This window comes from Rathayibacter sp. AY1A4, assembly GCF_002930955.1.
GTDB lineage: Bacteria > Actinomycetota > Actinomycetes > Actinomycetales > Microbacteriaceae > Rathayibacter.
Genome location: NZ_PSTN01000026.1, coordinates 1 through 46709 on the forward strand (window position 1 = coordinate 1; position 46709 = coordinate 46709).

Here is a 46709-nt window from a genome sequence, read left to right on the forward strand (position 1 = left end):
ACGCGGCGGTACAGCGCGACGACGTCGGCCGTCGACTCGTCGGCCGTCGCCCACATGTCCGAGTTCGGCTCCGACTCGTCCTCCATCCACGGCATCGGCACCAGCACCCGCTCTCCCGGAGCGCCGCTGAGCAGCAGCTCGACCGCCCGGCGGCCCATCTCCTCGTGCGGCAGCGCCACGGTCGTCAGCCCGGGGCGGAGGTAGGCGGCCAGCTCGTCGTCGTCGAACGACACCACGGCGACGTCGCCCGGGATCGAGAGCCCCGCCTCCGCGACCGCCTGGTAGGCGCCGAACGCCATCCGGTCGTTGAGGCAGAGCAGAAGGCGGATGTCGTCGCGCCGCGCCAGCAGGTCGGCGACCGCGCGGTGGCCGTGCTCGGGCTCCCAGTCGGGGATCGACTCCTCGGCGACGAACGCGAGCCCCTTCTCGGCCATGGCGTCGCGGATGCCGGCGACGCGCTCGGCCACCGTCGCCGAGCGGAAGCGGTCGCGCTCGACCTCGTCGTTCTGCCCGATCAGCGCGATCCCGTCGCGGTAGCCGTGCGCGTGCAGCAGCTCCACCGCGGCGCGCCCGCCCGCGTACTCGTCGGGCAGGATCGACGCGGGGTGCTGCGAGTTCGTCGCGTTGAGCATCACCACGGAGGTGGAGGCGGGCAGCTCCGGCACGTAGAACTCGCGGGAGCGCATCGAGGCGAAGATGATGCCGTCGACCTGGCGGTCGAGCACCGCGTCGACGGCCTCGGCCTCGCGCGCCGGATCGCCGCCGGTCTCGAGGAGCAGGACGACGTGCCGTGCCGCCTCGGCCGCCGTGAGCGCGCCCTTGATCAGGCCGCCGGCGAAGCGCGTGGTCGCGATCTGGTCCGAGATGAAGCCGATCGTGCGGGTCTTGTCGGTGCGGAGCCCGCGGGCGGCGACGTTGGGCCGGTAGTGCAGCGCCTCGGCGGCGGCGAACACCCGCTCGTGGGCGTCCTGCGACAGCCCGGTCTCGGGCTTCCCGTTGAGGATCATCGACGCGGCCGAGATCGACAGCCCGGCCTCGCGGGCCACGTCGGCGAGCGTCACGCGCTTCTTCGCCATGCCCGCCGCCTCCCGCCGTCGCCCTTGACAAGTCTTCCGTGTGCACAGACTATATCCACACCTGAAACCTTTTAGTCCCCCGCTCAAAGGTTTCAGGCGGCCGTCCGGAGCCGCGGCTCGAGCCCCTCCGGGCGGCCGGGCACCAGCAGCACCTGCACCCACGACGAAGGAGTCACCGCATGTCTTTCCCCACCCCCGGCACGCCGATCGGCCGCAGGACCGTCCTGGTCGGCGCCGGCTCGGTCGCGGCCCTGTTCACGCTCGCCGCCTGCGCGCCCGGAGGCTCGAGCGCCCCGGCCGCGAGCTCCTCGGTCGACGTGAGCACCGAGCTCACCAGCGACACCGTCGAGCTCGTCATCGCCGACGAGACCGGCTTCCCCGTCACCGACAAGCTGACGGAGGAGTTCACGAAGCAGTTCCCGAACGTCACCTTCACCATCAACCGCGACACCTTCGCGAACCTCACCGCCAACTCGCCGAAGCTGCTCGCGAGCGACACTCCGCCGGACCTCATCCGCCTGCCCACCATCGGCGACACCGTCAAGGACGGCCTGCTCGCCGACCTCGACCCGTGGTTCGACGCCTACGGCTGGGACGCCTGGTCGGCCTCGCAGCTCGCCCCGCTCCGCGTCGACTCCGACGGCGTCCGCGGGAAGGGCTCGCTCTACCAGCTGGGCCTGGGCTACAGCGTCACCGGCATCTACATGAACCTGGAGCTCGCGAAGCAGCTCGGGATCGACGCCCCGCCGACCACGCTCGCCGAGTTCGAGGAGGACCTCGCGAAGGCGAAGGCCGGCGGCGTCCTGCCGATCATGGCCGGCGACAAGGACGGAGTGGTCAACTTCGTCGTGCAGGCGGCGATGAACCAGTACGCCGACAAGCAGGAGATGGCCGACTGGATCTTCACGGTCCCCGGCGCCACCTACGAGACCGACGGCAACGTGAAGGGCGCGGAGCTCGTCCGCACCTGGGCCGACGCGGGCTACTTCCCCTCGGACATCAACGCGATCGACTACTCCTCCTTCGTCAGCCGCTTCCAGGGCGGCGAGGGCCTGTTCGCCTTCAACGGCAACTGGGCGGCCGCCGACACGCAGACCAAGATGGGCGACGGCGTCGACTTCTTCCTGGTGCCCCCGGCCGAGGAGGGCGGGAGCCACGTGGCCATGGGCGCCGCCAACTCGTTCTCGGTCGCCGCGAAGTCGTCGCACCTCAACGAGATCGTCTTCTTCCTCAACTGGATCCACACGAACGAGGCCGCGCGCCAGATCGTCGTCGACGTGACCGGTGCCGCTCCCGGCGGCGACCCGGCCCAGGCGCTCCCCGAGGTCGAGTCGGGCTCGCTGCTCGAGCAGGCGCTCGCCATGTCGGCGCAGATCGGCGCGGAGGACGGCCAGGTCGACTTCATGTCGAACGCGACCGCGGGCATCTACGCGGGCGCGATCATCCCGGAGTCGCAGCTGCTGGTGACCAGCCAGATCTCCGGCCAGGACTTCGTCACGGCCGTGCAGGAGTTCTACGCGAAGGAACTCGCCGGATGACCGCGGCCGGCCCTCTCGTCTCGAGCGCCGTCGACCGCGGGGGCCGGAGCGGGACGCCGCGCCGCAGGAGCACTGCGGCGCGGCGGGCGACCCTCGTCGGCTGGCTCTTCGTCGTGCCGGCCCTGCTCGTCTACATCGCGTTCGTCATCTACCCGCTGATCACCGGGGTGCAGTACTCGTTCTACAAGTGGAACGGCGTCGGCCCCTCCGAGTGGGTGGGCTTCTCGAACTACCTCCGCGTGTTCACCGATCCCGACCTGCTCGGCTCGATCGGCAACGCCTTCGTGCTGATCCTCTACTTCACGGTGATCCCGGTCTCGGCGGGCCTGGTCCTCGCGAGCCTGCTGCGCTCGATGCGCCCCGGCGTCTTCTCGAGCGTGTCGCAGACGATCCTGTTCCTGCCGCAGATCATCCCGCTCGCCGCGGCCGGCATCGCCTGGTCGTGGATGTACTCGCAGACCGGAGCGGTCAACCAGATCCTGCAGGCCGTCGGGCTCGGCTCGCTCGCGCGGCCGTGGCTGGGCGACTTCCAGACCGCCCTCCCCGCCGTCGGATTGATCGGCTCGTGGGTGCTCACCGGGCTCTGCACGGTCCTCTTCCTCACCGGCATCGGCAAGATCGACGTCTCGCTCTACGAGGCCATCCGTCTCGACGGCGGCACGTGGCTGCGGGAGTTCTTCACCATCACGGTCCCGGGCCTGCGCCAGGAGATCTCGGTGCTCACCACGATCACCGTGATCGCAGCGCTGAGCAGCTTCGACATCATCTACACGACCACGCTCGGCGGCCCCGGCCGCTCGACCCTGGTGCCCGGCATCTCGATCTACCGGATCGGCTTCACCCAGAGCGACGTGGGGCTCGCCTCCGCCTTCGGGATCGTGCTGATGGTGCTCGTGCTCGCCTGCGTCCTCCCCCTCCAGCGCCTCTCGAGAGTGAGCGACCGATGATCGTCACCAAGTCCGAGGTCGTCATCGGCCGCGTCGTCCTGATCGTCGTGCTCGTGCTGACCGTCATCCCGCTGGTCAACATGCTCTCGGCGGCGCTGCAGCCGGCGGACGTGAATCCGACCGGCCTCACCTGGCCGACGGACCCGCAGTGGGGCAACTTCGCCCAGGCCTTCGAGACCGGGCACGTCCTGCAGCTGATGGGGTCGAGCGCCCTGATCGTGCTCGGCGTCGTCCCGATCAGCCTGCTCTTCGCGACCCTCGCCGGCTACGCGCTCGGCAACCTGCGCATCCGCGGCGGCGGGTTCGTCTTCGTGTTCCTCATCCTCGGGCTCACGATCCCGTTCGAGTCGCTGATCATCCCGCTGTACTACGAGATCCAGTCGCTGGGCCTGCTGAACACCCAGTGGGCGATCATCCTGCCGCTGATCGGGCTCTACATGCCCTTCAGCGTCGTGTGGATGCGCGCGCACTTCGTCCGGATCCCGTCCGAGCTCTCGGAGGCGGCGCGCGTGGACGGCGCGACGACCTGGCAGGAGTTCCGCCGGATCCAGCTGCCGCTCGCGCGCCCGGCCCTGTCGGCGCTCGCGATCCTGCTGTTCCTCTGGACCTGGAACCAGTTCCTCCTGCCGGTGGTGCTCGTCTCCGATCCGCTGGACCGCACCGTCGCCGGAGCGCTCACCTTCTTCCAGGGGCAGTACAGCAACAGCATCCCGCTGCTCAACGCGGGCGCGCTGCTGATCATCGTGCCGACGATCCTGGTCTTCGTGATCTTCCAGCGGCAGTTCATCACCGCTCTGCTGCAGGGCGCGGTGAAGGGGTGACCGCGGTGCACGGAGTCGTGGAGCCCGGGTTCGAGGGGGTCCGCGACGCCTTCGCCGAGGCCGTCCGGCCCGGCTCGGGAGCGGCGGTCGCGGTGCGGCTGCACGGCCGGCCGGTCGTCGACCTCTGGGCGGGAGAGGCGGGGGCGGAGGAGCCGTGGCGGGAGGACACCCTCAGCGTCGTCTTCTCGTGCACGAAGGGCCTCGTCTCCCTCCTCGCCGCACGTCTCGTGCAGGAGGGGCTGCTCGACTACGACGCCCGGGTGGCCGACTACTGGCCCGAGTTCGCCGCGGCGGGCAAGGCCGACGTGCGCGTGCAGGACCTGCTCGCCCACCGGGCCGGGCTCTCGGCCCCCCGCCTCCCGCTCACGACCGCCGACCTCGCCGACTGGGACCTCGTCGCCGGGCGCCTCGCCGAGCAGGAGCCCCTGTGGGAGCCGGGAACGGGCTACGCCTACCACCCGATCACGCACGGCTGGCTGATCGGCGAGGTGATCCGCCGGGTGACCGGGCGGAGCGTCGGCGCCGCGTTCCAGGAGCGGATCGCCGGACCGGTCGGCGCGGAGGCGTGGATCGGGCTGCCCGCCTCCGAGCAGGGCCGCGTCGCGACGATGCTCGTCGGCCCCACCCTCGCCGAGCTCACGGCGGCGCAGGCCGCGGCGCGCACCCCCGGAGTCGTCGACTGGGGCGAGCGGGCGATGACTCTCGGCGGTGCGCTGCCCGTCGAGCTCGTCGGACCGGGCACGGGCTTCAACGATCCCGTGCTGCAGGCCGCCGAGATCCCCGGGGCGGGCGGCATCGGCTCGGCCCGGGCGCTCGCCGCGATCTGGTCGGCGGCGTTCACCGAGACGGACGGCGTGCGGCTGCTCGAGGACGCGACGATCGAGCGGGCCACCGCTCCGCTCAGCAGTGGCCCGCCGGTGTGGCCGGTGCCGGGCCCGTGGCCGGCCTGGGGCTGCGGCTTCCAGCTCGGCACGGACGCGCGCCGGTACCTCACGCCGAGCGGCTTCGGGCACGACGGCGCGGGCGGACAGGTCGCCTTCGCCGACCCGGACGCGGGAGTCGGCTTCGCGTTCCTCACCAACCGGATGGAGGGGGTCGGCGACGTGCGCGCGACCCGCGTCGTCGAGGCGCTCGCGACCGCGCTGCGACTGCCCGTTCCGCGCGGACTCTGACCCCTCCGTGCGGACTCTGATCGCTCCGCCCCACCCCCGTCAAGGGGTGGGGCACCCGGTCGGCGCCGTCCTAGCGTCGGGGGACGGGCCGACCGGAGGGGCGGTCCGGGATCCAGGGGAGGGCGAGATGCAGAAGCTGTACTACGCGAGCGGATTCGTGCTGCTGGGCGACGAGGTGTGCTCGGCGGTCGTCGAGTACGCGCAGGCGCTGGCGAACGTGGGGAAGTCGGACCTGGTCGTGGTGCCGTCGCTCTCGGACGAGGGGCTGCGAGGCGAGACCCGTCTCCTGGTCGGACCGGCCAGCCAGCTCTTCACCAGCCCGGCGCTCGACCGCGGCGTCGACCTCGATGACCCGGAGGCGGTGGAGTCGATGCGCGAGAAGACCCGACGGCTTCAGCCCGCGCGGCCGACCGTGCAGCCGCGCGGCGAGGGCGACGACAGCGAGGACGACGGCGGGACCGACTACCTCTGACGCCTCAGGTGTCGAGCGTGGTGCTGGGGCGCTCGCCGAAGCGGTGGGCGTACGAGGCCGAGAACCGACCGAGGTGCGCGAAGCCCCAGCGCCGTGCGACCTCGCTGACGCTGACGACTCCGGACTCGCCCGCCCGCAGCTCCTTCTGCACGCCGTCCAGCCGGATCCGCCGCAGGTAGTCGACCGCGGTGAAGCCGAACTCGCGCCGGAACTCGGTCTGCAGCGTCCGCAGGCCGATGCCCGCCGCGTCGGCGATCTGCTCGGTCCGGAGCGGCTCGTGGGCGTGCTCGTACATGTACTCGATCGCCTGGCGGAGGCGCCCCGAGCGGGGTACTCCGAGGTCGCCGGGAGTGTCCAGCGTCGAGTGCGGGAAGGTCTCGAGCAGGGCGACGGCGACCGCGCGGTCGGCCTCGCGGCGCAGCAGCGGCGAGCTGTCGGCGTCGTAGATCACCCGGGCGACCGTCGCGACGGTCGCCGACCAGCGCCGCAGCGCCGCGCCCTCGGGTCGTGCGGTGGTGTCGAAGAGGAGGGGGCCGCGGGTGCCCTCGACCTCCTCCGCGATGCCCTCGAGGTACGCGCCGTCGAAGTGGATGAGGTTCTGGCGGTAGTCGTGGAACTCGAACCGGCTGGGGCGGTCGTTGACGAAGATCGCCGGCTGCCCGAATCCGAGGGTCACCGCGTCGCCGTCGAGATCGGTGACGCCCGCGCCGGCGGTCAGCCACGAGACGACGTACTCGCCCTCGGTCTGGATCGAGCCCTGCACGGAGCCGGCGAACTGGCTGCCGCGGAGCGTCACATCGCCGTCGCCGACGGAGGTGTAGCGGTACGAGAAGTCCTCGCCGGGCTCGACGACGAAGCGGTGCCCGTTGTACGACTGCTCGAAGAGGGCCCGCGCCTGCTCGATGTCACGCCCGCCGATGTCGGAGCGCATGACCTCGTCCTTCTCGTTCATCCCGATCAGGGTCGCACGAGGAGCGCTCCTCACCGCGTGCCCCGAACGGGGAATTCGTTAAGCGGATAAACCAGTCGCGGGTCCGGCGGCGCGGGTCATGGCCTGGACGGTCGCCGCCTGGAACTGCGTGAGCAGCACCACGGTGTGCCGCGCTCCGGCTTCCACGGCGAGCGAGAAGGTGGCGCCGGCCGGAGTGGCCCGCCAGGAGCGGATGTCGCGGGTGCCGACGCGGGTCGAGTCTCCGGTGCCGGCGCTCCGCAGCACCAGGGAGTCGGGCAGCACGCAGAGCGCGCCCGTCACGCCGTCGACAGTGGAGGAGCACTCGAAGCCCGCGTCGTCGTGCACTGCACCGGCGAGCTCGACGAAGTCGGTGACCTCCATCGGCTCGTCGTCGTCGCGCCTGGACACGGCGCGCTCAGGCAGCGTGCGTGAGCCCGGAGGACTCGGGCTGCTGCGCCGGCTCGGTGACGATCCGCAGGCCCCGTCCGCTGTTGGCCTCCTCCATCAGTGCGCGCACCCAGGTGGCGTTGATCGCCGGCATGCGGCTTCCGTGGAACGAGAACTGGAGGGGGATGGTCGGGTGCAGCCACAGTGTCTGGCGTCCGGTGCCGTGCGCGCTCGAGGCGTCGAGCTGGAAGGCGAACGCCTCGTCGCGGCGGAACTTGTTGATCATGACGATCTGGAGGTGCGCGAGCGCGCGGTCGTCGATCTCGTGCGAGGTGGGGGGAGTGCCGTAGAGGAGAGCGCCCATGGTGCGTGCCGCCGTTCTGTGCTGTGTCGCGGGTGCCGGCCGCGACGGTGGGGTGCCCCGGCGAGTGCCGCCGGGAGGGGGAGTGCGAGATGGTGGGGGTGTTCGTGGGGAGCAGGACCCGGGGTGTGCTGTGCCGCCGAGTCGAGTGTCCGGAGTGTCGATCCGGGGGTGCCGGGCTCCGGGATGTCGAGCCCGGATGCCGTCGCGCCGAGCCGTCGATCCCCGTTGACGCCTGCTCTGCAGGCCCGTGGAGTCGGGCGGTCGGGCCGTCCCTCCGGCTGTTCTCCGAAAGTACGCCCCTCGTTCGGAGGGCACGTGCCGCTATCCGGAATGCGAAGCAGTGGCCCCGGCCGCCGGGCGGACTCCCAGCCGGGCGACTCCGAGGCTCAGTTGCGGGGTGCCTCCGGTGGGCGGGGCGGCTGCGTCGAGACACCGTGCTCGTGCGCGAGACACCGCCTCGGCAGTGAGGTGCCGGGCGGGCCGGCAGTGTCTCGGCAGGGCGGGGCAGGTGTCGGTGGGTGCTCGGACGGGAGTAAGGCCCCCTGCGTACGCGCTGCGCGAGCTCCTGCGGCGAGACGCTGCTCTCGTGCGAGAGGCGCCGCCTTCCGCGGTGGTGTCTCGCCGGGTTGGCGGTGTCTCGGCAAGTCGGCGGGAGGAGGAGGGTGCGCTCCTCCGCGAGTCGTCGCGCCGCCGCTCCGGCGGGGCGCCGACGCTCAGAAGGCGTAGCGGACGCGGCAGTAGGGGAGGCGCTCGGCGAGGAGGGCGCGGAAGCGGTCGAGGGCCGCGCGCTTGAGGTCGCGCCGGTAGCGAATGTTGACGGCGCCGTTCTCGGAGACCTTCTGCTCCTGGCGCCCCGGCTGCCAGAGCAGCGACTCCGCCCTGGGGTGCCAGCCGAGGTTCACCTCGTGCAGGCCCTCGTTGTGGGTGAGGAGGATCACCTCGGCCGCGAGCTGCGCCTTCGCCCGCGGGTGGAGGGCGGCGTCGAGCTGGTCGAAGAGCTCGGTCCAGTCCTGCTGCCAGGTCTCGGTGAGGATCACGGGCGAGAAGTTGACGTGCACCTCGTAGCCGGCGTCGACGAAGTCGTTGATCGCCGCGATCCGCTCGGCCATCGGCGAGGTGCGGATGTCGGTGACCTTCGCCGTCTCGGCGGGCATCAGCGAGAAGCGGATGCGCGTGCGCCCGAGCGGGTCCCACTCGAGGAGCTCGCGGTTGACGTACTTGGTCGCGAAGGACGCCTTGGCGGTGGGCGACATCCGGAACAGCTCGCAGAGGTCGCGGACGTTCTCGCTCAGCAGCGCGTCGACGGAGCAGTCGCTGTTCTCGCCGATGTCGTAGACCCAGGCCTCCGGGTCGCACTGGTTCGCCTCGGCCTTGGGGCCCTGCTTGGCGATGTGCCGGGCCAGATGGCGCTGGATCTGCTCGATGTTCGTGAAGAGCGTGATCGGGTTGCTGTAGCCCTTCCTCCGCGGCACGTAGCAGTAGACGCACGCCATGGCGCAGCCGTTGGCGGTGGAGGGGGCGATGAAGTCGGCCGAGCGGCCGTTCGGGCGCGTGACGAGCGACTTCTTCACCCCGAGCACGAGCGCCTCCGTCTTGATGCGCACCCAGCGCGCGACGTTCGCCTCGTCGCCGTGCACCTCCGGGATCAGCCAGTGCGACTCGACGGGCACGATCTCGGCGCCCGGCCACCGCGCCACGACCTCCTGCCCGCGGGGCAGCTCGAGCGCGGCCGGCTCGGCGTAGATCCGCCGGACGTCGAGCAGGCGCCGCTCGCGGACCTGCGCGGACGCGGGGCTCGAAGCGGTGTCGGACATGCGTCCGTTCTACCGGCGACCACCGACATCCGCGGGGACGGGGTCGTCGCCCGCCGCTGGGATCCTGCGGCCTCCTGCAGGAACCGTGGCGCCGCTCCCTCAGGATGGAGGCATGCCCTCCTCCGCCGACCGCTTCCGCCGCGCCGCCGTCGAGCTCGCGCAGACCTCCGAGCGGCAGGTCGAGTGGGCGCTCGCCGTCGCGGAGGATGCGCGCCTCCTCGCCCTGATCGACGAGCTGCCCGCGCAGCACCGGCAGCCGTCCCTGCTCTTCTCGGTCGCGCGGCTGCTCGGCGTGCCCGACGTCGACGGCGCCGGATTCGCCGCGTGGCTCCGGAGCGAGTGGGCGCGGGTGGCGCCGATCGCCGCCGAGCGGAGGACGCAGACCAACGAGGCGCTGCGGTGCGCGCCCCTGGTCGCAGCGCTGGAGCGGATCACGGAGCCCGGTGAGCCGGTGGCGCTCGTCGAGATCGGCGCCTCCGCGGGGCTCTGCCTGGCGCCGGAGCGGTACTCCTACGCCTTCACGGCGAGCGACGGCGAGACGAGGCTCGGGTCGGGCGCGCCTCTGCTGCGGTGCGCGGTGAGCGGAGGCGCGGCGCCGGGGCGGCTGCCGGTCGTCGCATGGCGCCGGGGGCTCGACCTGGCGCCGCTCGACGTCCGCTCGCCCGAGGACGTCGCCTGGCTGAAGGCACTGCTCCCGCCCGACCGCCCGGAGCGGACCGCGCGGCTCCGCTCGGCCGTGGAGACTCTGCAGGACGACCCGCCCACGATCGTCGCGGGCGATGCGGCCGCCGAGCTGCCCGCCCTGCTCGACGCAGTGCCGCCGGGTCTGCGGACGGTGGTCGTCTCGCTCGGGACCCTGGTCTACCTTCCGTGGGCCGCGCGCGAGAGCGTCCTGGTGACGGTCGCCGATCGCGGCGCGAGCCTGGTGACGCTCGAGGCGGAGGCGCTGCTCCCGCACCTCGTCGCCGCGCGCGGGGACCGCACGGCTCCCGAGCCGACGCCGTTCCTGCTCGCCGCCGACGGCGTCCCGCTCGCGAGCGCGGCCGCCCACGGCGGCACCCTCTCCTGGCTGGCCTGAGCCGCGCTCCAGCGCTGTGTGCGGGCTGCCCGAAGCTCGGGAGGTGCCCGGCGCCCGGTGACCGGTGCCCGCTCCGCCCCGCTCCTCCGCCCGCTGTTCAGAAGTCGTCGCACTCGGCGTCGACTGCGACGACTCCTGGACTCTCGCGGAGGAGCGAGCACCGAAGCCCGAAGCTCAACGCGCAGAGCTCTGAGCTCAGGCGCTCGGCCCGATCGTCCGCCCACTGTTCAAGAGTTGTCGCACTCAGCGTCGAGTGCGACAACTCCCGGACAGTCGCGAAGGAGAGGGGGTCGAAATGCAGCGCCGAGAGCTCGGAGTCCCGGCGCTCGACCCGCGCCCACTGTTCAAGAGTTGTCGCACTCGGCGTCGAGTGCGACAACTCCTGGACTCTCGCGGAGGGGAGGACGGTCGAGCGCAGGACTCAGAGCTCAGAGCCAGAGCTCAGAGCGTCCAGCGTCCAGCGCCCAGCGCCCAGCGTCCAGCGCCCCAGCGCCCTACAGCCCGTCGACCACGAGCTGCGTCGCGCGCGGGACGTACGAGGTGTTCGTCGTCGGGTCCCAGCCCACGAGCGCGACCGCGTCGCCGCCGACGCGCGCGGTGATGCCCACGAGCGAGAACGGCTTGCCGCCCACGGCTCCGGACACCTTCCAGCCGAGCGTCTCGTCGGCGCCGGTCAGCGTCTGCTCGGTGCGCTCGACGGTCGTCTCGACCGGCACACCCTGCATGGCGAAGAGCGTCGAGCCGGAGGCGCAGCGCGTGGTCGCGTCGGTGGCGCTCGCGAGGAGCGAGGCGGCCGCGTCGGCGGTGCCGGTGCTCGACACGACGGCGGTCATGGAGCGGTCGGCGCTGGTGCCGTACGAGAGTCCGGCGGCGGGCTGCGCGGTGTCCCAGCCCAGGCCGAACGGCGAGAGGCAGCTGGCGTCGGTCGCGGTGAGGCCGGGGTAGATCGAGTCGAGCATCTCCTGGATGCTCGCGTACTCGCCGGGCACGAACTGCACGCCGGTCAGCACGGCGGCCACCTGCTCGCCGGTCTTCTGAGCGGTGTCGGCGGCAGGGGCGGCGGCCGTCGCGGTGGCGGACGGGGCGGCCGACGACGAGGGGAGCGTCGGGGTGAACGGGCGGAGGGTCGATCCGCTCGTCGCGGTCCCCGCGCAGCCCGAGAGGGCGAGCAGCAGCACGCCTCCCATCAGAGTCGTGCGCAGCAGTGTCTTGGACATCATGTCTCCCCCTTCGCCCGCCGGCGCCGCACCGGGGCGCCTGAGGCTAGCAGAGCCTCGCGTCCCGGAGGCGGCCCGGCGCCGCCCGCAGGACTGAGGCGGCCCGGTGGCACCCGCAGACCGGAGGCGGTCCGGCAGCGCGTGCGGATCGGAGTCGGCCCGGCCCCACCCGCGCAACGGAGCGCGAAACCGCGAACCTCCGCCTCCGACGGCCGTTCCCGCCGCCTCCGCTCCGCCGCTCAGATCTCCGTGTGCCCGAGCTCGGCTCCCGCGAGCAGGCGGATCTCCGGCTCGGCGATGCCTTCCAGCTCCAGCACAACGACGCGGTTGCGGCCGGCGCGGGTGACCGGCGAGGGGACGATCAGCGTCCGCTGCGGTCCGCGGCGCCAGTAGCGCCCGAGGAGGAAGCCGTTCACCCAGACCAGTCCCTTGCCCCAGTGCAGCGTGTCCACGTAGAGGTCGGCCTGCTCGTCGAGATCGAACGAGCCGGAGGCGAGCTGCGGTCCGGCCGAGAACGCCGGCGCCGCGACGGCCAGGTCGGGGAGGCACTCCAGCGCGAGGGCACGCGCCGCCCAGCCGGTCAGCGGGGCGCCGTCGAGCGTCACGCCTCCGATCAGGCCCTTGTGCTCGCCGATGCGTGTGCCGTAATTTACCCGGCCCTGGTTCTCGACCAGGATCGCGAGCTCGCCGCGTCCGCTCGGCAGAGTCAGCGCCCGCTCGTGGTGGTCGCGCGCCAGCACGCCCACCGGCACGCCGTCCAGCAGCACCCAGGCGCGGTCGCGCACCTCCTCGCCCACCACGAGGCGGGCCGGAGCGGAGGAGCCGTCGAGCGTCGTCGTGAAGAGCACGAAGCCGTCGTCGTGGCCGAGGTCGTCGAAGCTGGCCATCGCGTCGAGGTGCGCGGCCGGTCCGAACGCCTGGCCGAGGCCGAGGAGCGCCGGGCCGGGGACGAGCGGAGCGGTCAGGGCGGGGGCCGGCGGGCGCACCGCGGGCACCTCCTCCGGCACCGGCGCGTAGCGCGCGATGACGTCGCGGAACGCCCAGAACTTCGCGGTCGGGTCACCGCCCTCGTCGAGCGGGGCGTCGTAGTCGTAGCTCGTCGTGATCGCGGCGTAGCGGCCCTTGTCGTTCGCGCCGCTGGTCAGGCCGAAGTTGGTGCCGCCGTGGAACATGTAGATGTTGACCGAGCCGCCGGCCGCGAGCAGCGTGTCGAGCTCCTGGGCGGAGGCGTCGGCGTCCGTCGTGTGGTGCTGGGTGCCCCAGTCGTCGAACCAGCCGCACCAGAACTCCATGCACATCAGCGGGCCGGTGGGCTGGAACTCGCGCAGCGTCGCGAGGCGCTCCGTGGTCCGCGAGCCGAACGAGCCGGTGAGGTGCAGGCCCGGCAGGCTGCCGTCGGCGAGCATCTGCGGAGTGGGCTGGTCGATGGTGGTCAGCGGCACCGTGATGCCGGAGTCGCGGGTCACCCGCACGAGCTCGGCGAGGTACTCCTTGTCGGAGCCGTACGCGCCGTACTCGTTCTCGATCTGCACGAGGACCACGGGCCCGCCGGCATCGATCTGGCGCGGGGCCACGATCGAGTACACGCGGCGCAGGTAGTCGCTGACCGCGGCGAGGTAGTTCGGCTCCGAGCGGCGCACGCCCACCTCGGGGTCGCGGAAGAGCCAGGCCGGGAGGGCGCCGTTGTCCCACTCCGCGCAGATGTAGGGGCCGGGGCGCACGATCGCGTGCATGCCCTCGGCGGCGATCAGGTCGAGGAAGCGGCCCAGGTCGAGCCCGGCGTCCTCGCGCCACTCGCCGCGGCGCGGCTCGTGCGCGTTCCAGGCGACGTAGGTCTCGATGGTGTTCAGGCCCATCAGGCGGGCCTTGCGGATCCGGTCGGCCCAGAGGTCCGGGTGGATGCGGAAGTAGTGCAGCGCCCCCGACAGGATGCGGTGCGGGCGGCCGTCGAGCTCGAAGTCGGCGGCGCCGATGGCGAAGCGGCTCTCGGGAGCGGTGGTCATCTGGATCCCCCTCAGGATCGGTGCCCGGTGTGTCCGAGCGTGAGAACGACGCGGGGCCGACCGGAGCGATCCGGCCGGCCCCGCGTCGAGCAGTGGTGCTACTCCGAGACGGTGAAGCCCTGCGCGTTGCCGTACTGGACGAGCTTGCTCTGCCAGTCGGCGAGGCCCTGGTCGAGGCTGGTGCCGTTGGCGTACGCCTGGCCGACGGTGTCGCCGAAGACGCTGTTCGCGTAGACCTGGTAGGGCAGGTACGACCAGCCGGAGCGGACGTCCTTCGAGGCCTGGGTCAGCACCTCGTTGATCTTCTGGCCGCCGAAGTACTCCGACTCCTGACCGGTGAAGTCCGAGCTGTCGAGGTCGGCCGTGGTCGACGGGAATCCGCCGCTCTGCAGGAAGACGTCGACCGAGGCCTGGTCGCTGTTCAGCCAGCGCAGGAACGCGGCGGCCAGCGCCGGGTTCTCGCTCTGCTTGGTGACGGACTGGCCGCCACCGCCGTTCTCGGCGCTGACGGCGGTGCCGTCGTAGGTCGGGATCGGCGCGACGGCCCAGTCGCCGGAGGCGTCGGGGACGCTGGACTCCAGCACGCCGGGCATCCAGGCGCCGGTCACCAGCGAGGCGATGGAGCCGTCGGCGAGACCCTTGTACCACTCGTCGCCCCAGGCGGGGGTGTCCGAGAGCAGCTTCTTCTCGACGAGCTGGTTCCAGACGCCGGTCCACTTGGCGGTGCCCTCGTCGGCGAGGTCGATCTTCACGTCCGTGCCGTCGGTGGTGAACGGCTCGCCGCCCGCCTGCCAGATCATGCTGGTCGCGAAGCCGGCGTCGCCGGTGTCGGCGGTGATGTACTTCGACGGGTCGGCGGTGTGCAGCTTCTCGGCCGCGGCCACGTACTCGTCCCAGGTGGCGGGGACGGCGATGCCGTACTGGTCGAAGACGGTCTTGTTGTAGAACAGCGCCATGGGGCCCGAGTCCTGCGGGAGTCCGACGAGCTTGCCGTCGATGTTGACGCTGCCCCAGGTGGAGGCGGAGTACTTGTCCTCGAGGTCGCCCATGCCGTACTGCGACAGGTCGAGGAGCGAGTCCGACAGCGCGAACTGCGGCATGGCGTAGTACTCGATCTGGACGACGTCGGGGGCGCCCGAGCCGGCCTTGATCGCGTTCTCGAGCTTGGTGTACTCGTCCTTGTTGGTGCCGGCGTTGACGAGCTCGACGTCGACCTTCGGGTAGGCCTTCTCGAACGCGGCGACCTGCGCCTCGGCGCTGGGGGTCCAGCTCCAGTACGTGATCTTGCCACCGGCCTCGAGGGCGGAGTCGAGGTCGGCGGCGGAGCCGGCGCTCGTGGTCGTGCCGCCACCGGAGGTGGACGAGCAGGCCGCGAGGGAGCCGGCGGCCAGGGCCGCGACGGCCGCGACCGTCAGGGTCCGCCTGAGGGCGGAACGGGCGATCTTCATGGTGGTGTTTCCCTTCACTTCTTCGTGCTGCGGGTGCTGTGGACGGGGCAGGACGCTCCGGCCGGGGGATGGGTAGGGGGAGGGCTCAGCCCTTGACGCTGCCGGCGCTCAGACCGGACTGCCAGAAGCGCTGGAGTCCGAGGAAGGCGACGACGATGGGGATGATCGTGAGGAGCGAGCCCGTGATCACGAGGTTGTAGATCGGCTGCGCGCTGACGCCGGTGGCCTGCGCGTTCCACTGGTTGAGGCCGACGGTGAGCGGGTACCAGGTGGGGTCGCTCAGCATGATCAGCGGGAGGAAGTAGTTGTTCCAGGTCGCGACGACCGAGAACAGCAGCACGGTCACGATGCCGGGGGCGAGGAGGCGGATGGAGATGGTGAAGAAGGTGCGGAACTCGCCCGCCCCGTCCATCCGCGCCGCTTCGAGCAGCTCGGTGGGCACCGACTCCACCGCGTAGACCCACACCAGGTACAGGCCGAACGGGCTGATCAGCGAGGGGATGATGATCGCCCACGGGGTGTTGGTCAGGCCGAGCTGGCTGAACATGAGGAAGGTCGGGACGGCGAGGGCCGTGCCGGGCACCGCGATCGCTCCGAGCACCACGGCGAAGACCGCCTTGCGGCCCGTGAAGCGGAACTTCGCGAGGCCGTAGCCGGCGAGCGTGGCCAGGAGCGTCGCTCCTCCGGCGCCGACGACGACGTAGAGCAGGGTGTTGCCGAGCCAGCGGAGGAAGATCCCGTCGCGGTAGCTGAGGGTGTCGGCGATGTTCTGGAAGAAGACGAAGTCGCCGTCGAACCAGAGGCCGAAGCTCGAGAGCAGGCCGGCCTGCGTCTTCGTCGCGTTGATGACCAGCCAGGCCAGCGGCACGAGGCTGTAGAGGATGAAGACCGACATCAGCAGGGTGAAGGCGATCGACTTCTTGGGCTGCACCGAGGAGCCGCGGCGGGCGGCCGGGCGCTTCGGGGCGCGGGCGGGCGTCCGGGGAGCGGTCGCGAGGGCCATCAGTTCTCCTTCCGCGCGCCGCGGAGCTGCACGACGTAGGCGATCACCGCGGTGATCACGCCCATGACGATGGCGACCGTGGCCGACGCGTTGTACTGCTGACCGGCGAAGGACAGGTTGTAGGCGTACATGTTCGGGGTGAAGTAGGTGGTGATGATGTTCGGCGCCAGCGTCCGGAGGATGTTCGGCTCGTTGAACAGCTGGAAGCTGCCGATGATCGAGAAGATCGTGGCGATGACGATCGCGCCGCGCAGGGCGGGAAGCTTGATCGAGCGGATGACGCGCATCGGGCCGGCGCCGTCGATCTCGGCCGCCTCGTAGAGCTCGCCGGGAATCGTCTTCAGCGCGGAGTAGAAGATGAGCATGTTGTAGCCCACGAACTCCCACGTGACGATGTTGCCGATCGAGGCGAGGATCCAGTCGCGCGAGAAGGGCTGGACGACGTCGGAGCCGAGCAGGTCGTTGACGTTCGCGGCCAGGCCGAAGTTGTCGCCGTAGATGAAGCCCCACATCAGCACCGCGACGACCGCGGGGACGGCGTAGGGGAGGAAGACCACGATGCGGAAGAAGCCGGTGCCGTGGAGGCGGCCGCTGTCGATCGCGAGCGCCGCGACGAGGGCCAGCACGAGCATCACGGGGACCTGCACGACGAGGAACAGCAGGACGCGGCCGAAGCCCTCCCAGAAGTTCGGGTCGGTGAAGATCGCGGTGTAGTTCGCGAAGCCGACGAAGGAGTTGCCGCCCACCAGCTGCTCGCGGAAGAGGCTGAGGTAGATCGAGTAGACGACCGGGGCGATGAAGACCAGGAGGAAGACGACGAGGAAGGGGGCGACGAACGCCAGGCCCTTCCACTCGCTCTTCGCCCGCGACTTCGGGGCCGCGAGGGGGGACGCCGGAGGGGCGACCTCGCTCAGCGGGACGGGGGGAGACGTCGTCGTCATGGGATTCCGTTCGGGGAGTAGTGCGGGCCCGCCATGTTCACGTCAACATGGCAGAGCGTCACCGTAGCATGTCCACGTCGCCACCCGCGACTGTTCCTGCGTCACGGTTCGGCGCACGATGCACCACGGCTGACGGGCGGCGCGCTATAAAGGGAAGCCCATGTCACTCGAGACCGACCGCCCGTCCCCGTCCGCCCGGCCGCGACGCGGCGTCTCGATGGCCGACGTGGCCCGGCGCGCGAACGTCTCCGGCCAGACGGTCTCGCGGGTGTCGAACGGCAAGCAGAACGTCGACGGCGAGACGCGCGAGCGGGTCCTCGAGGCGATGCGGGCCCTCGGCTACCGGCCCAACAGCGCGGCGCGGGCCCTGCGGACGGGCCGCTTCCACAGCATCGGCGTGATCATGTTCACGCTGTCCTCGTTCGGCAACATGCGCACCCTCGACGCCATCGCGATCGCGGCCGCCGACGCGGGCTACTCGATCACCCTCATCCCCGTCTCCCACCCCACCCAGGGCGAGGTGTCGGTCGCGTTCCACCGGCTGAGCGAGGAGGCGGTCGACGGCGTCATCATCATCGTCGAGGCGCACCTGCTCGACGAGGCCGACATCGTCCTCCCGCCGGACCTGCCCGTGGTGGTCGTCGACTCCGCCGGCGGCGAGAAGTACCCGGTGGTCGACACCGACCAGATGTCGGGCGCCCGCCAGGCCGTCGAGCACCTGCTCGGACTCGGCCACCGCACCGTGCACCACATCGCCGGTCCCGACCGCTCCTACTCCGCCGAGCGCCGCCACGAGGCGTGGGAGTCGACCCTGATCGAGCGCGGCGCCCCGGTGCCGGAGGTGCTGGTCGGCGACTGGTCCACCGACTCCGGCTACCGCCTCGGCAAGCGGCTCGCCGCCGATCCGGAGGTCACCGCGATCTTCGCCGCCAACGACCAGATGGCGCTCGGCGTGCTGCGCGCCCTGCACGAGGCCGGACGCGCCGTGCCCGGCGAGGTGAGCGTCGCGGGCTTCGACGACATGCAGGAGTCGGCGAGCTTCTGGCCGCCTCTCACGACGGTGCGCCAGTTCTTCGGGGACACGGGCCGCCGCTCGGTCGACATCCTCCTGCGCGAGCTCGAATCGGGCGAGCGCACCGGCGTCTCGCTCGTGCCGACCCGCCTCATCGTCCGCGAGAGCACCGGCCCGGCCCCCGCCGCCTCCTGACGCTTCCGCGGAGCCGGCCCGCGGAGCCCTCCCGCCCTTCACGCTGATCGAGGAGCCGACCCCGCCGGCGTACCGAGATCCCCTGCACCGGACCCCCTCTGCCGCACCCACGCCCCTCCCCGTGCCCGCTCGACCGCGGAGCTCGCGATACTGTGAGCCCTCTCACCCCGGACCTCCAAGGAGACGCACATGTCGGTCGGCCTGCTCGCGGTTGTCGATGACATCCTCACCGCCGCCCTGAAGGCGAGCGCCAAGACGGCGGGCGTCGTGATCGACGACGCGGCCGTCACCCCGCAGTACGTGCAGGGCCTCACGCCCGCGCGGGAGCTGCCGGTGGTCGGGCGGATCGCGCTGGGGAGCCTGTTCAACAAGTTCGTCATCATCATCCCGCTGGCGCTGCTGCTCTCGGCGTTCGCGCCGCAGGTGCTGCCGTACCTGCTGATCCTCGGCGGCGCGTTCCTCTGCTTCGAGGGGGCGGAGAAGGTGCTCGAGTGGTTCGGCGTCTCGCACGGCGGCCACGAGACGGAGGCGCGCGACGAGAAGAAGCTCGTCTTCGGCGCCATCCGCACCGACCTCATCCTGAGCACCGAGATCATGCTGATCGCGCTCGACGGCCTCGACCCCGACTTCGGGATCTGGCCCACGCTCGGCGCGCTCCTGGTCGTCGGGCTCGGAATGACCGTGCTCGTCTACGGCGCCGTCGCGCTGCTCGTGAAGATCGACGACGTGGGCCTGCGCCTGATGAAGAACGCGGCCCGCGGCGTGCGGCGCACCGGGGCGAGGATCGTCGCGTCGATGCCGGTCGTGTTCCGCGCGATCAGCATCATCGGGACGCTCGCCATGCTCTGGGTCGGCGGGCACCTCGTCGTCGCGAACCTCGCCGAGACGGTGTGGCACGGTCCGTACGACCTCGTGCACGTCGTCACCCACGCGGTCGAGGGCGCGGGCCCGGTCGTCGTCTGGCTGGCCGACACCTTCGTCTCGATGATCTTCGGCCTCGTGCTGGGTCTGGTCATCGCGGCCGTCGTGATGGGCGTCTCGCGCCTGCGCACCCGCGACGAGGCGGCCGCGGGGCACTGAGCGGCGTTTCGGTACTCCGCGTGCCGCGGCCGGTCGACCGGCATGGGGGTGCGCGGTCGCTCCACCGGCGCGGAGGTGTGCGGCTGCCCGACCGGCACGGATCCATGCTGATCGAGTAGCCCGCGCCGCGGGCGTATCGGGATCCCACGACGCGCCGCCCGCGCCGCGCCGCTCCGACGGCGAACGACGGACCGCCCCCGTCCCCGGAGGGGCGGAGGCGGTCCGTGTCGGAGGGGGCGTCAGCAGCTGCGGGCCGCGTACGCTCCCGTCGCCACCGAGGTGACCTGCTTGCCGTCGACCGTGCCCGTCGCGGTGACGGTGGCCTGGCCGGCCGGCACCGAGGCCGCGCGCGTGGTGAACGCGGCGCTGCCGCTCGCGCCAGGCGCGACTCCGGTGACCTGCTTCGACCCGGAGGGCGTCGCGATGGTCATCGAGACCGGCACGCCGGACTCGTTCTTCGCCGCGACGGTGAGCGTCACCTTGCCGGCGATGCAGCGGGTGGTCGCCGTGACCGCGACCGCGAGGGCGGCGGGCGCCTTCAGGGTCACCGTCACCGTCGTGGTCGAGGTGACGGAGCCGTCGGCCGCGCGGACCGCGATGGTCGCGACTCCGCCGTTCGCCGTCGTCGGCTGGGTGATCCGCACGGTGGCCGCCGAGTCGGTCGCCACTGCTCCGATCACCGGCATCGCCGTGCCCTCGACGGTGACCGCGTAGGAGGTGCGGGCCGGGTCGAACCCGGCGATGCCGGCTCCTCCGACGCGCAGGGCGCCCAGGGTGGCGACCGCGGCGGGCGAGGCGACCGACTCGTAGAGCTTGGTCTCGGCCACGATCAGGTGCGTGTTGTCGTAGGCGTTCATCACGACGCGGAAGGCCTTGGCCGTGACGGGCGCGAACGACGCGACCAGGGTCGGAGCCGTTCCGCCGGCCGGCGACGCGAGGGCCACGGCCGACTCGTAGCCGGGGACCGCGGTCCAGGTCGTGCTGTCGGCGGCCTGGTACTGCAGCTGGTAGGTCTGCGCCCAGCTGGTGCCGCCGTCGGCGAGGAACTGCACCGACACCTTCTCGACCTGGTGGGTCGAGGGGAAGGTGTAGGTCAGCGAGCTCTGCGCGGCCTTGGTGCCGTTGGTCCAGTTCGACCAGCCCTTGTCGCCGTCCACGCCGTTGCGGGTGCGCTCCGGTCCGTAGCCCGACTCCGACGACGACGCGGTCGCGACGATGCCGGCGTCCGGGTTGAAGTTGCGGAGCGTGCCCGTGGTGACGAGCACCGTGAGCGTGGCGGGGAGCGTCGCGCCGTCGGCGGTCGCCGTTCCCGAGACCGTCACCTGTCCGGCCCGAGCGAGGGAGGCGGTGGTGAGCGGCGTCCAGTCCCAGACGACCGGCACCGGGAAGGTGCTGGCCGAGGCGCCCACGCGGGCGGGGACCGTCGTCGGGGCCGAGGCCTTCACTCCGGCGACCGAGGCGCCCGCGGCGGCCGTGACCGACACGGGGTCGGTCGCGGTCAGTCCGCCGACGTCGACGAGCGCGGTGACCGTGATCGTCTGGCCGTAGAGGTCGGTCGCGGTGCCGGGCACCTCGACGCGGCCGGTCGCGCCGTACGCCGAGTCGGCGGGGCGCTGCCAGGTGACGGCGAGCGGTGCGCCGGCTCCCCAGGAGTACTGCGGGGTGATGCTCGCGGGCAGGGTCGGAGCGACGCCCGCGGTGGTGCGGACGGCGATCGTCTGGCCGGCGGTCGGGGCGAGGTCGCGGAGGGACCACGACTGGTTCGCTCCGCCGTTGGAGGTGTAGACGCCGACCGACGCGTTGTCGGCACTGGAGCCGCCGTTCACGTCGAGCGACTGGGCGATGGACTCGTTGACGAGCGAGAAGTTCACGCCGTCGGTGGTGTTGACGATCCAGCGGGTCGCGGCGGTCGTCTTCGCCGCGTCGACGGACAGCGAGCGCAGGTCGGTGCCGGCGGTCGTGGCTCCGAGCACGCGTCCGTCGCCGTTGACGAGGACGACGCGGCGGGTGGCCTCGCGCTCGCCGGCGGCGACCTCGCGGACCGTCCAGCTCTGCTTGGCGGCCGTGGCGGAGTCGGTGGCGAGGCCGGTGATCGTGGTCGCGGCGCCCGACGGGTTGCCGGTCAGGGCCTTGCCGCTCTGGGTGCCGACCAGCTGGTAGCGGTGGCCGTCGCGCAGGGCGGGGGCGGAGTCGGCGACTCCCGAGACTCCGTCGATCGAGAAGCTCGTGACCGACTTGGCGGGCACGGTGATCGTGGCGGTGCGCGAGATGCGGTCGACGCTCACCGGCGTCTTCGCGACCAGGGCGTTGCTCGTGGGAGCGGCGGCCGAGGAGGCCTTCGTGGTGACGTACGGGGTGACCGTCGCGGTGTCGGCGATGGTGCCGAAGCGGGAGAGGTCGAGCACGACGGTCTTCTCGGTCGCGGTGCTGTTGGTGTGCACGACGGTCGCGCCCGAGCCGTCGCCGCGGACGGCGGCGGTGGAGGAGCTGTCGTTGGAGGGCATCAGGTGGTCGCCCTCGTGGATGAACTTGGTGAAGTTCCGGATGGTATTGAACTTCGAGTTCGTCTCGACACCGCAGACCGGGGCCTTGGTGGAGTCGCCACCGGCGTCGGCGACGCGGCGGACCGACTTCCAGACCTCGGTCCCGTTCTCCTGGTACGGCTTGCAGTCCAGGTCGATGTAGACGGAGCCCCAGTTGAGGTTCTCGCCCTTGGGCTTGGGCTGCTGCATGTTGTAGTAGTCCTCGACGGGCTGCCAGAGCACCCACGCCTTCGGCTCGAGCTCGCGCAGGTCGTCGTTGATGCGGCCGGCGATGCCGAGGCCGTTCTCCATGTTGGTGGGGTCGAAGCCGGTGACCCAGTTGCCCTCGATCTCGCTCATCCACAGGTCGGTGTCGGCCTGCTTCGCGAGGTCGCGGACCTTGAGGCGGCCCGAGGTGCCGTAGGTGTGGACGTTCATCCGGTCGACCTCGGCGCGGATCGCGGCGGAGTAGGCGGCCCAGTTCGTGGCGAAGATGTCGGGGTTGGTCTCGTCCATCGCGGCGAGGCCGGCGTCGGTGGTCGAGGCGTCCAGCGCGGCGGTGACGTCGGGGATCAGACCCGCCTGGCGCGTCGGGCCGACGTGCATGCCCTCCTGGCGTCCGCCGGTCGGGACGCCGTTGGAGAGCTGGGTGCTCCAGTAGTTCGTGTTCGGCTCGTTGAAGGGGTCGAGCGTGTCGAACTCGATGCCGTACTCGTCCTCCATGTGCTCGGTGACCTTCACGAGGTACTTCGCGAACTGCTCCTCGGCGGCGGGCTTCAGCTGCTCGCTGTTGCCGTCGAAGCCGCCCGACACGTAGCCGCTCTCGGTCATGAAGTACGGGGCGGAGTTGGAGAACGCCTCCCAGTGCGAGATCTGCTTCTCCTCGGCGAGCCTCTCGACCCACCAGCGCTGCGTCTCGTCGGCGGTCCAGTCGTAGGAGGCGGGGTCGTCCGCGTTCCACTTCGCCAGGAGCGCGTCGCGGTCGGCGAGCTTCGTGGAGGTGCCGCCGTAGGTCGACGCGTCGCCGGCCGGGTTCGGCTTCCACCAGCCCTCGACGGCGCCGCCCGGGCGGAGGTAGTCCTTCACATCGGAGGCGTTGCCGCCGCCGATGTTGTAGCGGGCGATGTTCAGGTCGAGGCCGCTGTCGCCGAAGACCTTCTGGTAGAGGTCCTCGCGGAGGGCCTCGGGATAGTCGCCGGTCGCGTTCGCGAACCAGACGAGGCTGGTACCCCAGCCCTCGAACGCCTCACCGGCGGCGGCGGGGTTCGGCGTGATGCGGAACGCGTCCGCGGCCTGAGCGGGGGCCGCTGCGGCGGGGATCGCCAGCAGTGCTCCTGTGGCCAGGGCGGCGCTCGTGGCGAGCGCGGCGACCCTTCTGAAGGACATCGACATTGATGCGGTCTCTCTTTCGCCATCGAAATGCGGGCATGTTCACGTGAACGCGCCCTGACGGCCGACTGTACATGTTCACGTCAACAATCGGAAGGTGCTCAGGGGTGGGCGAGGCCCGCAGCGTCGAGAAGCCGGGAGTCGTCGCAGTCGGCGCCGAGTGCGACGACTCCTGGAGTGTCGTGGGCATGCGGAGGCGTGCGGCCGCGCGCCATGCCACCGCCGCGCTCAGACGCGGTGCGTCGTCTCCGGGAAGGCCTCGGGCTCGCACTGGATGGTCGCATGGTCGATGCCGTGGCGCTCGCGGAGGACGGCGAGCACCCGCGAGAGCGCGGTGCGGTAGTCGGCGTCGGGGGCGACGACCACGTGGCCGGTGGCGCTCTCCATGCCCGAGGTGATCGTCCACACGTGCAGGTCGTGCAGCGCCAGCACGCCGGGGACGGCGCAGACGTCGCGCTCGAGTGCCGCGAGGTCGACGTGCGCGGGCGCCGACTCCATGAGGATCCCCAGCGCCTGCCGCGTGAGCGACCAGGTGCGGGGAAGGATCAGGAGCCCGATCAGCACGCCGACGATCGGATCCGCCCACGCCCAGCCGGTGGTGAGCAGCACGATCGCCGCGACGATCACGCCGATCGAGCCGAGTGCGTCGCCGAGCACCTCGAGGGAGGCTCCGCGGAGGGTGATGCTCTCCTTCGCCCCGGCCGACAGCAGGCGCAGGCTCACGAGGTTGACCGCCAGGCCCACGACGGCGGTGATCAGGAGGGGGCCGCCGGGCACCGCGGGCGGCTCGGCGAAGCGGCGGACGGCCTCGACGATCACGAACGCGGCGACCGCGAACAGAAGCAGGCCGTTGGCGAGGGCGGCCAGCACTTCGAGGCGGTAGGAGCCGTAGGTGCGGCCCTTCGCGGCGGGGCGGGCGGCGAGCGAGATCGCGGCGATCGACATCCCGAGCGCCAGCACGTCGGTGCCCATGTGCGCGGCGTCCGAGAGCAGCGCGAGCGAGCCCGTCGCGACTCCGACCGCGAACTCGACGACCATGAACGCCGCGGTCAGCACGAAGGCGGCCACGAGCGGACGCCGGTGCCGCGCGGCGGCGGAGCCGGCCGGAACGCCGTGAGAGTGGCCCATCGGCTCCTCCGATCCCTGTTCGTATAAACAGTCTTGCATGCGTTTGGACGCGAGCGCGAGGGCCCTCAGCCGACCAGCGGGTCCAGCGCCTCGCCGAGGTAGGGCGCCAGGGTCCGGGCGTACGACTCGGTGAGGTGCCCGAGGTCGCGGTACACCTTCACTCCGCCGATCACGAGGGGGCAGCCGCGGTCGTCGCAGAACCAGCGGGTGAGGTCGACGGCGGCGGCGCCCGGCCAGTCCTCGGCGGCGGCGGCCATCAGCTCGCGGTCGGCGAAGGCCTCGTCGAGCGGCACGCTGCAGTCGGCCGCGGAGCCCGGCTCCTCGGCGCAGGCCAGCAGGGAGAGCGAGGGCAGCACCGGATTGTCGCGGATCGCGACCACCGTGGATCCGCGGGCGATCAGCGGCGCCCACGACTCGTGGAACCCGTCGATGCCGGCCTGCTCGTCGGGGGTGCCGGACGCGTCGACGAACACGGACTTCTTCGCGGAGTAGGCGGTGACGACGAGCGCGTACGGCTCCTGGCCCGCGAGCTCCTCCTGCAGCTTCCCGTTCCAGACGTCGCAGGAGCGGCGGGAGGAGGCGGAGTCGTCGCGCCGCTCCGCGGTCGAGAAGACGCAGCCCGTCTTGTAGTAGGTGTGCAGGTCCCAGCCGCGCTCCTCCGCGACGCCGCGCAGCGCCGGGAAGAACGACGCCGCGTGCGAGTTGCCGATGAGCAGCACGCGGAGGCCGGCGGGATCGCCGAAGCGGCACTCCTTGAGCGCGGTGCCGGAGTTGCCCGTGCTGCACTCGTCGGTGTTCAGCGCGGAGCCGTCCTCCGAGGCGTCGACGGCGGGCAGGCTCGTGGTCCAGGAGTCGGGGCAGGCGTTCGCGAGCGCCGCGGCTCCGACGCAGCCCTCGGTCGAGACGGGGAGGGCGTGCGCGCGGGTGAGGTCGGCGGCGATCGCGGCGTTCGTGCCGGTGAGGCCCGTCGCTCCGGCCAGGGCGGCGACGGCCAGCAGGGCCGCCGGGGCGAGCGCGCGGAGGCGGTGCGGGCGCTCGGCGGGGGCGCGGCGGTGGAGGGGGTCCTCGAGGAAGCGCTTCGAGGCGGCGGCCAGGAGGATCGCGGCGGCGATGACGCCCAGGCCCGCGAGGGCGGTCGGGTCCTCGCCGGTGCTCTCGCGCCAGAAGACCAGGAGTGGCCAGTGCCAGAGGTAGATCCCGTAGCTCAGGCCGCCCAGCCACACGAGCGGGCGCAGGGCCAGCAGTCGGCCGACTCCGCGCTCCGGGGCGGGGCCGGTCCCGGCGACGAGCACGAGCACCGCCGAGAGGGTCGGCCAGAGCGCGGCGGTGCCGGGGAACGCACTCGAGACCTGGAGCACGAATCCGCAGGAGACGACTCCGATCAGCCCCAGCCACCCGGCGACCGTCCGCAGGGCCGCCGGGATCGCCAGTCCCGGGAGCACGAGGGCCGCGAGCGAGCCGAGCCCGAACTCCCATGAGCGGGCGAGGGAGCTGTAGTACGCGGTCGGCTGGTCGATCCCGACCAGCACGACCGAGAACGCGAACGAGAGGACGGTGAGCACCGCGACGAGCGCCAGCAGGAACCGCGGCAGCTGCGCGCGGCGCCGCAGCAGCACGGCGGCGAGGGTCGCGACGAGCACCAGGGCGAGCCAGACCAGGTAGAACTGCCCCTGCACCGACATCGCCCAGAAGTTCTGCACCGGCGAGTGGAAGTCGTCCTGCGCGAGGTAGTCCACTCCGGCCCGCGCGAGCGCGACGTTCTCGACGTAGAAGGTCGAGGCGAGCACCTCGGTGAAGGTCTGCAGCAGCTGCGAGGGGCGCAGGAGGAGTGGAGCGAGCGCCGCGACGACGACCAGCACCACCGCGGCCGCCGGGAAGAGCCGCGAGGCGAGCCTCCGGAGGAAGGCGATCGGACGCACGCGCCCGAACCGCCGGATCTGGCCGAGGAGGGTGAGGGTGGTGAGGAACCCGGCGATCACGAAGAAGACGTCGACGCCTCCGGAGACGCGGCCCAGCCAGATGTGGAAGGTCGCGACCAGGAGGGACGCGACGGCGCGCAGTCCCTCGATCTCGGGCCGGTAGCCGGACGCGTCGGCCTTGCGCACCAGCGCGGACCGGCCGGAGGAGGCGGTGCGGGCGGGGTGGCGGGGCAACGGGTTCCTTCCGTGACGATCGGCGGGCGGTGGGGCGGGCGCCGTCGAGCGTCGGTGTCCAGGATCGCGCTCTCTCACCCCGAGGGGAACCGTGTCCGGGGTGCTGTCCACCTGGTTGGGGGCTGCGGAGGCGAGGTGCGCGACAGGTGTCCGCTTACTCGGCTGTTCCGGGCCTTCTGGGTGACAGGAGAACTCGGAAGTCGCCGTCTTCGCGCGCGACCACGGCGACTTCTGCGGAGTCGCCGGCGGGCCGGGCCGAGGGCGGCCGAGGGTCGGTGGCGCGGATCGACTGGCGCGAATCGACGGGTTGAAGTGAGGTAAGGCTATGCTTACTCGAGCTCCGCGCCGGGCCAACGAACAAGGCCCGCGCACCGGGCCGACGACCGACGCCCACGAACCACGGGAGATCCATGTCCACGCACCGACGGCGCCCCGCCGCCCTCGCCCTCGCCGCCCTGACCCTGCTCGCCCTCACCGGCTGCGGCGCCTCCGAGCAGATCGAGCCCGAGAGCACGGCCGCCGCGGGGGAGGGCACGACCTCGTACCCGCTCATGCTGGACAACTGCGGCACCGCGACCACCGTCACCGCCCCTCCGCAGCGGGTCGTCTCCCTCGACCAGAACTCGACCGAGATCCTGCTGTCCCTCGGCCTTGAGGACCGGATGGTCGGCACCGCCTCCTGGACCGACCCCGTGCTCGAGACCCTCGCCTCCGCGAACGAGAGCGTGCCGCGCCTGGCCGACAACGCGCCCACCTACGAGGTGCTGCTCGGCGCCGACCCGGACTTCGTCACCGCCTCCTTCGGCCGGCACTACGCGCCCGAGGGCGTCGCCTCGCGCGACCGCCTCGCCGAGACGGGGATCGGCTCCTACCTCGCCCCCTCCGACTGCGACAACGGGGCGAGCGTCAACGGCGGGAGCGGCACGCGCACCGTCCCGCTGACCGTCGACGTCCTCTACCAGGAGATCCACGAGCTGGCCGAGGTCTTCGACGTGCAGCAGCGCGGTGACGCCCTGGTCGCGCAGCTGCAGGAGCGCGCCGCCGCCGCCACCGAGGGGGTCGACCTCGGCGGCCGGAGCGTCGCCTTCTGGTTCGCCGACACCAAGACGCCCTACATGGCCGGCGGCTACAACTTCGCCTCGATGCTCGGCACCACGACCGGCATGACCAACGTCTTCGCCGACCGCACGGAGGACTGGCCCGCCGTCGGCTGGGAGAGCGTCGTCGCGGCCGACCCGGACGTCCTGGTCCTCGGCGACCTGCAGCGCGACCGCTTCCCCGGCGACCGCCTCGACGACAAGACCGCGTTCCTCCGCTCCGACCCGCTGACCAGCAGCCTGCCCGCGGTGCAGGACGGCCGCTTCATCGCGCTCCACGGCGCCGAGATGAACCCGTCGATCCGCTTCGTCGACGGGCTCGAGAAGATCCGCGCCTGGTGGGACGAGAACGGGGCCTCGCTCTGAGCACGGGCACGGGCACGAGCACGGTCCTCGTCCGCCGGGTGCCGCGGGGCCTTGCCGCCGCCGCGCTGGTCGTCGGCGGGCTGCTCGCGCTGGCGCTCTCGGTCGGCGTCGCGGTGACGCTCGGCCCGGCCGACGTCTCGCTCGTGAACGTCCGCGACATCCTCCTCAACCACCTCGGGCTCGCCTCCGTCCCGGTGCGTGCGGCCGAGGACGCGATCGTCTGGCAGGAGCGCCTCCCGCGCGCACTCGTGGCCGCGGCCTGCGGGGCGGGGCTCGGCGTGTGCGGAGTGATCCTGCAGTCGCTGCTGCGCAATCCGCTCGCCGACCCGTTCGTGCTGGGCGTCTCCTCCGGAGCGTCCACGGGCGCGGTGCTCGTCGGCGTGCTCGGGGTCGGCGGAGGAGTGGTCGGGCTCTCCGGAGGCGCCTTCGTCGGCGCGCTGGTCGCCTTCGGCTTCGTGCTGCTGCTCACGCGGTTCTCGGCGGGCGGCACCTCGGGCGTGATCCTGGCGGGGGTGGCGAGCACGCAGCTGTTCTCGGCGCTGACCTCGCTGATCGTGTTCGCGCTCGCCGACTCGGACGAGACGCGCGGCGTGATGTTCTGGCTGCTCGGCTCCCTCGAGGGCATGCGCTGGGACGACGTGGCGCTGAGCGGAGGAGTCGTGCTGCTCGGCTCCGTGGTCTGCCTCGCCGCGGCGCGCACGCTCGACGCGTTCGCTTTCGGGGAGGACGTGGCCGCGTCGCTCGGCGTGCACGTGGGCCGCACCCGCCTCCTCCTGCTGGTGGTGACGGCCCTGCTGACGGCGACCCTGGTGAGCATCGCCGGCGCGATCGGCTTCGTGGGGCTGGTGCTGCCGCACGCCGCGCGACTCGTGTTCGGCCAGCGGCACTCGCGGGTGATCCCCGCGACGATCCTGCTCGGCGCGGTGTTCCTGGTGTGGGTCGACGCCGGATCGCGGGTGGCGTTCGCGCCGACTCCGCTGCCGGTGGGGGTCGGCACGGCACTCGTCGGCGTGCCGGTGTTCATGCTGCTGCTCCTGCGGCGGAGGGGCCGCTCGTGACGCTCGAGGCCGACCGGGTCTCGTGGCGCCGGGGCGGCCGCCTGGTGGTCGACGGCGTCTCGCTCCGCCCCGTTCCCGGCTCGACCGTCGGACTGCTCGGGCCCAACGGCTCGGGCAAGTCGTCGCTGCTGCGGCTGCTGCAGGGCACCGCGGCTCCGGACGCCGGCGTCGTCACCCTCGACGGCGCGCCGCTCCGCTCGCTCCGCCGCCGCGAGGTCGCCCGGGCCGTGGCCACGGTGACGCAGCAGGCCGAGACGGAGGCGGACCTCCCCGTCCGCGACGTCGTGCGGCTGGGGCGCACCCCGCACCGCTCCCTCCTGGGCGGAGACACGGCAGAGGACCTGCGCGCGATCGATCGCGCCCTCGAGCAGGTGGGTCTCGAGGCGAAGGCCGACCACCTCTGGCACACCCTGTCGGGCGGCGAGCGGCAGCGCGCGCACATCGCCCGGGCGCTCGCGCAGGAGCCGCGCGAGCTGCTGCTGGACGAGCCGACCAACCACCTCGACATCCGCCATCAGCTGGAGCTGCTGGCCCTGGTGCGGGCGCTGCCGGTGACCACGGTCGTCGCGCTGCACGACCTCAACCTCGCGGCCCTGTTCTGCGACGCGCTGCTGGTGCTGCGCGAGGGGCGCGTGGTCGCGGGCGGCACCCCGGAGGAGGTGCTCACCCCGGCGCTGATCGCGGACGTCTACGGGGTGCGCGCCCGCGTGATCGTCGACGCCGGACGGCCGCACGTGCTGTTCGACTCCTGATTCCGCTGCCGCATCCTGACCCCACTGCCAGACGATCGTCGATCAGTCAACGGTCTCGTCCACTTCCAGCAGCGCGTTCTACCGTCGGTGAACCGGCTTCGAGACCTCACAGGAGAGGTCCCCCTCGCGCTGGGCGAGGTGCTCTCCTGACGGAGGGCGATGGACGTGCCGGTGACGACGAGGGGAGTCGAGAGATGTCCAGAGACGACGTGGCACCGGGGCGGTTCGCGCGGTTCGTGAAATGGGTCAACAAGGCCGACGGCTGGGAGCCGCAGTACCTGCGCGGGCGGGTCGTGGCCAAGAAGGACGGCGAGTGGATCGTCGCGGTCGACGGCGAGGAGCGCCGGATCGTGAAGAAGGAGTGGAGCGTCTACCGCTGACCCTCGGGGAGGACTCGTGATGCTGCCCGACCGGCGCACTCCCGAGATCAGAGAGGCGCATCCAGGAGTCTTCGTGCTCGAGCTGCGCCGCACCCGCCGCCGGCCCGCCGAGGAGCTGGGCGTCCTGATCCGCACGGGCACGACCTGGACGGTGCTGGGCCCCGAGGGCGTGCTCTCCGACGTGCCGAGCTTCCACGACGCCGTGGCATCCCTGCGCGAGTAGCGAGGCACCACCGAGGACCCCGCGGCCCCACTCAGTCGCCCGAGACGGTCGCCCGCTCCGGCGTGTCGACGACCGTCCCGGGCACCTCAGCGCGGATGGGGACGGCGCGGCGGTGGTGCCGCCGAGGCGTGGGCCCGCCGCGCCTACAGCTGGCGGCCCGGACGCTGCACGCCGACGACGGTGACGGTGAGGGTCGCCGAGGTGCTCTGCGCGGCGGACGGCGCGGACTCCGACAGGCGCACGGTCAGGCGGAGGTGGTCGGTCGCTCCGACGGCCAGAGCTGGGGAGCCGGGCAGGTCGAGGCGGGAGGCGGCGGGGCGGTCGGCCGACACGGTGGTGACGGTGCCGGGGCAGGTCGCGGCGTCGGCCGACCAGGACAGCGAGCAGCGCTCGATCGCGAGCTGCAGGCCGTCCGAGAGGTCGGTGCCGGTGGCCGCCTGCAGTTGGAGGGCCGACATCGGCAGGGTCCCGGCGTTCGTCAGGTCGAGGAGGCGCCGGGCCGTGCCACCGGGGACGAGGCCCGCGACGGGGACCGGCACGGTCGTCGCTCCGGTGCCGGTGAACGTCGCGATGACGGTGCCGGAGGCGACCCGCGCGCTCACGGAGCCCCGGTCCAGGAGCACGGCGGTGGCGGTGGCGGCGGCGCCGAGGACGAGCGCGCCGGCGACGAGTCCCGCCAGGCCGGCGCGGGAGACCACGCGGCGGCGGACCTCGGGGGAGTGGCGCGGGGCTCCGCGGTCGCGGGAGGACGGCCGGGCGCTGTGCCGTCCGTGCTCAGCGGGCGGACGCAGGGGCTCCGGGGGCGGCGTGCCGTCCGACGAGCGGTGCGCGCCGCTCACGGGGCGACCTCCGCGGGGCGGCGCCAGATGGCGATCAGGAGCGCGCCCACGATGACCGCGCCGCCCGCGGCGAAGAGCGCGAACCGCGCCTCCGGGTGGGCGAGGCCGATGCTCGGCCAGCCCAGCAGCGGCACCACCGAGCTCTCGCGCCAGATCCGCTCGTCCGCGATCGTCACGATCCACGGGTCGGCCGACTCGTTGTTGTCGCCCTTGGTGGTGAGCGCCAGCTGGCCGGGCTCGCGGTCGCGGAGTGCCGCCGCCTCCTCCTCGGAGTAGACGAGAGTGACGCGGTGGATGACGCGGCGGCCCGGATCGTCCGGGTCGGTGAAGACGATCACGTCGCCGGCGCGGATCGCGGCCTGGTCGACGGGCAGGGTGACGGCGAGGGAGCCGACGGGCATCCCGGGCGCCATCGAGTTCGACAGCACCGGCACGAGCCGCACGAGACCGAGCGCGGAGAGGACGAAGACGGCGATGCCGGCGACGGCCACGATCGTGACCAGGCCGCCGAGGAGAGCGCGGAGGGCCTTCACGCCTGCTCCCTCCGGTGACGACGGCGCGCAGCCGCGGCGAGCAGGGCGCCCGAGCCGAGGGCGAGCATCCCGCCCAGGAGCGCAGCGCCCAGATCGCGGCCGGTGACGGCCAGCCCGCCGCCCGCCGCTCCGGGGAAGGAGCCGGGGCCGGGCGTCGCGGAGGGATCCTCCTCCGTCGTGCCCACGAGCACCCGCAGCGACGCCGCCGCGAGCTCGGTCCCGTTGCCGGCCGACTCCGGGAACAGGACGCGGACGCGCACGCCCACGGTGGCCCCGCGCTCGAGCGGACGGACACCGTCGAGCCGGCCGAGCGTCGCCGCGGGTCCGGATCCGAGCGGCATCGCGTCCTCCGGGCAGAGGTAGCGCTCGACCGTGCGCTCCCCGTCGACGACCTCGGCGACCGTGAACGCCGAGTCGCAGAGCTCGACGGACAGCTGGAGGCCGTCGCGCGGGTCCTGCGCCAGCGTCCCTCCGTCGACCGCGAAGGCCACGGAGACCCCCTGCGGCGACAGGCCGGTGCTGGTCACCTCGACCGCCCACTCGGCGCGGTCGCCCGGAGCGAGGTCGGTGAGGGATCCGGGCGCCGAGAGCTCGCGCACGTCGAGCACGCCGACGGGCTCGGCGCTCGCCGCGGGCGCGAGGAGCACCACCGCGAGGACGGCGACGAGCGCACGGGCGTGGGGCATGGGGACGACTCCGGGAGGAAAGGGGGATGCCTCCGCCCCGCGCCGGTGGCGGCCGGGCAGGACGGAGGCGGTGGAGGACGGTCTACTTCTGGATGCCGGCGCGCTGGATCGCGGCGGCCGTGAAGGTGACCGTGGCGGAGGCGTTCTCGTACGCGTTGTCGGCCGCGGTCGGCAGGACGAGCTCGATCAGCGTGTTCAGCGTCACGTCACCGGCGTCCGAGGGGAAGGTCCCGGTCGTGGTGGGGGTGATGCCGAAGTTCGCCGGGGTGAAGTCGACCGCGCCGGCCTGGCCGCCGATGGACGACAGCTTGCCGGATCCGGTGACCGTGGTGGTCCCGCTGCAGGAGTACGGGCCCGCCGGAGTCGTGGTGGGGGCGGTCGTCCAGGCGGTGGAGCAGGTCAGCAGGCGGTAGTCGAGGCCGTTCGGGCCGGAGACGAGAGACTGGCCGACACGGTTCTGGTCGGTGGTGTCGGATCCCACGACGTCGTTGGTGACCGCCTGCGAGAAGCGCACCGACGAGACGAGGTCGCCGTCGTTGGTGGCGTTCGGCAGGACGATCGTCACCGGGCGCTGGATGGTGTCTCCGGGCGCGATGTCCGTCACGATGAAGGTGCCGTCGAGGTTGATGTCGAGCTGTCCGGCGTCCGCGGTGACGCTGGCGGTCCCGGAGTCGGTGAACACGGCGAAGGCGCCGGCGCCGGCGAGGGCTCCCGCGGCGAGGAGGACGCCGCCGGTGAGGGCGATCTTCTTCCAGGGGCTGCGACGGGTGGGTGCTGTGGTGGTCATGGCGACCGTTCCTTTCTGGTGGGTGGTGCCCGGTGCGGGCGTGGTCTCCCTCACGAGGACACGTGCAGGACGAGAGGGGTGTCGGCGGGGAGGCATCAGCAGCCTCCGGCGGTGGTGACGGCCGGCTGGGCGACGGCGGTCGAGGCGGCGGACGCGACTCCGAGCCAGCGCTGCAGGTCCGGGCGGACCCGCCACTGGTAGCTGCGGCCCTCGCCGACCCGGTCGTCGGTGAAGCTCGTCGCGGAGGCGGCGGGTGCCGCGATCACGGTCCAGGGGCCGGGCGTCGTCCCCGCGAGGCGGCGCTCGAGGGTCCAGCCGGTCGCTCCGGTGGCGGCCGACCAGCTCACGAGGGTGCTCGGCCGACCGGCCGTGCAGCTCGCGACGGGCGTGGCGACCACGGAGGAGCTGGTCCAGGCGCCGAGCCCGACCGCTCCGCTCGTGCTGCCGGTGCCGGAGAATCCGCGCCGGACGAGCGGAGCGGGATCGACCCAGACCGTGATCGTGCCACCCGCCGTGAGCGCGCCGTCCGTGACCGTGTACGCGATCGTCGCGCTGCCGGTCCAGCCGTCGGCCGCGGGCGTGTAGGTGCACGTGGATCCGGAGCAGGAGAAGGTGCCGCGCAGCCCGGCCGAGACGCTCGTGCCGACCAGGGCGAGGGTCGTGCCCGCGTCCTCGTCGGTGTCGTTCGCGAGCGGAGCGACGGTGACGGCGGGGCCGCCGGTGGTCGCGACCACGCGGTCGGGCCGGGCGACCGGCGCGCGGTTGAGCGCGGTGACGGTGACCGTGACCCGCACGTTCCAGGTGCCGTACTGGCCCGAGAGCGAGTAGTCGAAGACGTCGGTGCCGACGAAGGCGGCGATCGGGCGGTAGGTGCACTGGCCGCGGGTCGCTCCGCTCGCGACGCAGGAGACGGACCCCTGCACGGGAGTGGCGGGGGCGGGGGTCGCCGCGCCTCCGATCGCCTTCGGGGTCGCCGAGAGCTGCGCGCGCGAGAAGGTCGCTCCGGTCGCGGCGGGCCCGTCGTTCGCGAGCACGTCGATCACGACCGATCCGCCCTGCACGACCGTTGCGGCGTCGGCGGCAGGATCGGGGATCACCGAGATGCTCACCGAGGCGGTGCGGGTGAACGCCCCGCCGGTCGGGCCGGTCGCCGTCGCCGTGGCGGTGTTGGCGATCGTGCCGGCGGTGACGTCGGCGGCGGTGGTCGTGTAGGCGGCGGTCGCGGTGACGACCTGGCCGGGCAGCAGTCGTCCGGAAGTGCCCGGCCAGGAGTAGGTGAGAGCGGAGAGCCCGCTCTTGGGGTCGCTGATCGCGACCGCGGTGAGGGTGGTGGTGCCGGTGTTGGTCGCGCGGAAGGTGTAGGTCACCACGGTGCCGGCGGCGCTGATGAAGGCGGGGTTCGCGGTCTTGGCGAGCGCGAGGTCGTTCGTGCGGGTGATCGTCACCGTCCGCGAGGCGGTGGCCGTGACGGCGGCGCCCGTCGGAGGGGTGCCGGTCGCGGTCGCGGTGTTGAGGACCTGGCCCGCGTCGACGTCGGCCTGCGTGAGCGTGTACGAGGCGGTCGCGGTGACCGACTGGCCGATCTCCAGGCGCCCGGCGGTCCCCGGCCAGGAGTAGGCGAGCGCGGAGAGCCCGCTCTTGGGGTCGGTGACCGCGACGGCGCTCAGCCCGGTGTTGCCGGTGTTGGTGGCGGTGAAGCTGTAGGAGACGGTCGAGCCCACGGCGGCGCCGGTCGGGATCGTGCCGTTCTTCGTCAGCGAGATCGAGGGCGCGTAGCGGATCGGCGTGGTAGCCGTGGAGGTCGCGGTGACCGTCACGGGCGTGGCGGCCAGGGTGCGGCCGGAGACGGTCGCCGTGTTGACGAGCGACGTGTTCTTGTCGATGTCGGTCTGAAGGACCGTGTACGGCGCCGACGTGAAGGTGGCGCTCGCTCCGGGGGCGAGCTGCGTCGAGGCGGGCGTGATGCCGGAGACCTTCGGGTCGGCGACGGCGACCGTCTGCAGTGTGACGGTGCCGGAGTTGAGGGCGAGGAAGGAGTAGCGGATCTGCTCTCCGGCGTCGGCCTGGGCATTGCCGTTCGTGTCGGTGAGCAGGGCGGTCTTGGTGAGGGTCAGAGCGGGAGCCGGGGCGGCGATGGGGGCGGTGGCGGTGGCGGTCCTGCTCGTGACGGGGGTCGTTGTCACGACGTTCGAGATCGTCTCCGTCTTCGTCGCTGCAGCGGTCGCCGTGTTGACGAACGAGCCGGCCACCGCTTCGGCGGCCGTGACCGTATGGGATCCCGTGCAGATGGTGGAGGCGAGCGGGAGCAGGGTCGTCGTCGGACAGGAGATGCTCGCGGCCTTCGGGTCCGTGACGACGATGCCGGTGAGCGTGCCCCGGATAGACCCGTTCGTGACGACGAACTGGTAGGGGATGACGGATCCCTCGGCGTAGGCGACGGGCTGCGTGGTGGTGCGGTCGATCTGCTTGACCAGAGTGATGTCGTCGAGAGTGTTGATGGACGAGACGGAGACGTTGCGGACGAGGTGGGTGTCGTTCGATCCACCGGTGGACGCCGTGAAGCCGAGCTTGTAGGTCGAGGGCGCTGCGGTCGGCATCGTGAACTGCATCAGCTGCGTCAGCGCGGAGGCGGCCATTCCCGCCGAGGTGCCCCAGTAGACCGTGACGACGGGGGAGGCCGTGGCGGACACGGTGATCCGCACGGTCCTGCCGTAGCTCGCGGGCGGATTGCCCGACGAGACGGTGATCGGGGTGCGGACGGAGGTGAGCGTCGGCGGCGGCGCGGCCTGCAGGAAGCAGTAGCCGGTCTGGCCCTGGCCTGCACCGCGGGCGACGATCTGATTCGCGACCTGGCCCTGGCCTGAGCCGGAGGGGCACCCGAATCCGAGTCCGTAGGTGGGCGGGGCGTTGGGTGTCGTGCTCTGCGTGGGAGGTCTGGCCGAGAAGTTCCCGTAGGCGTCGATGCCGATGCCGAGATAGCCGCCGTTCACACCCTCGACGGTCGCGGACTGACCGTAGCCGAGCGAGCCGCCAGGGGCTCCGGCCGCCGTCAGGGACTTCGAGCCGTCCGTGAGGAAGAAGCCGATGCCGTCTGCTCCGAGGAGGCCGAGCGCGGAGCTGTACTGGTACTGGTCGAACTGGACGTCGATGCCGCCCGCGGCAGGAATGGGCCGGTTGAAGACCGCGCCGCCCTTGGCGTCGTTCCGGGCATCGGTGAGCTGGAGGAAGCCCGGACTCGTCGCGGCGACGGGGGCCTGAGTCCGATTGGCGCAGACGCCGAGGTTCGAGGACCCGGCCGGGGGTGCGGTCGTCGCCCGGGTGATGCAGCCCCCGTCGAGCGCCTGCCAGGCCGAGTCCGCGACGCTGGTGCCGCCGAAGCCCTCCTGGAGCAGGACCGTGGCCGCCGCGGCCCTCGACGCGGGCAGGACCACGAGGACGGCGGCGAGCAGGAGCAGGACGAGGCCGAGGGCGATCGAGCGGTCGTGGCTCGGTCGAGCATGCGCGTTCGACACGGATCGACCTCCCCCCGGGGCGCCTCGCCGGGCCTTCCGGATGGAGCGGGATCACGATAGGTCGCGGCTCGGAGGCGCCCTGTCCCCCTGAGACGGGACGTGGGCGGCGGACGACGGGCCCCCGATCCGGTGGGCACGCAAAAGGGGGAGAGCGAGCGCTGAACCAGCGCTCAGGTGGTGTCCAGAAAACGCGACCTACCCAGGGGCCTCCCGCTGGCGTGTTGACGTGCGCACGGCCCTCGCGCCGGGCGCACGGCGGCCTGGATCCGTGCCAGCCCCGTGCCGCCCCGGTGTCCCGCCACCGGGACGATGCGGTTCCGCTCCCGTGGCGGGCATCTCCAGAGCAGTGGCGCGAGATAGCGCTCTCACCAGGACCTTCTCGCGTCCCTCCGCCGCTCGATGCGAGGTGGGAGCGCCGCCGCGGGTGTCCCTGAAGCGGGTCTGGCGGTCGCGCGGCGGACGCGGGAGGATGCACTCGCGCCTGCCCGCCCGCACGGTCCCCCGAAGGACCGCACCGCGCCCCCTCCACGGTGGTCCGATCCGGACCGCAGCACCCCCCTCACTCCTTCCGGTCAGGCTCCGCCGACCGAGCAGCCCTCTCCACGTCGGGATCCCATGTCCTCTCCTGCGCGCCACAGCCGCCGTCTCGTCCTCACCGGAGCCGCCCTCGGCGTCGGATCCGCCTTCGCCTACGCGATGACCGCGTCCGCGGCGCCCGACTACAGCGTGATCCCGCCGCTGCCCAACGAGCTCGGGCGCAGCGACACGGCGATCTCGCGCGTGGGGAAGAAGCCGTACCAGATCATCGACGTGATGATCGGCACCGACCGCGCGCGGCTCTTCGTCCCGCACACCGCGGTCCCCTCGCAGCGGATCGGCCGGGTCGTCTACTGGTACTACCACGCCAACGGGAGCACCTACGCGGCCCTGTCCGGCGCCTACCAGTACAGCGCCGACCAGGCCGTCGACAAGGGCGTCATCTCGATCTGCCCCAACTACGGCGGCAGCATCTACACGAACAAGCGGGCCGTCGCCATGCAGGTGGACGCGGTCGCCTGGTTCCAGAAGACGTGGCGGATCGGCGCGAGCTTCCTCCGCTCGAACTCCGGCGGTGGCGCACTGCTCTGCTGGGCGTACGGCAACAAGCTGGTCCCCGAGATCCGCGGCGCGTACCACGCGGCCGGCGTCTACGACATGGCCGACATGGCCCGCCGCGACCCGGAGCGGGTTCTGCCGGACTACGACAACGACCCCTCGACGATCCCGGCGACCGACCCCGCGCTGCTGCCGCAGGCCTCGTGGGCGGGGGCGCGGATCCGCACGACCGGCTCGACCGAGGACGTCCTCGTCCCCATCGCCGTCCACGGAGGGGCGTGGGTCGCGCTCGCGAAGCCCGTGGCGAAGGAGGCCGTGGTCCTCTACACGCCGACCGACGGCGCTCCGAACGGCCACAACGTGCCGAGCCTGACGAACAAGGACATGCTCGACACGTTCGACCGCTGGCTCGCGGAGCAGCCGGTCGTTCCGCTGCCCGACGAGCCCGCCTCGTCGATCCCCGGCGAGGGCACCTACCAGAACTACTCGCCGCTCATCACGACCGCGGGCACCTGGAGCACGATCTCCTCCTCCGCCGACAGCGGTGGGAGCATCAGCTACTCCAGCTCGGCCGGAGCGTCCGCGAGCTTCCGCTTCTCGGGCACGGGCGTCAGCTGGGTGAGCCGGATGACGGCGACCTCCGGCATCAACGAGGTGCTGCTCGACGGCGTCCTCGTCGCCACCGTCGACCGCTACAGCCCCACGACCCGCTCGGGTCAGACGGTGTGGACGAGCGGGCCGATCGCCGCCGGCACCCACACGGTCACGATCCGCCGCGGGACGACGCGCAACCCGGCGTCCACCGGATCCACGCTGATCCTGGACGCCTTCGTCGTGACCGCGGGGACCGTCTCCACGTCGACCCCCACCCCCACCGCGACGGCGTCTCCGACCAGCACGCCGACACCGACGGACACGCCGACCCCCACCGACACGCCCACTCCGACAGAGACCCCGACGGCCACGTCCACGCCCACCCCGACCTCGACGCTGCCGGCGGCGGGGACGTACCAGAACGGAGCCGCCGTCATCGCGACGGTCGGCACCTGGGCGACGCTCGCGAGCACCGCCGACAGCGGCGGCAGCATTTCGTACTCCAGCACCTCCACGGCCTCGGCGACCCTCCGCTTCCGGGGCACGAAGGTCAGCTGGGTGAGCCGGATCACCCCGACCTCCGGCATCAACGAGGTCCTGATCGACGGCGTGCTCGTCGCCTCCGTCGACCGCTACAGCGCCACGAACCGCTCGGCCCGCACGGTGTTCACCAGCAGCACCCTCAGCGCCGGCGAGCACACCATCACCATCCGCCGCGGCAGCAAGCGCAACGCCGCCTCCACGGGCAACTCGCTGATCCTGGACGCCTTCGTCGTCGTGTGAGCCGCTCGGGCGCCCGAGCCGCCCGCGTGATTCCGGACAGAGGACGCGGGCGGGCTCGGGTGGCCGGGTGTGCGGGGGCTCGTGGAGGGGCCCTTGTCGCTGAGGTGCTCGCTCGGCGCCCACTGCGTCGAGTCGCCCGTGTCGAGTCGCCCGAGAATGCAGCTGTTTCAGCGTTCTCGGGACCAACTCGGGCACCTCAGCGGGCTTCGCGGGAGGGGCCCGTGCGAGCATGCGGGGATGAGAACGCTGATCCTCGGAGGAACGGGCTGGCTCGGCGGGCACCTCGCGGCGGAGGCGCTGCGGCGCGGCCACGACGTGACCTGCCTCGCGCGCGGGACGGCCGTGCCCGCGGGGGTGTCCCTCGTCCAGGCCGACCGCGACCGCGAGGACGCTCTCGACGCCGTGGCTGCGGCGCCGTGGGACGCGGTGATCGACGTCTCCTCGACCCCGCAGCACGTCCGCCGATCCGTCCGCGACCTGCGCTGCAGCGCCTACGTCCTCGTCTCGACCACGAGCGTCTACGCCGAGAACGCGGTCGTCGGAGCGGACGAGGACGCCGAGCTGCTCCCTCCCTCCGACGACCCCACCTCGTACGGCGCCGCGAAGGCCGCCTGCGAGCAGGCCGTGCTGGCCGGATCCGCGCCGTCCCTGATCGCGCGCGCCGGCCTGATCGGCGGCCCCGGCGACCCCACGAGCCGCTCCTCCTACTGGCGGGCAACAACTTCCCCGACGCGGGGTCGCTGACGTTATGAGCATCTACCCGCCGGAGCGTGATGTGCTGGAGGCGGCGCAGTGGGAGCGTTTCACCGCGGGCGACGCCGTGCCGGTGCGTTGTTGGCCCGAGCACTGCGTCACTGCCAGACGGTCGTCCTACTCCCACTCACTAACGTTCGAACCTCCACTGCTGCGCCACGGATCAAGGATCACCCGGACCGCTCCAGAGATGCCCGAACCTGCCAACAAACACCACTTTCGCTGTCCTCTAGGCTGCGAACCATGGGATTCTCAGTGCGCCTAGTACCCGGCGTCCGGGTGCGCGTGTCGAGCCGCGGGGTGAGGACAAGCCTCGGTCCGCGCGCCGCGCGGCTCCACCTGGGCGCAGGGGCACCGGGGTTCTCCACCGGTATCGGACCGGTGACGTACTCCACCAGCCTCGGCGTTGCTCGTCGCACCTCCAGCGGCTCGGTCACCCGGGCCGTAGAAGCCGCAAGCAGAGCAGAAGCAGCAGAACAGCTCATCGAGGTCTACAAGCGCATCGACAACCTGCACCGGCAGGAATTCCCACCAGCGACGAGGCCGCTGGCTCCACCGCTGGAAGAGATCAACGAGGTAGAAATCTGGAATCTCCACCGAGCGGCACATCTTCAGGGTGTTAGCTGGTTCGCCCGCGACCATCGGCGCCAGGCTCTTGCAAACGCAGAGGCGGATGCTCGGCAGGAGATTGACTGGCACCGATGGCAGCTGGCGACACAACAGGAAGATGCGCAAGCTGTTCTCGACAGGGAGTGGCAATCACTTGTCGACAACCAGCCGGAAGTCGTAATGTCGGCACTGGCCGCCGCTTTTGAGGACAACGACGCCGCCGCTGCTCCTCTGAGTGTCTCTGGCGGTGAAGCAACACTGGTCGTAATCGTGCCTGCTGCCGACGCGATGCCGCAGAGAAAGCCCGACCTTACGCCCACGGGACGACTTACAATCAAGACTCTGCCAAAAAAGGAAGCGGCGGACTGGCATAAGCACGCGGTAGCTGGATGTGTTCTTGTGACCGCTCGTGAGGCGTTTGCAGTTGCGCCCGGTTTGCGCTCGGTCCGATTCGTTGCCGTTGCGGTTGCTGATTCCGATTCTTACGGAAATCATATTCCACATGTACTGGTCGCGGCGAAAATAAATCGCGCCGCGGTCGATGGAGTTCAATGGGCAACGACGGATTCGATACAGGTGCTGAACGACACCTGCACGGACTTGCATGTTCGACAGGTCGGAGTGACGAAGGCGTTCATGCCGCTCGACTTGTCGGATGAGCCCGAACTTGCAGAGCTGCTGGAAGCAATACGTTACGACGACCTCGTCGATTAGCCCGATCGAAGGGCACCCCCGGTGACGCGTGTTTCGCTAAGCATGCCCCATGAACTAAGGAAAGAATATGTCCTCTCAGCCTCCGCCGCGGCCGCCAATCATCAGGTACGTTAGAGATGCTGGCACCGGCGATAAGTCGTTCCTGGTGACGTGGCTGTTCGCACTGCTCCTTGGCTGGTTCGGCGTCGACCGCTTCTACCTCGGCAAAACGGGAACCGCAATCCTGAAGTTGCTGACTTTCGGCGGCTTTGGGATATGGGTGCTCGTGGACCTAATTCTCGTGCTTGCTGGCGCTATGCGGGACAAGCGGGGTCTGCGCCTCCAAGGCTACGAGCGCCACAAGAAAATTGCTCTAATCGTCAGTGCGCTCGTCGTGCTCGTCGGTGTCTTCGCGAACGCCACAGGGGGCACAATTCAGGGCCGAGACGCAAGTGATGCCGGTCAAGTACCTGCAGTTTCGTCCGCTGCTCCTGACTCCCCTACCGCAAGTCCGACACCGGCCTCCACTATCCCGGCAACGCCAGTCTCATCTCCTAGCGCAACCTTTGCCCCCGAATATTGGCCGCAGGAGGGTGAGGTTCGCGTTCCAATGTTCGTCGGTATGAGACTTAGCGAGGCTGAAAAGCTGGCAAATCGACTCCGGCTTGAGATCAACGCTGAGGACAAGCTCAACGAGCGGAGCATTTGGCGTAAATCTAACTGGACCGTCGTTTCCCAAGACATTTCACCTGGAACTAGTAAAAGCGAAGGTACTATCGTCAGCGTCAGGGCGTTGAAGAATGATGAAGCAGCCAGTGACGTGCAGGAAATGCTTGCAGCTGACCTTCACGCTGAAGAACGTATTTTCTCAGGGAAGATCACTGGACGCCCAGAGGCCGGTGACCTTTCCACGTTGAGGGTAGACGGGGCCACCGTGACCCTGGATCTCATCGAACCGGTTGCTCAAGCCTGTCAGCCCACTCAGAACGGTGTCGAACAAGCTCGGCAGGAAATGGAAATGGCTCTCCCGATCGGGCAGGAAGTACTGGTTGTCATGAGCGAGCCGCACAGGACTGAAGGGTTCATTCATCGGCTCGACGGCGGCAATGGTGCGGCCAGTGTCGCACCGCCGGGTGGATCGATAAACGAAGAACTAGTCAGAACAGGCTGGTGGCGCCCAAGTGCCTCGAGCATGGAGGGGGGCGTGGGCAAGAATGGTGTAGGCGATGACACTGTGGCTTACATCGATTATGCGCCGCGAGCGTCCATAGCCGATGGAGCCCGACCGTACGCGCGACTCATAGCGCAAGCAGGCAACTCCGTGGCCGCCAATTACATCGGCACTGTAGGAGAATGTCGTCGTGCGCTCGAGATCGAGGTGGCACAGGAAATTGACGCCTGGCGCGAACGAGAAGCGGAATTTGACAGGCGAGCGGCGGAAGCAGAAGAGGAGCGTGAGAACAACTATCGATATTGCCGAGACGGTGATGGTGATGGGTTCTGTAACGAAGGTTGATCGGTCGGTAACGGTGCCGTCGCTGTCAAGAGTCGCGAGGGCCAGGGGCAGCACGAGGTCCGACTGAGAGTACGTGACAGTAGTGTTGCGGTACTTCCTAATGATGTCGTGAACAGGTTGCAGTTCCTTCGGCACGCCGGGGAAGCCGGGCATTTCGTTCAAGCGGGGTCGAACGTCGGGTGCCATGAAGGGCCGGATGTAAGCGGCGGCCGCATGGAGGCGACAGCCCTTCCGCAGCGAACCGGACCTCGACCGGTATGGCACGATCAACCCATGCCCGGCTCACTGCACGCCTATGTCGTCGAAGGAACCCGTCTCCGAGTGGATGTGGTCTCGGATCAGGGGGCGACTCTCTCCCTTGCGGGGGAATTCACCGATCTTGAGCCGGTGACGGAGAGCGGTGGCGTTCTCGAGAGCAATCCTGCACTGCGCAGCAACATGTGGGCGTACGCCAAGACCTGGTACCGCGCCCGGATGACGTCCAATGCCGAGGCTCTCGCGCATTCGGATCCGGCCGAGCAGAAGGCAGCTCTCCAGCAGGTGGAGCAGGAGCGGCGGACCGCACAGAAAGTGGCCGAGACGTACGCGAAGACGGCGCAGTGGATCGCGGACGTCGCAGACGACGTCTCGCTGCTGGACGTCCAGCACGGATGGTGCTCGTCGTGCTTCTTCAACACCGAGCACCGGAAGTCGAACCGTCCCGCGGGGCAGCTTCCCGTCTACGTCTGCCAGGGCTGCGGATCCGCGACGCTCCCGTGCGTGGCTGTGGGCTGCGGCAACATGGCGGTGCGCGAGCGCGGCGCTCTGCGCGTCCCCCAGTTCTGCGCCGAGCACAAGCACGAGATCCCGGGCTTCGAGAAGGCCCAGGGGACCTTCGGCGAGCTGCACGACTACGAGGCCTTCCTCGAGTACGAGAAGCCCGACCTCGACGCGACCTCCAAGATCATCGTGGGCGGAATCGCTGTCCTCGCGATGGCGGCGCCGGTCGCTCTCCTCGCCGCTCCCGCCATCGGCGGCGCGATCGGCTCGCTCGGCGTCTTCGGCGGATTCACCGGCGCAGCGGCGAGCTCACACGGACTCGCGCTGCTCGGCGGCGGCACCCTCGCAGCGGGCGGGCTCGGCATGGCCGGCGGCACGGCGGTCGTGACGGCCGTCGGAGCGGCGGTGGGAGGTGTCCTCGGGGCATCGGTCGCGAACGCCTACCTGAGCGAGGACAAGTCGTTCCAGATCGAGCTGCTCCGTCCGGGAACGGGCGGCGTCCCCGTGGTCGTCGCTAACGGGTTCCTCACCGACGGTGAGGGAGACCGATGGGGCAAGTGGAAATCGATCGTCGACTCCCGCTACCCGGACTCGCCCGTCTACCGCGTCCGATGGGGGTCGAAGGAGTTGCGGGATCTGACGGATCTCGCCCTGGGCGCAGCAGGCAAGGGCGTCGCCATGGGGCTGCTCAGAGGAGCGGCGGCGCTCGGGCACAAGGCGGGGGCGAAGCTTCTCGGAGGCGTCGCCGGGCCGGCGATGATCGCCTCGGACCTCGCGAGGAACCCCTGGCACGTCGCGAAGAACCGCGCCGACAAGACCGGCGTGATCATCGGTGATCTCCTTGCACGCACGAACGCGAAGTCGTACGTGCTCATCGGTCACAGTCTGGGAGCGAGGGCGATGGTCGTCGCCGCGCAGTCCATGGGCACGAAGCCCGGAGGGCCGCGGATCCAGGCCGCACATCTCCTCGGCACCGCGATCGGAGCGAAGAGCAACTGGGACTCGTTGACCGCCTCGGTCGACGAAGCGGTCTACGGCTACCACTCCCGCAACGACGCGATCCTCAAGTTCGTCTACCGGACGGCTCAGGCCGGTGAGACGGCAGCTGGTCTGGTGGGCTTCATCCCAGCGTCCAGCAAGCTGCAGAACATCGACGTCTCGGATCGTGTCCAGACGCACTTCGAGTATCAGGACAACGTCGAGCTCCACGACGCCGTCTGAGCGGTGCCGGGCGGGAGGTCGGTGACCTCTCGCCCGCGATCAGTCGATCCGCTGGTCCTTCGTCCATCCGCGCAGGACTCGCCGATGACCGCCGGCTCGGCCGTTCGGCCCTCGAGGGACGAGCGCTGTCCGAGCTAGCGCCCCTCCCCACCAAGCCGCTCACTCATCCCCGCGACTTCCTGCCACGCCCCGGTCGCCCGTTCCCCCGCCGTCGCCTCCCGGAGCAGCCCGGTCAACCGCTCCCGCAGCCGCAGCTCTGCGGCCGTCATCGCGCTCTCGTGCCCCCGCGCGAGGAGGTACGAGTGGGCGTCCGTCGCGAAAGCCGCCAGGGCGTCGAGGAAGATCTCGAGGAGGCGTGCGGCCTCGCCGACGCGGGACGGATCGCGGGGCACCGGCAGCATCGGCACGAGCCGCAGCCTCCCCTGCCAGAGGCGCTCGTCGAGCGGATCCGCGAAGAGGGTGAGGGCGGTCGCGAGCGTTCCCGAGGCGGAGGAGGGGAACGCGCGGCGGACGTCGTGGACGATCTCGTGGAAGTGGTCGTCGGTGAGGCCGAAGCCGACGAAGAGCAGGTGCCGGGTCGCGAGGGTGGCCTTCACGATCGAGGAGAGGGCGCGGCGGGAGGAGTCGAAGCCGAGGTAGTCGTCGCGGGTGAGGACGATCGAGGACGGGTCGTCGACGGTGCCGTGGAGCTTGAGCAGCCAGCGCTCGTGGTCGCCCTCGTGGTCGCCGGGGATGACGGCGCGGGGGACGCCCGCGTCCTCGGACGCCGTCTCGAAGAGGCGGTCGTAGTTGAGCGTGATGGCCTGCTCGGAGTCGATCGCGGTGAGGAGCGCCGGCGCGAGACCGTACCGCTCGAGGGAGCCGATCTCACGGGCGACGGCCTCGGCGAACCGTCCGGGCTTCTCCTCGTCGAAGAGCGTCGCGAGGTAGGACGCCTGGTCGAGCACGTTCTTCCCGCTGAGGACCGCGGACGTCTCGGAGTCGAGTCCGATCTCGCGGCCGAGCTCCTCGAGCAGTCCGTCCCAGGAGGGGCCGCCGGCGCTGACGCTGGTCCCGGCGCCGAGGAAGGGCACGAGCCGGCGGCGACGGGCGCGCTCGGCGAGGCTCTGCGCCTCCTCGAGGGCCGGAGCCTCCAGCTCGGGCCAGGACGTCGCGGGATCGAGTCGTCGCCTGGACTGGGCAAAGGCGTGGACGTCGGCGCGGAGGGTGACGATCGCGATGTCGACCTGGAACGCCTCGGCGGCTTCCCGCAGCACGCGGAGCTGCTGGGCGAGCACGGCGTCGCGGAGGGTCCCTGATCCGCCGCCCGCCGTCGCGAAGAGCGGCACGGCCAGGAGCGGCAGCGGCCGCCCGGTGCGCCGATCCCTCGTCGCCGTCCGCGCGGCGACCTCGACGAAGGCCCGGAGGCGGCGGGCGATGTCGGCGAGTCCTTCGCTGTCCTCGGCGTCGCGCACGGCGTGATCGGGGACGGCGGTGAGGACGGGAGTGGGCTCGCCGTCGCGCGGCGCGAGCGGCAGTGCCGCCTGTCGGCCGTCCGAGAACTCCGGAGTCAGCGCGGCGCGTGCGCGATCCTCCAGCTGCGGGACCCCGCGCCAGAAGTCGGTGAACGAGAGGAAGCGGTCCGTCGGCAGGAGCCACGCGTCGCAGGCGAAGTGGAGGAGGCTCCCGCGGGTGACGAAGAGATGAGGTCGAGGCACGGCCTCTTCCTATCAGCATCGCTGAGTCGCTCGGGGGGGGGGGG

The 46709-nt window shown here is 71.4% G+C and carries 37 protein-coding genes; 18 read left to right on the plus strand and 19 right to left on the minus strand.

Annotation, left to right across the window (positions count from 1 at the left end; translation table 11 throughout):
* A partial coding sequence (locus tag C5B92_RS13905; protein WP_104350507.1) for a LacI family DNA-binding transcriptional regulator occupies window positions 1-1076 on the minus strand: 1076 nt, incomplete at its 3' end.
* Window positions 1077-1255: 179 nt separating this feature from the next.
* On the opposite strand from C5B92_RS13905, the gene C5B92_RS13910 reads away from it, so the two are divergent.
* The 5 genes from C5B92_RS13910 (at window position 1256) to C5B92_RS13930 (ending at window position 6026) form a co-directional block, all read left to right on the plus strand.
* Complete coding sequence (locus C5B92_RS13910; RefSeq protein ID WP_104255797.1) at window positions 1256-2614, plus strand: ABC transporter substrate-binding protein; 1359 nt, start codon at window positions 1256-1258, stop codon at window positions 2612-2614.
* Window positions 2611-3561, plus strand: a complete 951-nt coding sequence (locus C5B92_RS13915) for a carbohydrate ABC transporter permease (protein ID WP_104250415.1) — start codon at window positions 2611-2613, stop codon at window positions 3559-3561. The genes C5B92_RS13910 and C5B92_RS13915 overlap by 4 nt, the downstream gene beginning before the upstream one ends.
* The gene (locus C5B92_RS13920; protein WP_104239126.1) at window positions 3558-4382 is read left to right on the plus strand and encodes a carbohydrate ABC transporter permease; all 825 of its coding nucleotides are present in this window, start codon (window positions 3558-3560) and stop codon (window positions 4380-4382) included. The genes C5B92_RS13915 and C5B92_RS13920 overlap by 4 nt, the downstream gene beginning before the upstream one ends.
* Window positions 4379-5554 carry a serine hydrolase domain-containing protein gene (locus C5B92_RS13925; RefSeq protein ID WP_104255798.1) on the plus strand — a complete coding sequence of 392 codons (1176 nt, stop codon included), beginning with the start codon at window positions 4379-4381 and terminating at the stop codon, window positions 5552-5554. The genes C5B92_RS13920 and C5B92_RS13925 overlap by 4 nt, the downstream gene beginning before the upstream one ends.
* 127 nt (window positions 5555-5681) lie before the next feature.
* Window positions 5682-6026 (plus strand): hypothetical protein, encoded by a 345-nt coding sequence (locus tag C5B92_RS13930; protein ID WP_104223414.1) that lies wholly within the window; start codon window positions 5682-5684, stop codon window positions 6024-6026.
* 4 nt (window positions 6027-6030) lie between these two features.
* On the opposite strand, the gene C5B92_RS13935 is transcribed toward C5B92_RS13930, so the two are convergent.
* The 4 genes from C5B92_RS13935 to C5B92_RS13950 all read right to left on the minus strand — a co-directional run bounded on the left by C5B92_RS13935 (window position 6031) and on the right by C5B92_RS13950 (window position 9543).
* Entirely contained in the window at window positions 6031-6978 is a 948-nt protein-coding gene (locus tag C5B92_RS13935; RefSeq protein WP_104223413.1) for an AraC family transcriptional regulator, read from the minus strand.
* A 57-nt stretch (window positions 6979-7035) separates the two neighbouring features.
* Entirely contained in the window at window positions 7036-7386 is a 351-nt protein-coding gene (locus tag C5B92_RS13940; RefSeq protein ID WP_104223412.1) for a hypothetical protein, read from the minus strand.
* Between the two features lie 7 nt (window positions 7387-7393).
* On the minus strand, window positions 7394-7729 hold the full coding sequence (locus C5B92_RS13945; protein ID WP_104223411.1) for an ATP-dependent DNA ligase: 336 nt from the start codon (window positions 7727-7729) through the stop codon (window positions 7394-7396).
* Between the two features lie 713 nt (window positions 7730-8442).
* A complete protein-coding gene (locus tag C5B92_RS13950) occupies window positions 8443-9543 on the minus strand; it encodes a spore photoproduct lyase family protein (RefSeq protein WP_104345898.1) in 1101 nt (366 codons plus the stop codon).
* Window positions 9544-9655: 112 nt separating this feature from the next.
* On the opposite strand from C5B92_RS13950, the gene C5B92_RS13955 reads away from it, so the two are divergent.
* A complete protein-coding gene (locus C5B92_RS13955) occupies window positions 9656-10621 on the plus strand; it encodes a DUF2332 family protein (protein WP_104350508.1) in 966 nt (321 codons plus the stop codon).
* A gap of 494 nt (window positions 10622-11115) precedes the next feature.
* On the opposite strand, the gene C5B92_RS13965 is transcribed toward C5B92_RS13955, so the two are convergent.
* From C5B92_RS13965 to C5B92_RS13985, 5 genes are all read right to left on the minus strand, one after another.
* Window positions 11116-11841 carry a hypothetical protein gene (locus C5B92_RS13965; RefSeq protein ID WP_104234091.1) on the minus strand — a complete coding sequence of 242 codons (726 nt, stop codon included), beginning with the start codon at window positions 11839-11841 and terminating at the stop codon, window positions 11116-11118.
* 236 nt (window positions 11842-12077) lie between these two features.
* Window positions 12078-13841 carry a beta-galactosidase family protein gene (locus tag C5B92_RS13970; protein ID WP_104261385.1) on the minus strand — a complete coding sequence of 588 codons (1764 nt, stop codon included), beginning with the start codon at window positions 13839-13841 and terminating at the stop codon, window positions 12078-12080.
* 98 nt (window positions 13842-13939) lie between these two features.
* Window positions 13940-15289 (minus strand): sugar ABC transporter substrate-binding protein, encoded by a 1350-nt coding sequence (locus tag C5B92_RS13975; RefSeq protein WP_104223423.1) that lies wholly within the window; start codon window positions 15287-15289, stop codon window positions 13940-13942.
* An 85-nt stretch (window positions 15290-15374) separates the two neighbouring features.
* Window positions 15375-16184 carry a carbohydrate ABC transporter permease gene (locus C5B92_RS13980; protein ID WP_258062773.1) on the minus strand — a complete coding sequence of 270 codons (810 nt, stop codon included), beginning with the start codon at window positions 16182-16184 and terminating at the stop codon, window positions 15375-15377.
* A 107-nt stretch (window positions 16185-16291) separates the two neighbouring features.
* On the minus strand, window positions 16292-17233 hold the full coding sequence (locus tag C5B92_RS13985) for a carbohydrate ABC transporter permease (protein ID WP_104226355.1): 942 nt from the start codon (window positions 17231-17233) through the stop codon (window positions 16292-16294).
* A gap of 160 nt (window positions 17234-17393) precedes the next feature.
* Here C5B92_RS13985 and C5B92_RS13990 point away from each other — a divergent pair, with 160 nt between their 5' ends.
* Together C5B92_RS13990 and C5B92_RS13995 are read left to right on the plus strand one after the other, a co-directional pair.
* Window positions 17394-18440 (plus strand): LacI family DNA-binding transcriptional regulator, encoded by a 1047-nt coding sequence (locus C5B92_RS13990; RefSeq protein ID WP_146079327.1) that lies wholly within the window; start codon window positions 17394-17396, stop codon window positions 18438-18440.
* Between the two features lie 189 nt (window positions 18441-18629).
* Window positions 18630-19520, plus strand: a complete 891-nt coding sequence (locus C5B92_RS13995; RefSeq protein ID WP_104223404.1) for a DUF808 domain-containing protein — start codon at window positions 18630-18632, stop codon at window positions 19518-19520.
* 239 nt (window positions 19521-19759) lie between these two features.
* Here C5B92_RS13995 and C5B92_RS14000 read toward each other — a convergent pair whose 3' ends face one another.
* From C5B92_RS14000 to C5B92_RS14010, 3 genes are all read right to left on the minus strand, one after another.
* Complete coding sequence (locus C5B92_RS14000) at window positions 19760-23428, minus strand: glycoside hydrolase (RefSeq protein ID WP_181028837.1); 3669 nt, start codon at window positions 23426-23428, stop codon at window positions 19760-19762.
* 231 nt (window positions 23429-23659) lie between these two features.
* Window positions 23660-24559: a cation diffusion facilitator family transporter gene (locus C5B92_RS14005; RefSeq protein ID WP_104226358.1), complete on the minus strand. Its 900-nt coding sequence runs from the start codon at window positions 24557-24559 to the stop codon at window positions 23660-23662.
* Window positions 24560-24624: 65 nt separating this feature from the next.
* On the minus strand, window positions 24625-26712 hold the full coding sequence (locus tag C5B92_RS14010; RefSeq protein WP_146079328.1) for an acyltransferase family protein: 2088 nt from the start codon (window positions 26710-26712) through the stop codon (window positions 24625-24627).
* 410 nt (window positions 26713-27122) lie between these two features.
* Between C5B92_RS14010 and C5B92_RS14015 the strand changes: the two genes are divergently transcribed.
* The 5 genes from C5B92_RS14015 to C5B92_RS14035 all read left to right on the plus strand — a co-directional run bounded on the left by C5B92_RS14015 (window position 27123) and on the right by C5B92_RS14035 (window position 30588).
* A complete protein-coding gene (locus C5B92_RS14015; protein WP_104248045.1) occupies window positions 27123-28175 on the plus strand; it encodes an ABC transporter substrate-binding protein in 1053 nt (350 codons plus the stop codon).
* Window positions 28148-29233 carry an iron ABC transporter permease gene (locus C5B92_RS14020; protein WP_104256376.1) on the plus strand — a complete coding sequence of 362 codons (1086 nt, stop codon included), beginning with the start codon at window positions 28148-28150 and terminating at the stop codon, window positions 29231-29233. The genes C5B92_RS14015 and C5B92_RS14020 overlap by 28 nt, the downstream gene beginning before the upstream one ends.
* Window positions 29230-29985 (plus strand): ABC transporter ATP-binding protein, encoded by a 756-nt coding sequence (locus tag C5B92_RS14025; RefSeq protein WP_104350512.1) that lies wholly within the window; start codon window positions 29230-29232, stop codon window positions 29983-29985. Before C5B92_RS14020 ends, C5B92_RS14025 begins: the two co-directional genes overlap by 4 nt.
* A gap of 194 nt (window positions 29986-30179) precedes the next feature.
* Complete coding sequence (locus C5B92_RS14030) at window positions 30180-30365, plus strand: hypothetical protein (RefSeq protein WP_104223398.1); 186 nt, start codon at window positions 30180-30182, stop codon at window positions 30363-30365.
* Between the two features lie 16 nt (window positions 30366-30381).
* On the plus strand, window positions 30382-30588 hold the full coding sequence (locus C5B92_RS14035; protein WP_146079329.1) for a hypothetical protein: 207 nt from the start codon (window positions 30382-30384) through the stop codon (window positions 30586-30588).
* A 143-nt stretch (window positions 30589-30731) separates the two neighbouring features.
* Here the strand turns inward: C5B92_RS14035 and C5B92_RS14040 are convergent, their stop codons facing one another.
* The 5 genes from C5B92_RS14040 to C5B92_RS14060 all read right to left on the minus strand — a co-directional run bounded on the left by C5B92_RS14040 (window position 30732) and on the right by C5B92_RS14060 (window position 36945).
* On the minus strand, window positions 30732-31427 hold the full coding sequence (locus C5B92_RS14040) for a peptidase (protein WP_104282957.1): 696 nt from the start codon (window positions 31425-31427) through the stop codon (window positions 30732-30734).
* Window positions 31424-31960, minus strand: coding sequence for a signal peptidase I (locus C5B92_RS14045; protein ID WP_104350514.1), 537 nt, complete (start codon window positions 31958-31960; stop codon window positions 31424-31426). Before C5B92_RS14045 ends, C5B92_RS14040 begins: the two co-directional genes overlap by 4 nt.
* Entirely contained in the window at window positions 31957-32646 is a 690-nt protein-coding gene (locus tag C5B92_RS14050; protein WP_104350515.1) for a hypothetical protein, read from the minus strand. The genes C5B92_RS14045 and C5B92_RS14050 overlap by 4 nt, the downstream gene beginning before the upstream one ends.
* Window positions 32647-32728: 82 nt before the next feature.
* On the minus strand, window positions 32729-33433 hold the full coding sequence (locus C5B92_RS14055; protein ID WP_104226366.1) for a TasA family protein: 705 nt from the start codon (window positions 33431-33433) through the stop codon (window positions 32729-32731).
* Window positions 33434-33528: 95 nt separating this feature from the next.
* The gene (locus tag C5B92_RS14060; protein WP_104350516.1) at window positions 33529-36945 is read right to left on the minus strand and encodes an Ig-like domain-containing protein; all 3417 of its coding nucleotides are present in this window, start codon (window positions 36943-36945) and stop codon (window positions 33529-33531) included.
* 615 nt (window positions 36946-37560) lie between these two features.
* Here C5B92_RS14060 and C5B92_RS17405 point away from each other — a divergent pair.
* The 5 genes from C5B92_RS17405 to C5B92_RS14080 all read left to right on the plus strand — a co-directional run bounded on the left by C5B92_RS17405 (window position 37561) and on the right by C5B92_RS14080 (window position 44968).
* Window positions 37561-39417, plus strand: coding sequence for a hypothetical protein (locus C5B92_RS17405; RefSeq protein WP_181028838.1), 1857 nt, complete (start codon window positions 37561-37563; stop codon window positions 39415-39417).
* Between the two features lie 237 nt (window positions 39418-39654).
* Window positions 39655-40161, plus strand: coding sequence for an NAD-dependent epimerase/dehydratase family protein (locus C5B92_RS14070; protein WP_181028839.1), 507 nt, complete (start codon window positions 39655-39657; stop codon window positions 40159-40161).
* Window positions 40162-40551: 390 nt separating this feature from the next.
* Entirely contained in the window at window positions 40552-41493 is a 942-nt protein-coding gene (locus C5B92_RS16975; protein WP_146079331.1) for a hypothetical protein, read from the plus strand.
* A gap of 145 nt (window positions 41494-41638) precedes the next feature.
* Window positions 41639-42988, plus strand: a complete 1350-nt coding sequence (locus C5B92_RS17410) for an NINE protein (RefSeq protein WP_374952939.1) — start codon at window positions 41639-41641, stop codon at window positions 42986-42988.
* 108 nt (window positions 42989-43096) lie between these two features.
* On the plus strand, window positions 43097-44968 hold the full coding sequence (locus C5B92_RS14080) for a DUF726 domain-containing protein (RefSeq protein ID WP_219814355.1): 1872 nt from the start codon (window positions 43097-43099) through the stop codon (window positions 44966-44968).
* A 134-nt stretch (window positions 44969-45102) separates the two neighbouring features.
* On the opposite strand, the gene C5B92_RS14085 is transcribed toward C5B92_RS14080, so the two are convergent.
* Window positions 45103-46665, minus strand: a complete 1563-nt coding sequence (locus C5B92_RS14085; protein ID WP_104350518.1) for an SIR2 family protein — start codon at window positions 46663-46665, stop codon at window positions 45103-45105.
* Between the last annotated feature and the right edge of the window lie 44 nt (window positions 46666-46709).

Coding starts and splice junctions, on each gene's coding strand:
- C5B92_RS13910 (WP_104255797.1), top strand. CDS start 1,256: ATGTCTTTCCCCACCCCCGGCACGCCGATCGGCCGCAGGACCGTCCTG.
- C5B92_RS13915 (WP_104250415.1), top strand. CDS start 2,611: ATGACCGCGGCCGGCCCTCTCGTCTCGAGCGCCGTCGACCGCGGGGGC.
- C5B92_RS13920 (WP_104239126.1), top strand. CDS start 3,558: ATGATCGTCACCAAGTCCGAGGTCGTCATCGGCCGCGTCGTCCTGATC.
- C5B92_RS13930 (WP_104223414.1), top strand. CDS start 5,682: ATGCAGAAGCTGTACTACGCGAGCGGATTCGTGCTGCTGGGCGACGAG.
- C5B92_RS13935 (WP_104223413.1), bottom strand. CDS start 6,978: ATGAACGAGAAGGACGAGGTCATGCGCTCCGACATCGGCGGGCGTGAC.
- C5B92_RS13945 (WP_104223411.1), bottom strand. CDS start 7,729: ATGGGCGCTCTCCTCTACGGCACTCCCCCCACCTCGCACGAGATCGAC.
- C5B92_RS13950 (WP_104345898.1), bottom strand. CDS start 9,543: ATGTCCGACACCGCTTCGAGCCCCGCGTCCGCGCAGGTCCGCGAGCGG.
- C5B92_RS13955 (WP_104350508.1), top strand. CDS start 9,656: ATGCCCTCCTCCGCCGACCGCTTCCGCCGCGCCGCCGTCGAGCTCGCG.
- C5B92_RS13965 (WP_104234091.1), bottom strand. CDS start 11,841: ATGATGTCCAAGACACTGCTGCGCACGACTCTGATGGGAGGCGTGCTG.
- C5B92_RS13970 (WP_104261385.1), bottom strand. CDS start 13,841: ATGACCACCGCTCCCGAGAGCCGCTTCGCCATCGGCGCCGCCGACTTC.
- C5B92_RS13975 (WP_104223423.1), bottom strand. CDS start 15,289: ATGAAGATCGCCCGTTCCGCCCTCAGGCGGACCCTGACGGTCGCGGCC.
- C5B92_RS13980 (WP_258062773.1), bottom strand. CDS start 16,184: ATGTCGGTCTTCATCCTCTACAGCCTCGTGCCGCTGGCCTGGCTGGTC.
- C5B92_RS13985 (WP_104226355.1), bottom strand. CDS start 17,233: ATGACGACGACGTCTCCCCCCGTCCCGCTGAGCGAGGTCGCCCCTCCG.
- C5B92_RS13990 (WP_146079327.1), top strand. CDS start 17,394: ATGTCACTCGAGACCGACCGCCCGTCCCCGTCCGCCCGGCCGCGACGC.
- C5B92_RS13995 (WP_104223404.1), top strand. CDS start 18,630: ATGTCGGTCGGCCTGCTCGCGGTTGTCGATGACATCCTCACCGCCGCC.
- C5B92_RS14000 (WP_181028837.1), bottom strand. CDS start 23,428: ATGTCCTTCAGAAGGGTCGCCGCGCTCGCCACGAGCGCCGCCCTGGCC.
- C5B92_RS14005 (WP_104226358.1), bottom strand. CDS start 24,559: ATGGGCCACTCTCACGGCGTTCCGGCCGGCTCCGCCGCCGCGCGGCAC.
- C5B92_RS14015 (WP_104248045.1), top strand. CDS start 27,123: ATGTCCACGCACCGACGGCGCCCCGCCGCCCTCGCCCTCGCCGCCCTG.
- C5B92_RS14030 (WP_104223398.1), top strand. CDS start 30,180: ATGTCCAGAGACGACGTGGCACCGGGGCGGTTCGCGCGGTTCGTGAAA.
- C5B92_RS14050 (WP_104350515.1), bottom strand. CDS start 32,646: ATGCCCCACGCCCGTGCGCTCGTCGCCGTCCTCGCGGTGGTGCTCCTC.
- C5B92_RS14055 (WP_104226366.1), bottom strand. CDS start 33,433: ATGACCACCACAGCACCCACCCGTCGCAGCCCCTGGAAGAAGATCGCC.
- C5B92_RS17405 (WP_181028838.1), top strand. CDS start 37,561: ATGTCCTCTCCTGCGCGCCACAGCCGCCGTCTCGTCCTCACCGGAGCC.
- C5B92_RS14070 (WP_181028839.1), top strand. CDS start 39,655: ATGAGAACGCTGATCCTCGGAGGAACGGGCTGGCTCGGCGGGCACCTC.